The sequence below is a fragment of the Umboniibacter marinipuniceus genome (assembly GCF_003688415.1).
Lineage (GTDB): Bacteria > Pseudomonadota > Gammaproteobacteria > Pseudomonadales > DSM-25080 > Umboniibacter > Umboniibacter marinipuniceus.
In genome coordinates this window covers 1-57671 of record NZ_REFJ01000007.1, presented here as the reverse complement: position 1 = coordinate 57671, position 57671 = coordinate 1, and the positions used below count along the sequence as shown (strand labels likewise).

Sequence of the window (57671 nt, the reverse complement as noted above, 5' to 3'; positions counted from 1 at the left end):
GCTGAGGTCAAGCGATTAGCGTATTAATTGAATCCTACCAACAACTCGGGGTACTCTAGTATGATGAAAACATCCCCTGATACGCTAAAAGCTACCTTAAAGTCTCAGTCTATTGATGGCCCGCTAGGGACTCGCCTTCATCGAGCCGTCAGCTGGCTCGCGTGCGCGACTGATAGTGAGTCCGATGACCTTCGTTTTATCAGCCTTTGGATTGCCTTCAGCGCATGTATGGGCGTAGCGGATGAGCAGCATACGAAGCTTGGAGAGCGCGCTCTTTTTCAGTTATTTATTCAGCGATTGGTCTCTCGGGATGAGCAAAGGCTGGTGGAAAATGTGATCTGGGAAACCTACCCTAATGCGGTAGCATCGCTGCTTGAAAATCCGTACGTAATGCGAGAATTTTGGGAGCATCAACGTATCAGTAACCCGCAATGGGATAGCTTGCTGACCCGCCAACGTCTGCGTGCCTCACGGTATTTCCAGGAGCGCAGTGGGGCGAAGATTCTGGGGTTAGTATTGGATCGGCTAAGTGTGCTGAGAAATCAGATTATGTTTGGCGGGGCTACCTTCAAGAGTTCGGTTAATCGCTCTCAGGTGGCCGAAGGTACGCTACTATTACAGGAGTTGGTTCCCGCTGTGATTGAGGTGATGATGTATTCAGCCAATGACGACTGGGGCGAAATCTATTATCCTGTTATGAGTCAACCCCACTAATGACGAGCTGGAAAAACTGAGGAAAGCGTTGTGATTATAATGTGTCCACATTGTTCGGGTTTAAATCGAGTACCTGAGAATAAAATGGGTGCTGAGCCACATTGTGGCATGTGCCGCCAGCTAGTCTTCACCGGTGGCCCGGTTAGTTTTAATCGAGCGCAGTTCATCCGGGCAAGAGATAAGTCCGATCAACTATTAGTGGTAGACTTTTGGGCGGATTGGTGTGGGCCATGCCGAAGTTTTGCGCCCACATTTAAACGTGCAGCTGAAGTGCTCGACCAGCAGGCACGTTTTGTCAAAGTGGATACCCAAGCTGAAGAAACGCTGGCCAGAGAACTCAATATTCGGTCATTGCCGACTATTGCCGTTTACCGCCATGGTAAGGAGCTAAATCGCTTGGCAGGTGCCCTAGATTTGGCGCAGTTTACCAAGTGGCTAGCGCCCTACCTATAGCGTCTTACCTATAGCGTCTTACCTATAGCGCCAGCGCAACCCGAAGGTGAGTGTTGCGTCCAACTTCCTATTTGGGGCTGAGCCCAAGGTTTTGCACGGCCGCTAAGCGCTACTTTGTCTTACGCTTAAAGATAACCATCTGACCAATAATAATAAGCAGCACACCGATATAATCGGTGCTCTTCCAAACTAAGCCTTCGAACAGCGTTGAAATAAGTAGCGCTAAGACCGGAGTGATCACGGCAATATAGCCGGCCTTACTAGGGCCCACATTTTTCATTAGCGATAAGTAGCTAGTAAATGCGACGATTGAGCCAAAAATGGCGAGATAGAACAGTGACGCTAAATAACTAGGCTCCCACGAGAAGCTAAAGCTATTACCAGTCAGTGGCACGGCTATTGCGGTGAAGACGGTGCACCATATCATCCACCAAACGTTAGTGGTGATAATACTATGCCCAGCATTACCATTCTTTACGGCCACCATATTGGCGCTTGATGCGGCGAGGGCCGCGACAATAGCGAAGCTAACACCAATTGCATAGCGCGGTTCAAAGGCGATGAGGTCGGGGGCAAACAGTACAGCAATTCCGGCTAGGCCAAGAAGTGAGCCAATGGCAAGCTGGCGGGTTATTAGGTAGCCAAATAGCACTCGTGACAAGACGATGTTAAAAAAGAGAATACCGCTGCCAGCTACGGCCACAAGACCCGACGAAATTTCTGCTTCAGCGCGATACACGGAGATGTAGTTGACGGTATAGAATAGCCCCAACAGCATCATCCAAAGCTGAGCGCGCCAAGACACCCTAATATCTACCCGCTGCCATTTTGCGATGAGTAGCATCCCAATCGAAGCAATCGCAAAGCGATAGCTCACGGAGGCCTCAGGTGCTACCTCGCCAAGCTGGAAGGTAATGGCAATCCAAGTCGTTCCCCAAATGAGCGAGGCGATGATAAAAAGGGCAATGCTGTTCACGATATATCCTATCTATTGAGGAGTGCATTAAAGCGCCATCCCCAACGATAGGCAAGCATTGTTGCGTGGAACCACTAAGGGCTTTACGAAGCGTAGAGCAGTTCGGCAGGTTGGTACATCACCCAGGAGGCCAGTACATACTTGGTTTGTGTTGCCGAACGAAGACCTCGATGTGTATGGGTAAAGCCACAGGGGGCCAACAGTAGCGAGCCAGCTTCGGGCTGAATGGCTACTTGCTGATGAATGAACTCGGTTGCACCACCGTCAGTTACGTCATTCAAGTAAATCAGCACAAGCAACACGCGATGGAGTGATCTTTGAGCACTGTCGTTCGGGTGAGGAAATTGCTCACTATGCCAGTGGTGGTAGCCGCCAACCTGGGGTGAATAACGTTGCATGTTAAATCCGTCTAGGCGAAAAATCTTGTGAACTATCTGGCTGAGCGTCTGATCGTTGAGTGCAGTGAGCTCGGAAGCCGTAATTGATCGAGGCTGAGATGTCTGAGGATCAATAATTGAAGGAGCGACCGCGCCAGTCACTAGGTGTGGATAACTTCGCACATAGTTCGCCAAGGCTGCCATAACTCGTTGCTCGATAACTTGCCTATACGGCTTCCACGCTTCGAGCTTGGTGATATTTAAATCCAAGCTATTCTTCTTGCTCGGATCAACCCCGCTGCCTGTTCGTCCAGGGTGATGCGCCGAAGATCCTTCAAATAATGTAATGACGTCAGCACACTCTTCAGGTGAGAGTAGATTTTGAAACTTGGTAATAAAATGTTCAGTCATAATAATAGGGGGGCTCATGCCCCCCTTACCTTAAATCCGATGTGACACCTAATTATAGTGACACGATTGGATCAGGCGTACCATCGGTGTCGTTACCAGCGAAACCACTAGTTGATGGATTGCCGTTACGCATCATGATCACTGCGCAGGCAGCTGGTGCGGCCATTGAAGTACCCGACATCGTTGCGGTACCACCACCTTTGCCCAACGATAAGATGTTTACACCAGGAGCAGCGTAGTCTACCGGCGGGTTGCCAAAGTTAGACCAAGACGCCAAATTATCATTGATGTCTGTTGCTGAAATGGTGTAAACGTTGTTACCGTTTGCTCGAGCTGGAGAGTGATTGTTTGCATCGTCACCATCGTTACCGGCGGCTAGAACAAAGAAAGCTCCTGACTGCTGAGCTGCTGCGATAACGGCATCATCAAGCGCCTGTGTAACACCGCCACCGAGGCTCATATTAACGCAATCACCTGGCTGAGCGTTGGCAGCAACGTGGTCGACACCAGCAATAACACCGGACCATGAGCCACTACCACGACGATCGAGAACGCGAACTGGTACTACTGTGGCACCCGCCGCGACACCAATCACATCTTGGTCGTTATCCAGTGCAGCAATCGTTCCAGCAACGTGTGTGCCATGGCCGTTGTCGTCATCCATTGAGCACGTTGAACCTTTACAAATAGAGCTAAAGCCACGAGCGGCGTCGATGTTGAGGTCAGCATGATCAAGGTCAATGCCAGAATCGACTACCCAGGCCGTATAGCCAGTGCCATCAACGGCTCCGCCCACTCGGGTAACACTCCAGGGAACAACTTGACCAGTAGTTCCGCCGCCGCCACCTGGCTTACCACGTGAGGCTGAGACAACGCCATCTGGGTGTAGGCTAGCCACTTCAGCATCGCCACCGAATGCGCGCTCTGCGGCGTGACACGGCATATTAACCGTAAAACCTTTGATAGAGTTTGCATAGACATGACGAACCGACGCGTTGCCCCGTCGAGCCATAGCGTTCGCCAAGCCAGTTACTTTGTTTGCCGCTACTGAGTCATTAAACTGGACGATACAGCGGTTCTGGACATTAGCGACTTCATCGCTCATGGAGAAGGTAGGCGCTTCTGCAGAAGCTTGCGCACCAATAGCTGCAAGAACAGCTGAAGCAAGTAGTTTTTTATACATAGACAATACCTTTTGGGTTGTGGAACACCAACTAAAAGTCCCTTTAGCTGATGGTCAGCTTTGTAATGAGTTATCTTGCTGACACGTCAACTATAGTGGAAGTTACTTAGGCGATTGTCTTAAATTTGAGCAAATGAGAGCTGTGTCACGCTTTGTTGGTCTCACGTCTCGGCTCCGCGCTAAACCTAGAGCCGATAGACTCCTTCACAGTTTAATACCTCTTCGAGATCCGTGAACGCATCATAGCTCTCGGTCATCAGTTGAGGGTCGGCTAGGTCTGCCGGAGAGAGTTCGTCACGGTAATGCTGGTTGACCCATCCGCTTAACACATCCAGTTGAGCTTCCGTCGCAATAAAATTGGGGTTGATGGCAGCCATTTCCTCATTGCTCATCAATACCCGCAGACGCAGACAAGCGGGGCCGCCACCATTGCTCATAGATTGCCGCACGTCTACATAAGTAACGGTGCGAATAGGTTGTGAATCATCGGCGATGAGGCGCTCGAGGTAGGCAAATACCGCCTGATTGTCTCGGCACTCGGTGGGCGCAATGAGGTGCATCTCATGGGTTGAACCATCGGGGCTAGCGAGCAGCTGGCTATTAAATAAATAGCTGCTGATCGCATCCGCGAGGGAGACATCGTCTCGCGACACGCAAATAGCTTTGAAGGGCATTCGTTCAGCCAGCTCGGCAAAGACGGCTGCTTGCTGCGACGCTACAAACGCGTCTTCATGGAAGAATAGGGCTGGCCCGTTACCAACAGCAACGACGTCATTGTGGAATGCGCCTGCGTCAATAGCGACAGGGCTCTGTTGGAGGAATAGCGCATCGCGAGTCTCGTGAGCGCGAGCCACAGCTTGGCTGGCTTTGAGAGTTTGACGCGCCGGGAAGCGCGTTAAGTTCGATTGACCTGTGCGGCCATAAACAAACAAGCCCACACCGGCATCCTGATACGAACTACCAAGGCGAGTATGATTGGCGGCACCCTCATCGGCAAACTCGCTCTGGCCATACAACGCTGAGTGTACTTTGAAGTACTTGGTATTGTTAAACACCGCCTTCAAAATTCTTTCCGTCTGAGGGTATTCAATGGCACGGTGAGCGGTGGTTAAAAGGTTTGCGGGCGTGAAGTGCACCTTGCCATCTTTTGAATCCAGTGAAGGCGTAACGGTTGCTGCATTCGCCGCCCACATACTCGAAGCGCTGTAAACCATACTAAGCAGCTCGGGAGCCTGTTTAGCGGCTTTGTTTATAATCTGAGCGTTGGTGCCGGTGAATCCTAAGTTCCGCAACACATTGAGGTCGGGGCGAGCATTAGGTAGTAGGAAGCCCTGCTTATAGCCCTTACGGACTAGTGTACGCATTTTTTCAATACCTTGAAGCGCCGCCTCTCTGGGGAATGACGTGTTCTTGGCGTTCTTCGCCGACGCCAAGTTTCCTACCGCGAGGCCGCTGTAATTGTGAGTGGGCCCAATAAGTCCGTCAAAATTCATTTCGTGAAAAGTCATTTCGCTAAACCTCGTGCAATTAAGGATTGTGAGCGGCTTGCTGCACCGTGCATGGTTGCCTGTGGCCAGGCGGCATAATCGGCAGCGTAGTAAGCGCTAGGGCGGTGGTTGCCGCTTGCGCCCACGCCGCCAAAGGGCAGCGAGCTGGACGCGCCAGCTGTAGGTGCGTTGATGCTTGTGACGCCCGCTCGGATGTGAGTAAGGAAGAGGTGTTGCTCCAGCTCGTTGTTGGAAACTAAACCGGCGGCTAGTCCATAACGCGTTCGGTTGGCTTCGCTAATAGCATCATCCATCGAACTTACGCGTGTAAGCTGGAGCAATGGGCCGAAAAGCTCTTCGTCGGGTACGTTTTCAACCTGGGTTACGTCAATGAGTCCGGGGCTGAGGCGAACCCCAAATTCGTCTAGCTGCGCCATAGTTCGCAGCGCAGTGGCGCCGGCGTCAACGAGCGCCGCTTGTGCGCTGATTAAGCTCTCTGCCGTTGTTCGATTAATAACAGGTCCCATAAATGCCTCGGCACTTTGGTCTTCAGCACCATCAACGATCACCCGATGCATGAGCGCAACTAAGCAATCTATAAACGCCTTGTTCGACGCACTCTCAACCAGAATTAGGCGGTTGGCGCAGGTACAACGCTGCCCTGCGGAGAGGAAGGCACTCTGAAGAACCAGTTCTGCTGCGTGAGAGGGATCGCTGTTGGGCGAAACAATGATGGCGTTGTTACCGCCCATTTCTAGCGCCGCTATGACCTCGGGTCGGCCACCAAGGCTGCGATGTATTGCAGTCCCCGTTAGTGATGAACCGGTGAAGAGTACGCCATCGATATTGCCATTCACTAATGCGACGCCGGTCTGTTTTGCACCATTAACCAAATTGATAACCCCGTCAGGCAGCCCTGCTGCTTGCCAGCATTTCATCGTGAGTTCGGCAACGGTAGGTGTTTGTTCACTGGGCTTGAAGACCACCGTATTCCCAGCCAAAAGTGCGGGCACAATGTGACCATTAGGGAGATGCCCTGGGAAATTGTACGGCCCAAATACTGCCATCACCCCGTGAGCACGATGCTGAAGCTCCAGGTTGTCGTTTCGAGAATGACCAGTTCGCTCATGATAGGCGCGAATACTGATGGCAACCTTATTGATCATTGCGGTCACTTCGGTATCCGCTTCCCACTCTGGTTTTCCAGTTTCACAATGGATGGTGGTGGCGAGCTCACTCCGGCGCGACGCGAGCTCACTAGCGAACGCCTCGAGTACCGTGATCCGTTGATCGAGTGTTTTGGCGGACCACTCACTGAATGCTCGGCGGGCGCCGCTGATTGCCTCGTTGACATCGCCCTCAGTAGACTCGTTACCGAGCCAAATGAGGTTGGTTTCGCAAGGACTGTAGGAACGCATTTCGGGGCCGCCGGCGGCAACCCATGTACCATTGATAAAATTACTCATGAGGTCTTACCTGTATCAAGCAAGTGAATTTCGTCACCACTGGCGATGTTAAGTTGTGTGGCGATGCTTGGCGTGATGGTTGCGGTGCTGTCTTGCAAGACAGCAGGTTCGCACACAACCCGAAAGCTCTCCAGCGAACTGTTGGCGAGCATATAAATAGGCTTTGATGAATCGTCTAATTCAGCGTCTACGCGCACCTTGCGATGCGCCGTTGCCTTGACACTATGAAGATTCGCGACCTTCGCGCGGAGAATTGGCCCTCCATCGAATATGTCGATCATCTTGTCGTATTCAAAACCCTCGGCCTCGAGTAGTTCCACGGCTCGAACGGTATCAACGTGAGGCTTGCCGAGTACTCGTTGGGCTGAATCGGCTAACATGCAGGTGTAGATGGGATGTTTAGGCATTAATTCGGTAATAAATTGGTTGGAGCCGATGCCACAGAGTCGATCCGCCTCTTCGAAGCTCATGTCGAAAAACTGCCGTCCTATCGCCTCCCAAAACGGGCTGATTCCCTGCTCGTTTAGCCAGCCGCGCATTTCCGCAATAACATAGGGTTGGAAGCGGTGCGAGTGCTGGCCCATCAGCAAGTAACGGGAGCGCGACAGCCAGTGCCCGTTGCCACGATAGTCAGGATCGAGGAACAGCGTGCCGACCTCTGCGCAATCGGTGTAATCGTTGCTGAGGTGAAGCATCTCCGCACGAATTTGCTTGTCCAGCGAGTGGGAGTGGTGGGTAACGGACATGAGTCGATAGGCGTAAAAAGCTTGGCGCGTTCCGGTGGTACCATAAACGGCGGCCGTTCCAACTACCCGAGACTTGGCCGTGTCAGACATGACCAGCAAAAAATAATCGTCCACATGGTTTTGCGATCGCGCAAAGCTTTCCGTTGAGAGGGTGACTTTAGCAGCTAAGGTTTCGCGGTCTGGCGGCAGTGAGGTGAGACCCTTGCCCGCTTTGAGTGCCAGCGCATACAAGTCCTCAACATCGGCTAGTTCAGCTGGTCGAATAACGAGCATGTTAAGCGTCTCCAAGTAGCGCGTTTATGTTTGGGATAGACTTCTCGGCGAGGGCACAGATAAGCAGGGCTGACAGTTGTGCTCGCTCGGCAAAGCTGTCTAAGCAGGCAAACTCTTCATCGGAATGGATTAGGCCACCTCGAACCCCGAGGGTGTCGATATTCAATAATCCCGCGGCGGCCAAATTATTACCTTCACAGCAGCCCCCAGTTGGCTTCCACTGCACATCCAAGCCTAATTCAGCACCGCAGCTTCGAAGTAGTTCGAACATCTGTTGTTGTGCTTCCGTCATTGGTTTCGGAGGGCGATTGAAGTGGCCATGTAAGTCAAACGAACAGCCAGTTTCAGCCGAGATCTCGCCTGCGAGGTTGTTAATCGTGTTGATAATACGAGTGTCTTCCGGTTGATCAACGCGAATGTTAAAGCGAACAATAGCGAGTTCGGGTACCACATTGACTGGGCCGCCACCTTCAATCTTGCCAATGTTTACAGTCAGGCCAGTTTCGCGGTTGCTGAGCGACTCAATCTGGGTGGCAAACTTAGCTGCGGCGGTGATGGCGTTCTTGCCCTCGAAGAACTCTCTACCCGCATGCTTTGCTAGGCCTCTTACGATCATGCTGAAGTTGCCGCTGCCCTTTCGTGCGCCGGCGAGGGTTCCGTCGGCCAACGCTGGTTCGTACGTGAGTCCGAAATGCTTATTCTGCGCGAGCTTAGTTAATTCTGGAGCCGAACGAGGAGAGCCAATCTCTTCGTCAGGGGAAATCGCGACGGTAACACCAATTAAGGAATCCAGCGGTGTTCCAGCAATGGCTCTGAGCGTAGCGAGCAGCACCATTAAACCGCCTTTCATATCGGCAACACCTGGACCACGGAGGTGATTACCCTCAACCCAAGTGGTTTGAAATGCACTATGAGCCGGAAACACGGTGTCATAGTGACCCGTACAGAGTAACTGCAATGGGGCTTGCTCGTTGCGAGCGAAAATAAGCATGGGAGCAGTGTCCCATCGGTCCATAGACCCGTCAGACGACACCGACTCAATAGCAGGAAGAGCTCGACACTCGCTTCGGTCTGCCCAGGTACTGAACAATTGGATTAGCTCGTTCGCGACCAAATTGAGACCGTCGACATTCGTGGTGCCAGAATTTAATTCGGCTAGTCGCCGTGTCTCAGCTATCATCCAGTCAGCTTCTGAATGAAGCTTAGCAATTAAAGACGATTTGGTAGTATGTAATGCAGTTTCGGTCATAAGTTGCTCAGATCTAATATCAGTAAATCTAGTCTGCATCAAAATGGCACGTAATAGTTGCGGAAAAGAAATTGATAACAGAATTAAATTCGTTGAAGAAAACGGCAATATGTCCCAGAATCTAAGCATGCTAAAAAGTGAATCAACACTTTTCAACACCCATTGATTGCTAGACAATTGAATAAAATTCGTATTGTTGCAGTCATTCGTAACACCAGACTGGTGTTCTGTTAGGAGATTAGACGATGAAAGAAAATATGGCGAGCTTGATGGCTAAGGATGCAGAGGTTCTATTACACCCAGCTTCTTCAATTACGGCATTATTGGCCAACGGTCCAGATATGATTACGTCGGCTAAGGGCTCAACGGTCACGGATGCGAATGGACGAGAGCTCCTCGATGCGGTGGGTGGTCTGTGGTGCGTTAATGTGGGTTACGGACGCAAAGAATTAGCGGACGCTATGCAGCAAGCAGCTCAGCAAATTAGTTACTATCATACGTTTTCAAACGCCTCGAACCCTTGGCAGGTTGCTTTAGCTGAGAAACTGCTCAGTAAAGCTCCCGAGCAGATGACGAAAATCTTTTTTGGGAGTTCCGGCAGTGATGCTAACGATACGATTATTAAATTGGTGTGGCACTACTTCGCGTTAAAAGGGCAGCATAGCAAGACCAAGATGATTGCTAGAGAGCAGGGTTACCATGGCACCTCAATCTCAACGGCGTCGCTAACTGGTCTAGGTGGCTTCCATAAGGAGTTCCCGCTGCCGCTTGATTTCGTATTGCGTACAGAGTGTCCGCACTTCTATACCAGAGGGAAAGCGGGTGAGACCGAGGAGCAGTTTTGTGATCGCCTAATTGACGAAGTAGCACAGCTCATTGAACGAGAAGGCGCCGAGAATATTGGCGCGTTCTTTGCCGAACCTATTCACGCAGCGGGTGGGGTTATCGAACCTCCAAAGGGTTATTACCCAAAACTGCAATCGCTATTGAAGGCAAATGATATTCTCTTAGTTGCTGACGAAGTGGTCTGCGGATATGGTCGTTTGGGCAAGTGGTTTGGATCGCAGGTACTTGATATCAAACCTGACTTCATGGCCACCGCAAAGGGTTTAACCAGTGGCTATTTCCCAATGTCTGCCGTGTTTATGACGCAAGATATTTGGGAAGTAATGAAGTTAGGCTCCGAGAAATTGGGCGCCTTCTCTCACGGATACACGTACAGTGGTCACCCAATTGGTGCTGCCGTCGCTCTGGCTAATCTTGAAATTATTGAGAAAGAAGGCTTAGTTGAGCTAGCAGGTGAGACTGGCCGTTACTTACACGAGCAGCTACAAGCCGAAATTGGTGATCATCCTCACGTTGCGGAAATCCGCGGGCGTGGTCTTATCGCCGGTGTACAATTAGTGGCGAATAAAGCGAGCAAGTTGCTTCCGGACCCTGCTGAGAAGTGGCCGTTGAAAGTAGCCAATGCCTGTCGCGAAGCGGGCGTAATTGTTCGTCCACTGCCAAGTGTAGGAACCATTGCTATTTCCCCTCCGCTGGTCATTACCCGCGAGGAAGTCGATCAGTTGGTGTCGGTGCTCAAGCAAGCCATCGATTCGGTAACATTCGGCAATTAAGGCGAGGATGTGGCAATGTTAGATCGGCTAGATCTGCGTATACTCAGCCTCATACAGGCTAATGGTCGCTTGGCGAATAAAGAGCTAGCGGAGCTTGTTAATTTGTCGCCTAGTGCCTGTCATCAGCGCTTTCAACGCCTTCAGGCAGAGGGGTGGATAAAGTCCTTTAGTGCCGAAGTCGACGTGGAGCGACTCTGCTCCCCGGTGCAATGTATTGCTTCGGTGAGTCTCAGTAATCATTCGCCAGATACCTTTAGAGTGCTGGAGGAGCAAGTTGCTGCAACAGCAGAGGCTTTGGACGCCTACACGGTGAGTGGTAACTGTGATTTTATCATCCGTTTTGCCTGCGCGAATATGACGAGGTATATGGAGTTAACCAGTCAGTTAATTGATCGTTGCCCTGAAATTAATAACATCTCTACGCATGTGATTATGCGCGAAAGTAAGCGCTTCAGCGGTTATCCGCTAGCGGAACTGGTGGCAAACCCGCTCTCTCGATAATCGCCAGACTGATGGGTTAAAAAGGGAAGGAGCGTAGCGCTACCTTCCCTTTTTTGGCGCCAACCTGGCAGCTGCTGTGTGCCTCGCCAGCTTAACTCCCGAAAATTAACGAAGTTGATCGAGATCTGCTAACGATGGGTCAACCTTTGGAGCAGTTGCTAACGCCGCACTGACTTTGTCTAAGTCTTTGGCGACGAAACAATCACGCCCACGTGACTTGGCTTCGTATAGTGACGTATCGGCAACACGAAGTACCCGCGAGGTAGAGTATTTGTTGGAGGTAAACACGGCGCCACAGCTGTGAGTAAATAGGCCTCCTATTGCTCGACGGTTAGCGTAAAAAATATCCTCAAGTGCTTGCTCAAGCTCCACCAATGAATCAATCGTAATGATCGCGGCAAATTCGTCGCCTCCTAACCTTGCCAGACAGGCATCGTTGCCAAATGCCCGAGATAGGATTGACGCAAACTCTTTGAGTAAATCATCACCGGCTTCGTGACCTTTGGTATCATTGACGCGCTTGAAGTGATCGATATCGAAGAGCAGTATGCCGAGGTGCTCATTCGTTTTGAGCACACCCTTTCGTCGCTCAAATTCATGCTCAAAGGCTCGACGATTAAAAAGGCCAGTCAATGAATCCGTGAAGGCGTACTGACTTAACTGTTCGCGAAGCATTCGATTTTCCAATCGTTTCAGCCGCATCCGCTCAGTCACTCTGCCGCTATAGCCCCAGAAAACCCAGAATGGAATGACTTGACCGACTTCAGCGGCGAGATTAATCGGGTAACCCGTCTGTGCGATAGCATAGACAGCCAGCATATAGCCAATGCCCATGGCAAACGAGAGGACCAGCGACTGTCGAAAAGTCATTAGTCCACCGCCGAAGAGCAGTACAGTAAACCATCCTCCAAGCACCAGAATACGTAAGTCTGGCATCAAATAGGCGAAGTAGCTTATTAGGGTCACCGCTCCAAGAGCGGGTACGACGAGAAAGTGTGGGTCGAAGAACGCGAGAAAGCGATCAACTTTCGTGACCACGATAATGAACATCGAACCCCAAACCATGGAACAGACCGCTATCGCTGAAATCCAGTCCTGGAGTGAAAGTTCAATGGCGTCCAAAATGGCCAGCGGAAGAATAACGGCAAGCAGGAGGAAGAACCCCTCGGAGGCGCGCACAATGGCTTTCCGTTTTCGCCGTGATCGCTCAGTTTGCGTCAGCGAAAATTGATGCGGCTTTAATGGCGAGAAGTCCTCCATACTATCATTTCCTAAGGTTCGTAAATGACGTCAACCTTGTTAGCACTTCGCTGATAGCCGTCGACTGTAGGCTGATGGCACTTTTCGATAGCATCCCGTTTTAACTTCATTGTTGGCGTCAGCAAGCCATTCTCGATTAGCCATGGCTGAGAGCAGACGATGACCGCATCTAAGCGTTCATGTGCTTCGAGTTTAAGGTTGGCCTCTCCGGCGATGGCTTCAAGCGTTTCGGCGTTGCACGGGATGCCTTCAGCCAGCACAACCAAAGCAATGGGTTGAGGCAGACCGCTACCCATGACGCAAACTTGCTCAATTTGCGGGAAAGCAGATAGCAGTGATTCGATACCCACCGGCGAGACATATTTGCCCTTTGAGGTTTTGAATTGTTCTTTTACGCGGCCAATAATTTCCAGCGCGCCGCTTGCTCTAAAGCGCCCGAGGTCACCAGTCTTTAACCATTCTCCGTCCATGGTCTCGGCAGTAGCTTCTGGGTTCTTGAAGTAGCCAGGCGTGATGAATGCGCCGCGGATAAGAATCTCACCATCCTCAGATAGCTTAATATCTGCGCCGGGAAGTGGGCGACCAATTGAGCCAATATCTTCAACTCGAAAAGGTAGATTGATGGTGCCGACACAGCTAGTCTCCGACATCGCCCAGCCCTCAGATATAGGTAGGCCAACCTGGTGATACCACTTGAGAACATCTGGCGAAATGGGCGCGGACCCAGAAATTATTACACGCGCCTTATGAAGCCCTAGTGTCTTGCGAACCTTTTTAGCGAGTAGCTTACCTACTAACGGGATCTTAATTAGTTTTGCGAATCGATCGGGCCCGATTTTATCGAGAACCTGAAGTTGGATCTTCAGCCAAATCCGTGGCACAGCGAAGAAAACAGTAGGCTCTGCGTGGCAAATATCTTCTCGGAAGGTATCTAGCGACTCAACGAAAAAGATCTGCATGCCCGAGTGAAGCGCGGTCAACTCCACGAGCCCCCGCTCTGCAATGTGCGCGAGTGGGAGATATGAGACTACTCTGTCTGCGTTGGTGTAAGCGTCCCCGGAAATCTCAGCTGAGGCCACGCCAATTGCCTGGCAATTACCAAAGGAAATCATGACTCCCTTAGGTTTTCCAGTGCTGCCAGAGGTATAAATAATTGACAGTAAGTCGTCGTCAGAAGGTTGATACGGTTGTTCAATTGCAGGCGTTACTGCAATTAAATCCTGCCAGCGCAAATCACATGCGGGCATTGGATAAGGGAAGGAGATGGTTTTAATGCCGCCGGCAAAAACACCCGCGACATGGTCGTAATTATCAAGCTTGCCAACGAAGACCGCTTTCGCCTCGCTATGCTCGATGACGTAATCAATAGTGTCCGCGCCGGCACTAAAGTATATGGGGACGCTGATAAGTCCGGCCTTCATAATGGCTAAATCGGCCATGATCCATTCGGCGCAGTTCTTCCCCAGAATAGCAACGCGATCTCCCTTTTCTAGCCCCAACTGAAGTAATGCGGCAGCCATTTTGGAGCTCTGCTCATCCACTTCGGAAAAGGTATAAGAGGTCCATTCACGGTTAAAGGGCTGGTGCAGAAAGGGTGCATTAGGTTGGGTGGCAACGTGCTGAGCGAGGCTTGCTAGCGGGCGATAATTAGACATAAGCATTTCACCATATAGTTCGTTTTTATTATGGATTCAGTATGCCACATCCGCCGATTGAGTAAACCCTTAAAGGGGGGGTGTTTAGGCTAGCTCTTCGCAGGTCTAAACGGCACAACATTGTTGGCGGGAAAGACGCTGAATTGGACGGCACAGCCGATTTGGTCGTTCACGGAAACGGCCTCTATTAGGGCGCATTCCGGATGACGAATAATTCGATAGTTTTCAAATGACGCCTGATCCAATTTAAGGATTTGCTCCCAGACCTCTCGAACACACATTAAGGCAAAGTCGAAGGGGGAATTGATATCCACATGGACCTCAACTTCCACTAGGTGGTCCAGTAGGTCTTCACTCAAGCTAATTTTGGTCTTCTCGTCAATAAACGGTGTTGAAGGGTCAATCAGCGAAAGATTGAGCGCAACCATAAGATTGTTGGCTTCTTGAGCTAAGTCCTGTGGTTCAAACCTAGCTAGTAAGTGTCTTGCTTCGTTCATGAGACAAACCCCCCGGTTATAACAATGAATAGCCCAGAGCGCAGCCGTGCTTTCGCCCTAAAAGTGAATACTAACCTAATAGTAGTTGAGATGATGGGGTAGTCAACAAAGAATTTATGTCTAGGCACACCATATAGTGTGCCTAGACATGAATTTGCACTAATTGTAGTGATTGGAGGGGTTAATCGCGAAAGTTATTGAACTGAAATGGTTGCCCCAAGTCAGCGCTTCGAACCGCCTGCATAGCCTGCTGTAAATCATCGCGCTTCTTGCCAGTAACACGGACTTGGTCACCTTGAATGGCGGCTTGGACTTTGAGTTTAGCGTCTTTAATGAGCTTAACTATCTTCTTTGCTACGTCTGTCTCAATACCTTGCTTAAATTTGACATCTACGGTGAATGCCTTGCCTCGATGAGTTGGCTCGGGCTCGTAATCCATTGTGAGCGGGTCCACTTTACGCTTTATTAGCTGCGCGCGAAGGATGTCTAGCATTTGGTCGCATTGAAAGTCACTTTCTGCCGTAAGGCTAATCACATCGTTCGCGAACTTCACTTGGGTGTCAACTTTACGGAAGTCATAGCGATTGTTAATTTCGCGCTCGGTATTTTGCGCCGCATTCAACAGCTCGGCAGATTCAACTTCTGAAACAATATCAAAGGATGGCATAGTTAACCTCGTTCTATAAGCGGCAAGAGATCTAGCACGGTTGCCAGCATGTCTTTGCCCAGTTGTTGACTGCGGTCGCCGTTCCAACCGAACTCCGGCGAGGGGGCATTAGCATTGTCTTTGAACGGCATTTCTAGGGTGAGCGCTAGCGTTTTAAACTGATTGCCCATCCAGTTGCTTCCCACGGTATGATTCGCCTCGCCAGGCGCGTCCACGTCATAGCCATATTGAACCTGAAATTGGTCACTGCGCTTGAGTAAACTATCGCGGAAAGCGTTTTCAAGTTTAGCCATATAAGGTGAGTAGTTCGCGACGCCTTCACTTGCGGCAACGAAGTTGTAGGGAAGGGCTTCGTCTCCGTGAATATCGAGGAACATGTCGCCGCCTTCGGCAAGCATTTTGGCGCGCACCCAAAAAACCTCGGGGCTCTTCTCGATTGATGGAGACTGCCATTCTCGATTCAGGTTCATCCCCGCCGCATTCGTTCTTAAATGACCGCGAACGCTGCCGTCTGGATTCATATTTGGGACAATATAGAATACGGCTTGAGCCCGCAGTTGCGTGGCGAGCTCAGACTGCCCGAGTAATTCGTCGAGTAACCCTTCAATGAGGTGTTCAGCCATACTTTCGCCAGGGTGTTGCCGAGCGGTAACCCAGATAACGGGCTTATTTTTCGCGTCCTGGCCAATCTTCAGTAGGTCGATAGGTCGGCCATCAAGCGTTTGGCCTAGCACTTGGTGTGAGACGTCTTCATGTTGTTGAGCTTTGGCGATCAGTGCCAGATGTTGCTCATAGGAGAAGGGCTCGAAGTAGGCGAACCAAATCGTGTTCGCGCTAAGTTTGGTGTCAAAACGAAGATTGCTTCCGTCAAATGAGGCATCTAGACGATGCCAGGTCTTTCGGTCGTAGCTAAAGCAGACGCGGTAGTCAGGCCACCCTTCTAGGTAGGCAGCTTGACCCGCATTGCGAATACAGCAACGAAGGGTTGAGCCCTGCTCGCCGGTCACTGAAAAGTGGAACCACTGGAAGTATTCGGAGTAACGATCGTTACGAATCTCGAGTTGAAGCTCATTGTTGGATTCGCCCACGAAATGAATGTTACCACTGTCGAAGTTACTGTTGACCGTAAACATGTATATTCCTTGGTAAATTAGCTGTTTGCATTGTATTTTACATACTGTAACTGTAGGAGAAAATTTCAGTTTCTATTTGGCACTCAATCGCAAACTTGTTGCAAAGGATAGTATGGGTAGAAGTTCAGCATATCAACAGCCAGACTATGAATATCTGGTGGAAAATTCCAACGCAATTATCGTGTGTTTTAGTACCGATGGCGTGATTACCTATGCGAACGACTTCGCCCTTAGATTCTTCGACTTCGAAGCCGAAGCGCTGATTGGAAAACAAGTATTAGGAACTATTACGCCGCTCGAAGATTCCGCCGGGTATAACCTCGAAGGCATGATCCACGAAATTAGCAACTTACCTGAAGACTATCGGATCAACATCAACGAGAATATAAAACGCACTGGCGAGCGTGTTTGGGTGCGGTGGACGAACTGCGTTCAGACGGACGATCAGGGTAAGGTGCTTGGCGCAATGTCCATTGGCATTGATGTCACAAGGCAGCTCGAACTTGAGCGGCAAGTAAGTCAGATGCGGAAACTCGATGCGCTCGGTACTTTAGCGGGCGGCGTAGCGCACGACTTTAATAATATCGCGCAGGGAATGTCTGGGTTCGCGGAAATGATAAAGCACGAAGATGACCCTGATGTCGTCAAACATCTTGCTGACAGCATAATTAGCGCAGCAGCGGATGTGGGTAGGCTGACCAATAACCTATTGAGCTACTCTAAAGTTAACCACGCTGATTTAGAGCTATGTGATGTTGAGTCCTCCGTGCAAAAGGCGGTGCAACTCGTTGAGTCAAATCTAAAACCAGGGGTCTCTATTGAGATTCGAAACCATAACGGCAGCGATCAAATCAGGTTAGATCGTTCTGGGCTTGTGAGCGCAACGATTAACTTGCTGCTTAATGCTAATGATGCCACAGACCCCGGCGGTAAAATTGAAGTTGAAATTCATAAGCTGGTGGAGGCTGAGCCACGAATCTTAAATAATGGTGTTCAACTAACAGCCAATACTTATTGGATAGTAGACGTAAGGGACTGGGGGGTAGGCGTCCCCGCTGATATTGCTCAGAAGATCTTTGATCCCTTCTTTACAACCAAAGTGCGCAACCAAGGCACAGGTCTTGGCTTGGCAAGTGTGTTCGATTTCGCAACCGCCCATCGAGGTAGTGTTGAACTGCTTCGCTCCGAGGATGAGACCTGCTTCAGGCTCTATCTTGCTGAAAGTGCCGAAGCGCAGTTGAGCCCGAGCGAGCTGAGTGGGCAGGAAGATACAGTGGCTATCGAGTCTGGCGGTATACGGCACAGCGCAATTCTGCTCGTGGATGACGAGGCCTTCGTTAGGCTGTATGCCGAGAAGGTTTTTGCTCGCGAAGGTTATCAAATACGAACCGCTGCGAGTTGTGATGAAGCGCTGACAATAGTTCAACACGAAGGGTTTGAGTTTGATGTGGCAATCATTGACATGGTGATGCCGGAGGTGACGGGAGTGGATACTTGGCTTAAGTTGAAGGCGCTAAGGCCAGCGGCTAAGGCGATATTGGCAACGGGCTATGCCAGCGAGGAGCAGCTCAAGCGAGCCGAAGCCGCAGGGTTTTCCCATTGCATCAAAAAGCCATTTAAGTTTGAGGATGTTCTAACAGCGCTCGCGAAGAGCTAGTGCCTTGTGATCACGGCGCCAGCCTTGGGTAGCTTGACGCCGACCGTAGGCGTTGAGTATCTGCCTGACCTTGGGTGGGTGCGATGACGGCTTTCGCCTAACCTAGTGAGTGACTTTCTTCTGGGCGCTTCCAGTTTTCGACTTGGCATTCGCAATAATAATTTTTGGTCGAGCAGGAGTGCGAGCTCGCTTGAGGCGAATATCACGGGCCTTGGCAAAGGCATCTTCGTAGGGATCTCTATCCCGGTTGATCTTAGTTAGTGGCATTTTCCGACCTCCGTGTACGTACTAATTCATAATAGATCACATTTCGAACTTTTGCCGACTTGTGCGATAATTCGTTGCTATCAGCCAGCGATGTCTATACTTGGCTACATGAACAAAACGTATACCAATCCCTTCAATTAGCATTAAAGTGAGAGCAACGACCCATGAGTCAATGTGATGTGGCATTAATTGGTTTAGCAGTAATGGGCCAGAATCTAGTCTTGAATATGGCAGACAATGGTTATTCAGTGGGCGTTTATAACCGCACCCACGCCGTAACAGAACAGTTTCTAGCTGGCCCCGCGCAGGGCGCAAGTGTATCCGGTTTCGAAAGCCTCGCAGAGCTTGTGAATGGGCTCTCAAAGCCACGTAAAATTGTCCTGTTGGTGAAAGCGGGCGGCGCCGTTGATGCGGTAATTAAAGAGCTTATGCCGCTAGTCGATCCAGGCGACTTAATTATCGACTTGGGTAACTCGCATTTTCCTGATACCCAACGACGCTGGGAAGCGATGCAGGAATCAGGGGTCCACTTCATTGGCTCGGGGGTTTCCGGTGGTGAGGAAGGTGCACGCACAGGCCCATCAATAATGCCCGGTGGCGATGCCGCTGCATGGCCAATGATTAAAGATATCTTTCAGTCTATCAGCGCTAAAGTTGATGGCGAACCGTGCTGTGATTGGGTGGGCTCAGGTGCAGCAGGCCACTATGTCAAAATGGTTCACAATGGTATTGAGTACGGAGATATGCAGTTAATCTGTGAGGCATATCAACTCCTCGATGAGGGTTTAGGGTTGTCTGCTGATGAGTTACATCAGGTATTTAGCGATTGGAATAACACCGAGCTAGACAGCTACCTCATTGAAATTACCGGGCACATTCTTGGTTATCGTGACGAAGACGGCGAACCTTTGGTCACAAAAATCATGGACAAAGCTGGCCAAAAGGGCACCGGCAAATGGACGGGCATCAGTGCTCTAGATTTAGGTATGCCGGTATCGCTTATTGGTGAATCGGTTTTCGCACGTTGTTTGTCGGCACTAAAGCAAGAGCGTACCGTAGCCTCAAAGGCCCTATCTGGCCCTAACCCACAGATTAGCGTTGAAGATCGCAATGCCTTCATTAATGACGTTAAAGAAGCGCTATTCGCCTCTAAGATTATTTCGTATACCCAGGGCTATATGCTGCTAAGAGAAGCGTCTAACGAATACGGCTGGGAGTTGAACTTCGGTGCCATTGCGATGATGTGGCGCGGTGGTTGTATCATTCGAAGCCAGTTTTTGACAGACATCAAAAAAGCCTTCGACAAAAACCCTGAGCTCAGTAACCTCCTGCTGGATGACTACTTCAAGGATGCGATTGATCGTTGCCAAGGCGCATGGCGTCGTGTTATTTCTAAGGCCGTAGAAGTGGGTATTCCAACACCATGCTTTAGTACTGCGTTGGCGTTCTATGATGGCTATCGTCGCGAGCGTCTACCAGCGAATCTTTTGCAGGCTCAGCGTGATTACTTCGGCGCGCATACCTATGAGCGGGTTGATCGTCCAGCGGGCGAATTCTTCCATACCAACTGGACTGGGACCGGTGGCGACATTAGTTCTCAAACTTACAACGTCTAAGTTGCAAAAATAGTTTGAAATTTTGGCGCGCAGGCACTACTATGCGCGCTATCGAGCTGGTGTAGCTCAGTTGGTAGAGCAACTGACTTGTAATCAGTAGGTCGTAGGTTCAACTCCTATCACCAGCTCCATATTTAAAAACAGGCTGATGCCTGTTTTTTTTCGTCTGTACATTCGCAGCATCAATCTTTTCGTGAGTTATCTTGCGATGGCCCCTAGCTTCCGCTAGCGTAGCAATATGAATCCATTCTTTTATGACCTAATGCAGCCCAACCATCTGGCAAACTTAAGGTGGCTATTGAGTCCGGAAACCTATTCCCTCTGGGAACCGACCGCTGAGATAGGGCGGTTTGACACGCGAGCTATATTTCAAACAATCGATCGGGACACCTTGCTATCTAGAAGCTTGGAGAATCTTGAATCGCTGCGCAGAACAAGCCGCCTAGGTAAATATTGTGAGTATCTTATTACCCATGCTTGGGAGCGATCATTAGCTGATGGCGAGACCTTGACTGCGGGTCAGCAGCTTCATGACGGCGGTAAAACACTTGGTGAACTCGATTTTATTCTCGCGTCTAAGCATGTGACATCGGTGACCCACGTTGAGCTGGCGGTGAAGTTCTATTTGGCAACCAACTTCAATGGCAAGCAGCATGCGGTGGGGCCAAACCTCAAGGATAGCTGGCGGTTAAAGCGAGCGCATCTTATTGATAATCAGTTTCCGCGAGCGCGCTCGGCGCAAAGTCCCTTGCGGAAACTAGGTGGCGACCTGAAACAGGCAGCACTGTTGCCCGGTCGGATTTTTCAGCCATCGGCGGGTAGTTTGCAAGGCTGCTGGATGAGCCAAACTCAGTTCAATCAATACGCAACGGGGGGCGAGTGGGTAGTTGTTCCTCGGCTTTGCTGGCCTGCACCACGCGAAGCTGTCCTGTTGAAGGTGCTTAGCAAGAGCGCATTGATGGCACGCTTAACCGAGGTTCCAGTGATGGTGGCCAGTGTGCAATCAGGACGTTTGATGGAGATTGGTTTTGTTGTCTCGAATGACTGGCAAGATCAAGCAAGTGAAGCGTTATCGAAGGGCTTCATATGAAAGAGTTGGATAGCCAATGAATGCTGAGAGTATCTGTTGTGTCGTATCGTGGTAATTAGTTAGCTTGAGGCGAGGTATTTTTTGAAGAATATGGCGAGTGGGTTTCCCCAACTCGCGCTGTCTATAATGCTTTATTAAACGGCGCTTAAATCTGTTCGCTCTTATTATTTATAGTTTTTGTGTTGCTGTTCTTATTGTTATTTATAGTTTTTATGTTGTTGTAATCTATTTTTATTATTTATTGTTTTTATTATATTTGTTGTCTTTTTTTATTATTTATTGTTTTTATTTTTCGAAACGTCATTGTTAGATGACACGTCCTGCCAAACTATTAGCTAGAACCGTGCCAACTTTTAAGTATTGTTGCTATTACTGGCCTACAGGGCTTATCGCTTGATTTGTGCGCTGCGCAAATTAAATCAGTAATGTTACCTAGTTGATTGATTTGTTACTGATTAGCGACTAGCGGTCAATAGGTCGGTACCCGTACCAGCTTGGTCCTGGCGTGATGGCCGTATCATCGGCAATGAGGTGAACGTAGTGGCGACCAAGTAGATCCAGTTCTATGCAGTTATCCACATCGTAGAGATCGTCACGGTGACTTTGTTCGTAGCGAGTTAGCAACTTTTTTAGTGCCAGCTGTTTAGCTTGGTTACTACTGTGGCAGCCGTACAAACCAATATCATGAAACTCTAAGTACTTGCCGGGTAAGTAGCCACCCACATTTACGAAGAAAAGCTTCGCTGCGTCAGCAGCCGGAGCTTGCAATGAAATCTCGACCCGGTAGCCGTCGACTTCGTTGACTTCAGTGTAGCTATCCAGGTGTAGGCCTTTTGCGTCGCCATACCATTCCCTTCGCAGTTGATCTAAACAACTGTCGATGGATTCGCCAACCACAAAGCGGACGTCATGTACTTCGATATTGGAGTTGCCGCAGTTTCCGCCTAACACGGCCATAAAGAGTTTCATCTCGAGTTTCTCCGTTAACTAATGTTATCGTTACTATATCGTAATCTACGACAGATGTTGTGATAGGAGATGGCTCGTCCATGAAAGTATTTGAAGTAGCAAAACGCGAGATTAGCCGCGGTATAGTGGTGAAGTGTCCCCAGATCGCTTTGGCGCCGAATGAAGTCCGCCTGAAGATTGAGAGCTTTAGTCTTACTGCCAATAATGTGAGTTATGCGCTGGCTGGTGATAGCTTAAAGTATTGGGACTTCTTTCCAGCGAGTCAGGCCGATCATGGCAGGGTTCCGGTAATGGGCATCGCAACGGTTGTCGCTAGCCTCTGCGAACACATTCAGGTGGGTGAGCGGGTATGGGGTTGGTTTCCAATGGCCGATGAGATTATTGCCTTGCCGGCTGATATTAAGTCTTCAGGGTGGGTAGATAGCCACCCAATGCGCGGGGCCAACGCGCCAATTTATCGTCACTACGAGCGCATCCCTTCGGGCTTCGACTATAGCCATTACGAGCATGCGCTCAAAGGTCTCTTTACCACGAGCTGGTTGTTGGCATCCTGGTGGCGAAGTGAGTCATTTATGGGGGCCAATACGGTTTATGTTACCAGTGCTTCAAGCAAGACTGCATTGGCCTTGGCGCATGCGTTACGCGATGATCCCGTCCGGCTAGTAGGAGTGACATCACCTTCCAACGTAGAGTTTGTCACCGCCACCGGGTGTTATCACCAAGTGGTGACGTATGAGGATGAACTTGGCTTATCTAGCGACAGCCTAGTGGCTGATTTTGCGGGGCGAATAGATTGGGTTGATCAGTTAGCCGAAACAAACCCCGAAAGGCTTAAGTGGGCATCGCTGATTGGTGCTACCCATGGAACTCCAACAACTCGTGGCCAGGTAGTCCCCGAGAGAACGCAATTCTTCTTCGCGCCCATGGAGTTTGAACGTCTGAAAAACGAAATTGGCGGTGCCGCCCTCGCCATGGCCGTTGTCACAGCTCTTCGCGAATTTTCGTCATGGTTTGAGTCAAGATTAACGCTAACGCTTATTGATGATCTAGCGCAGCTAACGGTGTACTTTGATTCGTTAGTGAAGGGGAGGGTTGCACCATCAACACTCTTGATCGTGCAACCCAGTGGAGCTAGTGATTAGCAGTCATCAGCAATCATTGCCGCCACGATGGCGATTTCATCAACGTTAGTTGCCACTCGCGCCTCGCCTCGTTCGGTAGAGACTTGGTCATAGCGGCTATCGCCGGGTTCAGCGACAAACAGCTGCCCCGACGCGTCAGCCACATAATAGGCAACATCGTGTTGTGATGCAGCGCGACGGTCTGAGTGGTTCACGCGCTGATTATCAAGATCAGAGCTCAATTCGCCTGATGTGCGAAAGAGTGCAGCGGTTTCAGCGCCAGCAGGATGGCGAAGCTTAACCGTGCCACCACTTCGGCCTTCCGTTAACGAGTCATGAGAAGCGAAGTAGCGGTCATTTAGTTCATAGACTTCACCAATCACCATGGCATCGGAGCGGATAGAGTTTGGGTTAGCCTCGTTGAGGGTGGCGATAATGGCGTCTTCAACAGAGTCGTAACCAGGTTGGCAAGTGTCAGCTAACGCGATGTTTGAGGTCATAAGTACAGCAGCAGTAGTAGCAATCCAAGTTTTCATGATTATCTTCCTTAACAAGTAACAAAGGGCGGTGTGTCTCATGACAACCGTTGGGGGACCCTTTGTAGAAAAAGACGCGTGGCGTTCAACTTTGGATGCAAAAAAATTGTAAAAAGATGAAAAAAAGTGAAATTAATTTAATTTGAATCCAAATGGCATGTGAGCTCGTCTACCCTAATTGGGTGCTAGGAAAATAGTTGTCTTTCAAGCTATAGTCATCACAACTTACGGTGGACTAAATTGGATCTTTTATGGCCGATATAATTCTGTCAGCGCAGAACATCTCGAAACGCTATGGAGAGGTAGTCGCTGTTAATGATCTCAGTTTTAGTATTAAGGCGGGGACCTGTTTTGGGCTGTTAGGGCCAAATGGCGCGGGGAAGACCACAACGATTGAACTGTTAGAGGGTATTCAGTTGCCCGATACCGGGCAGGTGTTATTTCGCGGTCAACCGATTAGTCGGGATTATGCTCAGCGCATTGGTATTCAGTTTCAAAGCACAGCGCTTCAGGATTTTCTCACGGTTCGAGAGTCGCTAGCGTTATTTGCAACACTCTATCACCATCACCTACCGTTGGAGCAGCTAATCGAAGATTGCTCATTGAGTGATTTTATCGATCGCGATAATCGTAAATTGTCGGGTGGTCAACGGCAGCGGTTACTGTTGGCCATTGCTCTGGTGAATGATCCAGACCTAATCTTCTTGGATGAACCAACTACCGGTTTAGATCCTCAGGCTCGACGACACTTCTGGGAATTAATTGAACGGATTAAGGGGCGCGGTAAGAGCATTCTGTTGACCACCCATTACATGGACGAAGCGGAATTTCTGTGCGATGAAATTGCGATCGTTGATGCCGGCGCCATCGTCGAGCAGGGAACACCACGAGACTTGCTCACCAAGCACTTCGAAGGTTCATTGATAAAGCTTCCCCGCGGAACAGATCTATCTGCATTGAGTATTTCGCCACCATTGATCGATGCGGGTGATTTTGTTCAGTTCTCAACGGAGCAAGTCGGTGAAGCCGTTAAGCAATTGGCTGCGGAAGGGGTCCCATTGGATGGCTTGCGGATTGAATCGCCCACCCTCGAGGATCTATTTTTGTTATTAACCGGCCACTCCTTGCGGGTCTAGAGGTTACGATGAAAGCATTTTTGGCTATTCTGAAGGCTCGTAATATTGAATTCTTACGGGATCGATCCACGCTAAGTTGGAATCTACTCTTTCCCGTGTTGCTCATAGTTGGCTTCGCGTTTATGTTTGGCAACGACGATAAAGCGCTCTACAAGGTTGGTGTTGTTGCGGCAGTAAGTAGTGAGGAGCTGGTCTTTGAGGTAGGTGAATTAAAGTACCTCGAGACGGTTCGTTACAGTCACTTAGCGTCGGCCATGCAGCGCCTGCAGCATCACCAAATAGATATCATCCTAGGGGATGGCACCTACTGGCTAAATAGCGACTCACCAAAGAGTTATGTGGTTGAGAGAATGATATTGTCGGTCACGGATGAGCCGCTGGAAGCGTTACCTGTTAGTGGCGAAGCCATTCGTTACCTAGATTGGGTGGTGCCGGGAATTTTGGGCATGAATATGATGTTCAGTTGTCTCTTTGGGGTTGGCTATGTCATTGTCCGCTATCGAAAGAATGGCGTGCTGAAGCGCTTTCAGGCGACGCCGGTGAGTGCTCTCAGCTTTCTGGCTGCACAGGTCGTGTCGCGCTTAGTAGTAGTCACTTTGATCACCAGCGTGATCTTCATCGCGATGGATTTGATGTTTGATTTTGTGGTGCTTGGCTCACGCTGGTTGATGCTAGTTGTTGCGATATTAGGTGCAGCTTCCATGATTAGTCTTTCGCTTTTAATGGCGTCGCGCACGCAGAGCGAAGAGTTGGCGGGAGGCCTACTAAATCTGGTTACTTGGCCAATGATGATGTTATCGGGTGTTTGGTTCTCTTTAGAGGGCTCACCTGAAGTGGTTCATTGGTTAGCCGCCGTGTTTCCGCTGACGCATATGCTGGAGGCAGCACGAAGCATTATGCTGGAGGGTGCTACGTTAGCGGATGTAGCAATACCGTTATTGGTTCTCGCGGTTACCACTGTTGTTGCGTTGGCTTTGGCGGCTCGGCTATTCGTGTGGCGGCAAAATTAGCCGTGCAACTAATTTACCTTACAAAAATTGTGGTTATAATGAGCCTAGTCTTAGTTAAGGTAGTGTTATGTCTGCAGCCCTCCCATTTAGTACCCGTCTTATTCAGAAGTATGATCTCAGCGGTCCGCGTTACACTTCATACCCCACCGCGCTTGAGTTTTCCGCTGATATTGATAATTCGGCGTTCAAGGCTGCAGCCTTAACGAGAACAGGCAACTTTAGTCTGTATGTGCATATCCCTTTCTGCCACAAGCTCTGCTACTACTGCGGCTGCAACAAAGTAGTTAGCAACTCTTCAGATCGAGCTCAACGCTATCTTACTTCGCTTCGCCAGGAGATAAACGCACGCGCCAAGCTTTTTCGAGGTAGACGGGTACAGCACCTTCACTTGGGTGGCGGAACGCCGAGTTATCTAACGCAGACGCAAATGAGCGAGCTAATCTCTGGCCTGCGCGAAGCGTTTGATTTCGTCGACGATGCCGAGCTCGGGATTGAAATTGATGCGCGCGAGGTGGATGAAGGCTATTTAAGCCATCTTTACTCGCTTGGTTTTAATCGTTTGAGTATTGGCGTTCAGGATACCGATAGCCAGGTACAGGAAGCTATTAATCGCCCGCAGAGTACTCAGCATATCGCCAACCTCGTTGTGGCGGCGAAGACACTTGGTTTCAAGTCAGTGAGTGTAGATTTGATCTATGGTTTGCCGCGTCAAACTGAGCGCACATTCAGTCAGACCTTGGAAGACGTGTTGGCAATGAGTGTGGATCGAGTATCTCTCTTTAGCTATGCGCATATGCCTTCACGCTTTAAGGCTCAACGGCTGATCGCCTCCAATGAGTTGCCCGATGCACAACTCAAGCTGACGTTAATGGCGCTAGCGATCACAAAGCTTACTGAGGCGGGAATGGTGGAAATTGGTATGGATCATTTCGCGAAGCCCGAGGATGAGTTAGCGATTGCCGCCCAAAACGGGCGATTAACGCGTAACTTTCAGGGATACACGGATCATGGCGCAATTGACCTCTTAGGCTTAGGGGTTTCTGCAATCAGCCAGGTCGGTGCGGTGATTTGTCAGAACATGAAGGAGTTAGCCGAGTATCATGAAGCGGTTGCCAAAATGGATGTGGCCGTAGAGCGCGGGGTGGTACTTAGCTCTGAAGATGAGCTTCGTGGGGCAGTGATACAAGCAATTATGTGCCAACACAAGGTGGATAAAATAGCCATAGCGCAGGCGTTTGGAATAGATTTCGATGATTACTTTGCCGCTGAGCTTCTTCAGCTTGTCGAACTCGAGAAAGATGGCCTGCTGACGCTTGAACCTGACTGTATACGCATTTGGTTCGAGCACCGACTGTTGGTTCGCCGTGTAGCCATGGTCTTTGATGCCTATCTTACGGAGCAGGCTACTCAACGTTTTTCGAGGATTATCTAGGCGTTGCCCTTTCGCATTTGAGAGCATCGTGCGAAATGCCTAATAGTGGCTGCCGAGATAGAAGTAAAAGCTATCGAAACCGCCTTCTGCTTTTGCGTAAGCCAAGTATATTGGCCCGAGCGGGCTGTCAATGCCGGTGAATACTGAGCCTGATTCGATGAGGCTTTGATGGTCAATCTGGTCGCGCTTGTCCCACACATTGCCCATTTCGTAGCTGGCGCCAAGGTAAATTGGTGATTTAAATAAGCCGAAGTCATTTTCGAGAAGTCGATACTTATAAACAATATTGGCGTAACGAAGGTGGTTGCCACTCAGGCTAGATGGGGGGAGCCCAGATAGATTCAAAAAGCCGCCCAGCTCAAATTGACGAACAGTGACGTCAACCTCATCGGATCTGAAGCTTTCGGCTCGGACTTGGCCGCTGAAGGTATGATCTCCGATAGAGTAGACTTCCAGCCAGGTTGTTTCCAATGTCTGAGGAGTGCCTCGGTCACCGTCGATGGAGTCTTTACGATCTTCAAACCGAACATGAAAAATACGCCCACGACGAGCAAAATCAGCATTATCTAAGCTGTCATAAAAATATTCAGCGTAGAGGCCACGGCTGTTGTACTGCACGCGTCCTCCATTAAAAACAGGGTCTCCAATATCCGGTAGTGCCACATAGCCGTCGGAATACAGGGCGCCTACTTCAACACGTGACTTATTACTGAAATTCCAGCCTTGCCCAAGAAACGTAGTGACTTCACTCTGTATACTGTTGGCTAAGAGGTTATTGCCGGTATCGATATAGAGTTGATCGCGCTTGTAGATGACGCCAGTGCTAATGTAATGATTGAGCGGTGCCCATTCCAACGGGAAATACAAATCGGTAGCAATGAGCTTGTCGGTACCGCCCACAACTACGGTACGCCATTCGGCGCCTAGATCATTAATATTCGTCATGGTCCAAGCAGCTCCCAACGAGAATTCGCTTGAGCCTTTATAGTCATCCTGCATTTGAAACTGGAAGTCTAAATAGCCGGGCCCCCAACTTTTCTCTGTGGCAGCGATATTAAGCACTTGACCTTCGGCCGTATCTTCAACGTGATAGTCAATTCGTTCAAACACGTCAAGTGCATAGGTGCGGTCAATGCCCTCCTGCACCGTAGTTTGGTCAAACTGATCACCCACTTCAAAGCCAAGGCGTTCAACAATGATGCTGTCACGAAGGCGAGAATGATTTTCAATATTAACCGCTACAACTCGCAGTTCGGGCTCAGCGATTGCATTTCGCCTTGAGGAAAATCTTTCCCAGGCTGAAGTGGGCACGTCAATTTGGGTGATCAATGCTCTGCGTTTGTTCGCTTCGTCATAGCCTATTTGAATAGAATTTGAGAAAGCGTCGAAATCTAACATGTTGACGTCATCATTCCTCGGAGTTAACAGGATATCCTGTTCGCCTAATAATGACTTTTGATACTCAACGTTATCTTTAATCAAAAAGTCGACTAACTGATTGAGTACTGCAACCGATGAAGTCAGCTGATCACGGGTAGGAAGCGCGGTGCCGATATCAACGGCAATGATGATATCGGCACCGAGCTCGCGCACCACATCAACGGGTAGATTATTAGCAATTCCGCCGTCGACAAGCAGGCGGCCATTGTATTCAAAAGGGCGAACCACCCCTGGAATGGACATCGAGGCTTGCATGGCGCTAAAGAGTGCGCCGTTGTCAATAACAACCGCCTCGCCTGTTTCGATGTCTGCAGCAACGGCACGGTAAGTGATGAGAAGATCATCGAAGCTTTCTAAATCGGGAAGGCTGCCTACTGAGCGTTGAATCAACTCCCCCATCCGCTGCCCCTGAGCAACGCCCTTAGGAAACTTAAACTCAGTGCCATCAAACCCCAATTCAGGATTGATGGGGAAGGCGTCGGACTGACGTTTCCGCCTGAACGGCATATCCTCCCGTTCTACGGAATCATTAAGTCCCTCCTCCCAAGCGGTGGAGCGGAGAATTTCCTCAATCTCATCGGGCGTTTTGCCCATCGCATAAAGGCCGCCAATAAACGAACCGACACTGGTACCAGCAATGACATCGACTGGAATGCCTTCTTCTTCAAGGACTTTCAATACCCCTACGTGAGCGCCGCCTCGAGCGCCACCGCCACCAAGGACAACACCAATACAGAGTCGTTCTTCTGCCGGTGGGCAATCAGCTAATGCCTTAGGTGGAACCAGAAGGATCAAGATGAATGGCAGGAGCCAGGATAAATGACTATTAAGTGTTTTCACTATTCAGTTCTCTGCATCGCGTCACCTCGGCAGCCATCTTTCCCTGCAGCATATAGGCAAACATCTTAAAGTCTCCAAGTAGCGACCAAAGTGGGTATTGAAAGGTCGCCGGACGATTTCTTTCGATGAAGAAATGCCCGGTCCAAGCAAGCCCATATGCGACCAGCGGTATGCTAAGGAACCAGTAGCTACTAGTGGTGATACCAAGATAGACGAGCGGCAAAATAAGCGAAGTGCCAATAAAATGGAGCATCCGCGTGGAAGGCTTCGCATGTTCGCGAACATAGTGCGGCCAAAAATCGTTAAAGCTTTTATAGCGTTTCACGAAATCCCCTCATCCGTTAGACCAATTATGATGTTATATCGTACAGTAAAGCCTACTGAAAGCAAAAAGGCGACACCTCTTATGATGTTAAAAATAATCGCGCTAACCACTGCCGTATTTTTGGTAAGCGCTGCCACGGCAAACACTCACCGAGTACCACCCGCTGAAGATATAAGGCTTTATGATATTGGCCAGTCGGCGAGCGCAGAACGACTCCATCAAGATGTAGAGATGCTGGTGAGTTTTGGGACGCGACACAGTCTTAGTGAAACCCAATCTGAAACCACAGGCATCGGCGCTGCTCGCCGATGGATCGCGGAAGAATTCGCGCAAATCTCTAACGCTTGTGGAGGTTGCCTTGAGGTTATGCTGATCAGCGATACCGTTGAAGGACGACGGATACCAACGCCTACAGAAATTGTTAATGTCATTGCGGTGCTGAAAGGCAAGAAAAATTCGAACCGCTATGTTGTGATGTCGGGCGATATCGATTCCCGTGTCAGCGACCCGCTGAATAGCTCAGCTGCTTCACCTGGAGCTAATGATAATGCCTCAGGTGTGGCTGGTGTTATCGAGGCCGCTAGGGTTCTGTCGAAATACGAATTCGACGGCAACATCGTGTTTGCGGCGTTATCCGGCGAAGAACAAGGCCTCTACGGAGGGAAAATATTAGCGGACTATGCGGCCGCCAATGACTGGCACCTGCAGGCGGTGATCAACAACGACATGATCGGCAACATCGCGGGTATTAATGGAGTTATAGATAACCACAGTGTGCGGGTCTTTTCGGAAGGAGTAAAAATCAGCGAGACCCCAGAAGAGGCGCGTGAACGTTACTTTAGCGGCGGCGAAAATGACTCCGCCTCGCGCAACTTAGCGCGTTTTATCAAGGCCCAGGCAGACCAATATATGACCAATCTAGATGTCATGCTGGTCTATCGCTTGGACCGATTTGGGCGAGGCGGCCATCACTTTCCATTTAATCAGGCGGGCTATCCCGCAGTGAGAATTATGGAGGTCAACGAACACTACGACCGTCAACATCAGGACCTCCGTAACGAGGAGGGCCGTCACTACGGTGATACCATTGACTATGTGGACTTCGATTTTACTGCCAAACTAACTTCCCTTAATACACTCTCGCTAGCAGCATTAGCCTGGGCGCCTGCGCCGCCAGCTGAAGTTAAAATATCGGGTCAAGTGGCACCAAGCACAACATTAACGTGGCAGCCGGTGGACGATGCCGCAGGCTATCGTGTCTATTGGAGACTTACCACAGAGTCCGAATGGACTCACTCTCGATGGGTGGGCAACGTAAGTGAGTTTACGTTGGAGAATATGGTGATTGACAACTACCTGTATGGGGTCAGTTCGGTCTCAGTAGGCGGGCACGAGAGCCCTGTTGTTTTTCCGGGAGCGGCTGGTGATTTTTACTGAATTAATGGCCATTGAGGTTATGGGCGCATTAGTCCTTAGGGGCGTACACCTCTCTTGATCTTGCTTGCAGGCAATCAAGTCGACTGCCTGCACAGCGTTGTCAGTGAAGATCAATGAGGTGAAGGATGGACGATTTAATTTCGTCCTCAAAGCCCTCTAGCGACTCATGACTAGGTTTGCCGTAGCCAATTTGGTTGGTCAAGCCATCCATCAACGCGGTAATCATTCGCGCCAGATGATGAGCGCGACGATCCGATAACTCCGGTGCGGCTCTTTGTAATAAAGTGCCTAGCGACTCCAGGTAACTCTGATAGAACCTATCCATCACATCAGCCATTTCCGGGTCATGCGGAGCAATGGCCCAAATGGTATACCAGATTGTGCACGTTGATTTGAGTTTGATGTCTTCTAGCAAGAACTCAACCATCGCAAGGATTTTGGCTGAACGCGTAGTAGCGTTCCCCATCATCGATGCGTAAGTACCGCTGTACTTATCGATTTCCGGCACCAGCACTTCCCAGATCAACTCTTTCTTGGTGGGAAAGTAATACTGTAAGTTGCCTGGTTGAATCCCTATATTCTTGGCAATCTGACGCAAGACGAAGCTATCGTAGCCCTCATCGACTAAGATTCGCCGCGCTTCATCCACAATCGACTGGCGAGTGCGCTCACCCTTCTTTCGGGCAGCGGGGCGGGTAGTTCCTTCTGAGGCGTTGCTAGGTTTATCAGTCATTTTGTATTGTAGATCGTCCGTAATTTGCTCAAGTCTAACGTATCATGTAGGTTTTCTTAATAGTTTCGTGAACTTTGCAGGTTCCTTTCCAGTCTTTAGGAAAGAAAGCGGCGGTGTTCGGTTCGATTTCAATCACTTCGCCAGATTCGTGGACATAGGTTGCGCGGCCCTCCATAAAGTGGCAAAACTCATCGGAGGTCACGTGGCAATTCCAATAACCAGGGGTACATATCCACAATCCCGTTTCCGACTCACCATTCTCTCCTTTGTGGAGAACTACCCCTGAGACATGCGACTCTCCCTCGATCATAGTGGGGATGATGCCCCAATCTACTACATCAGTCACGGCTAAAGGGTTGTATAGGGTCTTGGCTGAATTCATTGGTTTCTCCGAGTGTAAATTTACGACTAAGTCGCTGAGCATATAAACATTCTGTAGCGTTTCGTGCACTTCACATGTGCCCGCCCAGCCCGCTGGGAAAAATACGCAACTATTCGCGGCTACCTCTACTACTTGGCCCTCAGCGCTCCGATAAGTGGCACGTCCTGAACTGAAGTGACAAAATTCATCGCGCGGTATCGACAGTTTCCAGGTACCTGGCGTGCACCGCCAGAGGCCGGTCTCTAGCGTGGCATCCTCATTCTTGTATAGCAGAATGCCACTGGACAGAGAGGACGCACCGTCGCAATCTGGCTGCTGACCCCAATCGTTTAGGTCAGGACGGTTCGGGGTCATGGAGTTGTAAAGATAGTGAGCGCTTTTCCCCTGTGCGGTAGTCTTGACCATTAGGCGTTTGCCTCCTGAAGCACGTCATGGATTACCGCTGCCGCTTTCTTGGTCCCTTCACTTTGTTGCATATGCGCTGCTACCGCTTGAAGTTTGGTGGCCATATTCGCATCCGACAGGCAGGCTTCAATACTCTCAATAAGCGCTTCCTCAGACCAACTGTAGCGCGGAAGTTTCTTCCCGTAACCGGTGTCATCAATTCGGGTAGCATTATCATGTCCATCCCAGCAGTACGGCATAATAATGGCCGGCTTCCCGAAGTAGAGGGCTTCGTTAAAGCTATTGTTACCACCGTGATGAATGAATAGATCTACCTGCGGCACAACAGCAGGCTGAGGATACCAGTTCTTTAGATGAACATTATCCGGCTTTTCATAGACGCTTAAGTCTTCGCCCACCTTCATTAGGAATCGATAAGGTAGCTTTGCAAAGGTTGCAAGCATGCGCTGATACAGTTCAACATCGGCATCGCCTAGGGAGCCGAAGGCAACATAGATGAGTGGTGTGTTATCCAGGGCTTGGGGGAACGCCGGGATGGTGTACTCACCATCGTTGCGAACGCAGCCTTCCAAGTACTGAAACTGCGACTCGGGGAGGGGCGTAGCTCGCTCAAAGGCAAGCGGTTTGGGGTAAAGTAAAAAATTCATTGTCGGCGATGGCTCGAAGAACTCGCCTGCAGGGTAAGGCGGTAAATCTTTGGTCGCCAAAAAGTCATTGAAATCTTTGTGAGTGTCTGCGACAGCGCTTTCGAAACGTGTTTGAAATTGTTCGAAACCAGTTACATCACCAGGTGAGCAACCTGAAAGATGCGGTGGTACAAGCGGATCAGTAATTTCATTCTCGGAACATGAAATGATGCGTATCCACGGGCACCCTGCTTTGGTAATAGCAGGGAACATGATGACGTTGTCGACACAAATAAGGCCTGGTTTGATGATATCCAGTTGACGCTTTAAGTCGTCTTCAGCACTCACAGCGCTTTCAACAATGGCCTCCCAAACGGGTGCTACGTAGGTTTCAATTTGATCGAGCGGGCTCAAATGGAAATGAGGAAGGTGATTGGCAATAAAATCATCCCAATAGTTGGCAACTTCTTCGTCACTCATGTCGCCAGACATATTCACGAGATACTCTTCAAATCCATATTCGGCAAATACCCCTGCAAAACCTCGGTCGCAAACAAAAACGGGATTGTGCCCCATCTTCTTAAGCTCTTGGGCAATACCTACGCAGTTTAGTGCCGGCCCAAAGGCGGCCTCAGGAAAGAACGCGATAGTTTTTGCAGTGGTCATAGTTAGCAGCCTCCCAGGCAGAGTAATCCATTTCTTTTATAGCAATAGCATGCAACTATAATTAGTTCAACAAACTATTATTTGAGTAATGCAAATAATTTACCAAAGCGGTAAAAATGTGATCATTTTAACGGTAAGCTCTAAAAACTCTAAAAATATGCTTGAAATATGGTTATTTATAGTACAGGGTAATATTTAGTTTCTTGTAATAAAAACAAAATAGAGAAACAGTTAGTCGGGAGGATGTAGGTGCCCAATGTGTTTCGACGGAATGAACTAAGGGGAAAAAATGAGTGCGACTTTCAGCAAAACACGCACGTTACTCGCCACCGCAATCGCAGCGGTAGTTGGCCTTCCAGGCTTGGCTCAGGCTCAGGTGATGGAAGAAGTAGTAGTGACGGCGCAAAAGCGCGAACAGAACCTACAGGACGTAGGCGTATCGGTTTCAGCGTTTACCGGTGAACAAACAAAAGCATTAGGCTGGGATAGCAGCGAAGACATCGCAGCGCAAACACCAGGTCTTATTGCGACCTCATTTTCAGGAGATTCGTCTGTCTCTATTTTCACGCTCCGTGGCGTGGGCCAGAACGACTTCGCGGATCACCAAGAGGCACCAAGCGCGATGTACGTGGACGGCGTTTATATTTCTGCAACGGGTGCAGCAGGCGCACAGATGTTCGACGTTGATCGCGTGGAAGTGCTTCGTGGGCCTCAGGGAACGCTATTCGGTCGAAATGCGACCGGCGGCCTAGTCCACATCATTAATAACAAGCCAACAGATGAGTTTGAAGCCTACATTAATGCTACCGTGGCTAGCTATAATCAGCGTCGTGTTGAAATGGCGGTGAGTGGCGGTATTACGGATTCTGTGATGGGGCGTTTCAGTCTTCTCAAGGATGACGCTGACGGCTACTTCGACAACTTGTCCGGCGAAGATGCCCGTAACCGAGATTTGCTGAGTATGCGTGGTCAACTTGCCGTAGAGTTTGATGACGATATCCGTCTTGATCTCAGTGCCTGGTCTAACGTAGTGGATCGCAATGTTGCTGGTGCCTACGATTTCCGCCCCGCGTATAAAGAAGTGGGTGACATTGATACCGACTGGCAGGGTACGCCTGATGAGTCTCCAGCTCCAAATCAGGGGTTCCAAAACCCAACGGGCGTTATTGATAAGGATGCGAAAGGCTACACCGCAACTTTGAGCGTTGATTTTGAGTCAATGACCTTTACCTCGATCACCGATTATCAGAATTTGGAAAAGTACTATCTTGAGGACTCCGACGGGAACTCAGATCGCACTTTGGAATATTGGTCGGATCAAGATACCAGCCAGTTCTCGCAAGAGCTTCGTCTAAACGGCAGTAACGAAACGCTAAGCTGGACCACCGGTCTCTATTTCCTAAATATCGATGGCGAGTATGCGTCGAATATTGACATGCCAACCTTCGGCGGTGCGACAACCAATGATTTTACCCTTGAGACAACGTCTTGGTCGGCGTTTGGTCAGGTTGAATATAATCTAACGGACGCCTTGGCGTTAACCGTTGGCGGCCGCTACGTGGTAGATGAAAAAGACTTCGTTCTAGATAGCTACTGTACGCCATCTGCGTTAGGCGCACCGGGCGCGGTGATGCCACCTTGGGGCGCGATTAACGATTGTAGCGGTTTCACTTCAGGTGATCCGAATAATCCGATTGTGGCAGAAATTCCGAATCCCGTAGCGCTTGATCGATCAGATTCAGACTTCTCGGGTAAGGTCCAGTTAGATTATCGCTTGAGCGATGACACCTTGCTCTACGCCGGCGTAAGCCGAGGCATGAAAGGTGGTGGTTTCACCGCGCCGCTGGACGGTTTCTTGCCGGTCTCTGAGTTGAGCTTCGAGCCCGAAATCCTGACCAGCTATGAGGCGGGTTTCAAGTCACGCTTATTTGACGGTGCCGGTCGTTTGAATGCGAGTATCTTCAGCTATGACTACTCGGACTATCAAGCGTTTGTATTCCAAGGCTTGACTTCGGTGGTGAAGAATCATGATGCGTCAATTACCGGTGGTGAAATTGAATTCTATATTTCACCGGCTGAAGGTTGGGATGTATCACTGGGTACCGCTTTCCTTGATGCGCGTGTTCACGATGTTGAGCTAACGCCAGGCGGCGGTGACTATGCCGATCAGGATATGATTACTGCTCCGGATCTAACGGCCAACTGGTTAGTACGCAAGTCATTCTCAATGAATAATGGCGAGTTGGCTTTCCAAGTAGATGGTAGCTATACCGGCGAGCAGCAGTTTAATACTACCAATTCGGCGCTCACTCATGCCGATGCGTATACACTCTGGAACGCCCGTGCAAGCTATGTTCGTGAGAGCGGAAGTAATTCTTGGGAAGTGGCGGCGTTTGCTAAAAACTTCGGTAATGAAGAGTATTTAACCTACGCCTTCGACCTTGGCGAGTTCTTTGGTTATACCCTTCAGGTGTATGGACCGCCACGTTGGGTAGGTGTTGAGTTGCAATACAGCTTTAATTAAGCACAATAGTACCCTAAGTTATGCCGCACCTCGGTGCGGCTTTTTTTGCAGTATGGAAGAGTTATGTCAGAAGCTATTATGATGGAAAAACCAGCTACCTTGAGCCGTGATGATCTGCGTCAGGATTTCTTAGATCAAAGCCCATGGTCAACATGGAATGTTGAGGCCTTAAAGGCCGATGCATCGTTCCGTTGTTACTTTCGACTTACCAGTGGTAACAGTAGCGTACTACTGATGGATGCTCCTCCAGCTACCGAAGATCTCGATGCCTATATTCGCATTGCTAGTTACTTAAGCGAATGTGGTCTGCGTGCCCCTCGAGTACTCGCCCAAGATTTGAATCATGGCTTCGCTGTGATTGAAGATTTTGGCTTTAATACCTACACCGTATTACTCGATAAAGGCGTGCCAGCGGAGCCTCTTTATACGCTAGCCGTAGACTCGTTAATTCAGTTGCACAAAGCTTACGGCAAGACCAATATTGATGTGCCTCGCTACGATGCGGGCTTCTATGATGATGAAGCGGCATTATTCGTAGATTGGTACATGCCGGCGAGGCTGGGACGAAAGCTCTCAACCTCCGAGCGTGATGATTTTCTTGCTCGCTTCGCCAGTCTTATTAACAGCGTAAACACAAAGGATGAATGCCTCGTATTGCGCGACTATCACGTGGATAATCTAATGTTGGTTGACGGCGCCGAAGGCGTGAACGCCTGCGGCCAGTTGGACTTCCAAGATGCACTAATCGGATCGCGTTCTTACGATTTGGTGTCCCTATTAGAAGATGCACGCCGCGATGTTTGCCCGGAGATGACCGAGCGTCTGCTTGAGCACTATCTTGCTGAGATGCCATCAACGGATCGGGCTAGCTTTCTTCGTGACTACCGCGTGCTGAGCGCTCATCGCCACGCCAAGGTGATTGGTATTTTTGTTCGCTTGTGTGTTCGTGACAATAAAGCGCATTACCTCAGCTATTTGCCTCATGTTCAGCAGCTTTTCGAACGGTCATTACAGTCACCACACTTGGCTCCCATAGCACAATGGATTACAGCGCATCATCCCGATGCCATAACCAAACCGTTGGTCTTTGACGCGCAAGCACTCAGAGAACTCCTAGTCTAAGGATAGAAACATGATTAATCTTAATAAGTACTCGACCTGTTATTACCGGTCGGGAGAGTTCGCTCGCTCTGAATCCGAGCTAACGCTGCCAGTAATAAACCCCTTTGATCAAGCGCAACTAGCTGAGATCGCGAGCTGTACCCAGGAAGAAGTCGATGGCGTCATCGAGGAGGCCAATGTTGCCCAGCGGGTCTGGGCGAAGGTAGACGCCAAAACTCGCTCCGCTTATTTACACCAAATTGCTGACGCCATTGAGCAAGCTGATCACCGAGAGGTTGCGGAAGCGATGGTGCTGGAAATGGGCAAGCCTTATCCCGAAGCACTGGGTGAAATTGCCAATATACCTGGAGCATTTCGCTATTTAGCCGAGATGGCGCGTGACGAGGGTGGTTACATAGCCGGTACTACTCAGGCTGGCTCTTTTCAGTACTGTCGTTATGAACCGCTAGGCGTTTCGGTTCATATTATGCCGTTTAATTTCCCGCTATTACTGATGGCTTGGACCGTTGCCGCGTCCCTTGCTAGTGGTAATGCCGTCATTATTAAGCCATCGGAGGCCACCTCTATTTGTACACTGCTGTTCATGAAGCATTTCGAACAGCTGCCAAAGGGGCTAGTGCATTGCGTAACAGGTAATCATACGGTTGGTAACCAACTGGTGTCATCGAACAAGACGCATGCTGTTGCTTTCACTGGCTCGGTAGCGGTTGGCAAGATGGTAAATGTCGCCTGCGCTGAGCAGATGAAACCTGCTGTGATTGAAGCAGGTGGTAACGATGCGTTTATTGTCTCAGCTTCGGCGCCGATTAAAATGGCGGCAGCGGCGGCGGTAACAGCGGCCTTCCATTTAAGTGGTCAGGTATGTACTTCGGCGGAACGTTTCTTTGTGGCTGAATCAGTTCACGACGAGTTCGTTGCCGAGTTCGTTGCGCTGACTAAACAGTTGCGCTTAGGTAGTGGTTTTGATCGTGCTGAACTCGGACCAGTCGTCAACAAGGCGGCGCAGCAGCGTATCCTTAAGCTAATCGGACAAGCACAGGAAGAAGGCGCGACGCTAGCGTTGGGCGGTGGTATTCCAGAGGGTCTTGGTGACGGCGCTTTCGTAGAACCAACAATTTTAACCAATGTGTCGCCGCAGATGCAGGTCATGAATTCAGAAGTGTTCGGCCCTGTGGCGGCGATTTGTAAGGTGGCAGATGTGGCGCAAGCGATTGAACTTGCTAACAACTCAGACTTTGGTCTAGGCGCGTCCATTATCACGACCGATATGCGCGAAGCGCAAATGGCGAGTGAAGAGCTTGTTTCAGGGATGGTATGGATTAATAATCCACTTATCGACAACGACGCGCTGCCGTTTGGCGGCCGTAAACTGTCTGGTGTTGGGCGCGAACTTGGGAGGGAAGGCTTGAATACCTTCCGAGCGAGTAAAATGGTCATTCAGGATGCCGATCCAGTTATTCAAGACTGGTGGTATCCGTACAGTGATGATGCATTTTATCCACATGGAAACGATTGATCGCTTAAAATACCCCGTATCGTTGTGAGCGCCACAACGATACGGTCCGTTTCTTCAAGCTTGTGAGCGGGTTACTCAAAGTAGCGAACGTCCACGACTCGGTCATTTTCGATCACGGCCATTTTAACGTATTCGGCTTGGCCGCCCGAGCTGATTCCGATGCCTGTAGAGGTTCTGGTTGAACCACCACCTGTTCCTACCCCAAAGCCAATACCAACTTGCGGCTTATGGCTGGTGTAACCCCAGACGATGCGTTCTCCACCTTCGTAAACTTCGCGTGATACTCGATCAGCTTTGCCCCAGGCCATTTCCACCTGTTCTAGGGTGAACCCCGGTTTAATTTCACCGGCTTGAATTGCTGCTTGAACATCCGCTGGGTAGGCATCATACGCGGCTTGATTGGCGGATATTCTATTCGCCGGAGTGCTGCTACAGGCAACCAGCAGAAGTGCGAATGCGGTAATGATAAGTCGTTTCATGATAAGAGCCCCGATGAGTGTCTTAAATAGGTTTAGTTCAGAAGTTCGCACTGATCAACTTTCTGTCTTCATTGCGAACGGGTTTTGTTGTGATACTTACAAGCCGCCAAGCCGCCAAGCCGCCAAGCCGCCAAGCCGCCAAGCCGCCAAGCCGCCAAGCCGCCAAGCCGCCCAGTCGCCAAGCCGCCAAGCCGCCAAGCCGCCCAGTCGCTATGCTGCTTTCGAGAAAATTTGCTTAGCGAGCTTCAAAGATTGACGACCTCCAAGCTGAATGGCGCAAAGCACACCGCCCATCATGGCTCCTACTACTCCGCAGGTCATCACATCCTGCCCCGAAAGGTACAGCCCTTTGATAGGGGTCTTCGGACGAAGCCATGATTGATCAAAGCGTTCGGGGTCATGGTTTAGTCCGTAGATTTGGCCTTGCTCATAACGGCAGAAGTAGTCCGTTGAAAGCGTGGTAGACAGTTCATAGTAATCAATTTTCCCGCGCAGATGTGGCAGCTGAGCATAGAGTTGTTCAAGTAAACGCTGGGCAATAGATTCCTTGAGTGCTTCGTAGTCTTCACCGCGGTTGCCCCATGGTTTATCCGCCCAGGGCGCAAACGTCTCGTGCAAACCCGGGGCGACAATTTCAATGGTCGCTTTTCCTGGATAGCGGTTGAGGAAGTCTGGATCCTTTGCTGAGGGGAAGGAAATATAGACTAATGGGTGAGTACTTTCTGGGTCCTTCATAAATTCGTCGACGTGGGCCTCAAAGCGTTCACTAGGATAGAGCCAAAGGTTCGTCTTAGGGAGTTCAAGTTGCTCCGCCGTTTCGGCTAAACCAATGTAGAGACAAACGCTTGCCATAGATGGCTTCACGTGAGTCATGTTGGCAATCACATCGGCGGGCACCACCTCGGGCTTCAGTAATTTCTGATAGGTATTAATGACCCCTGCAGCGCTCACAACGGTGTTGCAGTTAATGACGTGTCCATCTGCCATGCGAACGCCGCTGACACGGTTAGCGGTAACTAAAATTTCTTCCACCGAAGCATAGGTGAATACGTTACCGCCAGACTTCTCAATCGTAGGTATAATTTCAGTGGCCATCACTGCTGAGCCGCCAACTGGGTAGTAGCCGCCGTTGATGTAGTGATGGGCAATCATTGAGTGGATGACGAAGCTCGATTGAGCTGGGGGTAGTCCGCAATCACCCCATTGTCCTGCTAGAACGGCAATAAGCTTCTGGTTAGTGGTTAAGCTCTCAAGCACTTCGCGAGTAGGTCGATTCAAGTCTTTATCAATCCTGCTAGACAGGATGGGACGGGTTATCTTCAGAAGCCATACTGGTAGCAGTTTGGCGATGGAGTAGAGTTTAACCGCTCTACGGACGCGGTAAAGGTAGTCAATGTATCGGTCAATCGCATCTTCTTCGTCGGGGAAGTCCTGCTTAAGTGATTGAATATATGCTTCTTTACCAGCAACCAAGTCATAGGATTCGTCGCCGAGGAAGATTCGGTCAAAGGTGCTATCCATAGGCGCCCACTTAATCCTACCTTCGCTAATGTAATCGAAGGCTCGACGCCCCATCGTGTTCTCGGTGCCCATGTCACCAATGTAATGGACGCCAACATCCCATTCGTAGCCATTTCGCTGATAGGTATGGGTTAATCCACCGGCCGTATAGTGTTGCTCTAGGACGCAGACCCTTTTGCCCATCTTTGCCAAGCACGCGGCGGTTGTCAGGCCACCAATGCCCGATCCAATAACCACGACATCATACGAATCTTTCAATCGATTAGCGCGGTATCTTCCGCCAACACGAATAGAGCTTGGGGTAAGGGCCATGATTATTCCTTATTATAATTTTATCTCAGTGTAGCGAACTCGTCGTTGGCGGTGCAAACTAAACTGGCACTTCTCTGTGATCTGGACCAAGCTTGGATCTAATGTAAGTTAGCGTGAGAGGTGGCGGAGCCTTGAATATAATGAAGCTGAGATCAATATGGATACTTACGCTGAGCCTAGCGGTGATGGCGTGTACCTTTATTGCCCCAGCTAAGGCGCCAATCGATACGGTAGTTTATAGCGATCCCGATGAGAGCGATACGCTTATAGTGATGCTCCCTGGTGCCGCACAATGGGTAGAGGAGTATGAGGAGCGCGGTTTAGTGCGTCTGATTGAGGACTGCAATGCTGAAATATCAGTAATTGGAGCTCAAGCGTATTTTGGTTACTATCGAACCAAGACGATAGTAACTCGTCTGCGAGAAGACATCATACTACCAGCTATCGCCGATGGTAAGACCAATATTTGGCTATTGGGGACCTCTATGGGAGGGGTCGGAACATTACTATATCGGGCTAAATATCCAGCAGAAATTAGCGGTATTATGGCGATGGCTCCCTATGTTGGCGACGAGGACGAGTTGACCGAATACCTCAACGCCGAGGCTGATGCTGGTGATAACAAAATGGCGATTATTTGGCGCGATTTAGAGCGAAGCGCAGCAAATCATCCCTCCATCGTATTGGGTTATGGCTCGGAGGATGGTTTGGGCTTTGGGATTCGGTGGTTAGCTTCGATGCTGCCATCTCAGCAAGTCCATCAGCGAAGCGGTGGTCATGACTGGGAAACTTGGATGGCTCTGTGGCCAGATATGCTTGAATCAGCCGGGTTGTGCACTCCTTAAAATCCTACTGTTTCGTGACAACGGTGCTAAAACGCGCTTTACTAGTATCTATTGCCGAGGCAATGGACTTAGGCCTACGACTTAAAGTCCTAAGTGCATCCCAACTATACGCTAAGACCCATAACAATAATAAGGAGTCTTTCATGACTGCACCCAAGTGGCTACTGCCCGTAGCAATCGTTGCGATTTTGTGGAATTTGATGGGGCTATTTGCCTTTGTTATCGATTTAATGATCACGCCAGAACTAATTGCGGCGTTACCTGAAGCTGACCAAGCCATCTACGAGGCTCGTCCCGGCTGGATGATAATTGGCACCGCACTTGCGGTAGTAGGCGGAACGCTAGGCTCCGTTGGTTTGGCAATGAAGAAGCTTTGGAGTGTTAAGCTCTTTGTAGCGTCACTCGTTGGGCTCGTTATTCAGGATGTCGCCTTAGTATTAATTGCGATGGAAGTGAACCTTGCGATGGCTGTAATCATCATGCAGTCAGTAGTAGCTATTGTAGCCATTGACCTTTGGTTCATTGCCCGTAAGGGCAGCAAAAAGGGTTGGCTAGTTTAGTAGTCGCTCGCGAGTAGTATAAAAAGGGGCGGTGATCACACCGCCCAAGCTCCGAGTCTTGCGGATTGAAAAAGGTGATGCTACCAGCTAAACCCAACTTCAAGTTCAAACTGGCTCATTGAAAGTTCTATCGTCTGCGTGGGGTCAAATAAGCTAGTTCCTTCTACTGACGACTCCGGGGCGTACATTAATGCTACGGAAAGGACTTGTTTATTGGCTAGTTGATGCGAGAGGCCAAGCGTGAAGTGCTGCTCAATGACACCCGGTGCCAAGATGTTCAACAGAACATCACCGCTGGAGATGGGCTGGTCAGCATGGCTGTAACCACCACGAAAAGTGGTATTATCCATACCCTCTGGCTGCCAAGTAACACCGAATTTCACCGCATCAACATCACTCCATCCAAAACCAAAACCATTCGCCCCGCCAGCGCAATTGCTAATATTCATGCCACCTTGTTGAGCTGTTGGGCAGTTGAAGACCAGTGAGGATGAATTACTAACTGAGGCAACGTCACTGTAAAACGTGCGCTCGCCATCTAAATGGATGCTCAGCTGCGAGGAGATGGCATAACTGGAGCCGATTTTGAAGGAAGCTGGGATGTCAAAGCTGCCTTGCTCGGCAAAAAGATCGCTGTATTTGTCAAACTCACTCATGGTGATCTTGCTTTGAAAGCTAGTGGCAAGCGATAGCGCCTCAGTAGCCTGCCAAATGACGCCAGCCTTTACACCGTACCCGTAACTGTAGTCACTGCCGTTGTTGGTCAAGTTGGCAGCTGGTATGGTGCCTCCACTCGTCGCAAAACTGGCAGTGTAAGGGCTGAATGCACCGAGGCCAGTTGCTTCAAATCGCTGAATAGCAACCACAGGCGAGACACCTAGTGTGACAGAATCCAGCTGAGCAGCGTAGGCCACCTCAATAAACATTTGGCTCAAATTGACGCCAGTATCACCGGAGCCAAAGGTGCCAGCATAGCTACCTACTCCTGCGGGTCCCGGACCATCTGGATCAAAGCTTGCACTGCCGTTGGTATAGTTGGTGTTCATCCCGCCACGGCCGTAGAGCGAAAAGGTGATAGCGCTATCTTCATTCAGGCGCCAGTTTTTGGCTACATAGGGAATGGCGAACCAATTGCTTTCGCTCTGAACAGTGCCTGGGGCTAAGGTGAAGGCACCGCCATTACCGTTCGCCAAGCTCGTTGAGGCGGTATATTCCCGGCGCGGAGAAAATAAGGCAATTCCTGCATTCCACTGACTATCGAGCAGCGCGCCTGCAGCGGGATTACTTGCCGCATCAATGGCCTGGGACGGTTGAGCGATACCCGCTCCGGCCTGTGCTTTGTTATGGGTACCAATTCCGTGGGTAAAGTAACCGTTGGTCGCATTAGCGCCTGCTGAAACAAGCAGGAGGGAGGCGGTAAGTGTTAAAGCTTTCATACAACTAGAGTCCGTTACATCAATACAATGGAACGATCTTATATTCCACTGGGGTATAAGAAAATGATTTGGATAGACCATTTGGAACTAAATCAAGAACTGTTTGTACTAATGGCCCGCCAGCCAAAAATCAAGGCTTAAGCTCAGGTTTCGTCTCAATGACTAACCTGAAAGGCGCAGATATTGACGGCACTGGCTAAATTCATTGACTCAATGGCCCCGCAACCGAGGATGGAGTAAGGCGAGGCCTCGAGTTGTGCTAGCAGAGTATGTGGTACTCCTCGAGCTTCATTGCCAAAAATAAAACACTGGTGGTCACTGAATGTTGATGAGCGAATATTGGTACCCTTAATGTCTAGGTAAGCCATTCGATCGAATCGGTCAGCAAGTGCTTCAACACTGACGTCGAACTCCATCGGTACGTGAAATATGGCTCCCATGCTGGCTCTGACAACTTTAGGGTTGTAGGGGTCAGCGCTGTTAGGGCTCATGATAAGCTTAAAGCCGCCAAACCAAGCTAACGAGCGCAGGATAGTTCCCAGATTGCCAGGGTCCTGTGGCTCGTAAAGGTAGATAGCTTTCAATGAGTGATCAGGGACTGCTTGCGGATTTGACCTGCTTGGGAGAGGAACTCGAGCGATAATGCCCTGTGGTGTTTTGGTGTCGGAAAACTGAATCATCCGAGCTTCAGATACCTCAACAACTTCAAAAACGCTCTCCCAATGGGCATATTTCTCTGTGACGTAAATGACAGTGCTGGAAAGTTGCGGTTGGTTTTTTGCGGCCTTCTGTAGCTCCAGAATTAAATGCTCACCTTCCACTAAGTAGTAGCCAAAGCTTTGACGATACTTCTTTTGCTTCAGTTTGCTTAAGTCATTTAACTTCATTTCGCAGGCATCCGTGTAAAAGTTAGCGTTACATATAGCGTTGAGTTGACTAGCTAGCAGTATAACAGCGCAGGCTTCGAATTTACTATTTTCAACGTTAGCGACGCAGCCCGATGTGTGGTCTCGAGATAGGCTACACTTCTTTGAGCACAAGTATGAGCACAAGTATGAGCACAAGTATGAGCACAAGTATGAGCGCTAGTGCATGAAAAGAGCGTTAAGAAGAGCCGTAACAGATTGATATAAGCAGCTTCCCGCTTTGATCAGCTAAGCATAGCTAGGTACAATGCGGCAAATCTATTAACGGATGAATGCCGATTCATCGTTCCAGCGAGTTGAGATAAAGAGATGGCCCGATCTAAGACCAGTGCAAAGTGGTTGCAAGAACACGTCAACGACCCCTACGTAAAGCAGGCACAGGTAGACGGCTATCGCTCGCGTGCGAGTTATAAATTGATAGAGATTAACAAGAAAGACAAGCTCATCAAGCCTGGCATGTTGGCCATTGACCTAGGGTCAGCACCAGGTGGCTGGTCACAAATCATGGCGCCATGGGTGGGGGCTAAAGGCAAGGTCATTGCCTCCGACATCCTGCCAATGGATACCTTGAATGATGTCGACTTTATTCAGGGTGATTTCACCGAAGATGACGTCTTCGAACAGATCATGGCAGTAATTGATGGTAGGCCAGTAGATGTTGTGGTGTCTGATATGGCGCCTAATCTAAGTGGTGTTAACGCCGCCGATCAATACTCCTCCATGTACTTGGTGGAGCTTGCCTTAGATATGGCACGCAAAGTACTCAAGCCCGGCGGAAGCTTCTGTGCGAAGGTCTTTCAAGGCGTTGGCTACGAGGAATACTTGAAAGACGTTCGGGAGTCATTCGATAAGGTACTAATACGCAAGCCAGCGGCATCAAGGCCTCGTTCTCGTGAAGTTTACCTGGTTGGCAAAGGGTTCAAAGGCTAATCCATGTTTACTAAAACCGATACTCGCCTAAATAAATACATTAGTGAAAGCGGGTTGTGCTCGCGTCGCGATGCAGACCGGTTTATTGAACAGGGCAACGTTTACATTAACGGTAAACGTGCAACGGTAGGAGATAGGGTCAGCGAGGGTGACCAAGTTCGTGTGAATGGGCAGATGATTGAGCCGCCCGAGCATGACGAATTTGTCTTAATTGCGCTGAATAAGCCCGTTGGCATCGTAAGCACTACCGATAGTGACGATCGCAATAATATTGTTGATTTCGTCCGTCACAGTACACGAATTTTCCCTATTGGCCGTCTTGATAAAGATTCAGAGGGGCTAATCTTTCTGACCTCCAACGGCGATCTTGTGAATAAAATCCTTCGAGCGGGAAATAACCACGAGAAGGAATATATCGTTACCGTTCATAAGCCGGTGACGGACAAATTCATTGAAGGGCTGGCGAACGGCGTTCCCATTCTGGGAGAGGTCACTAAGAAGTGTAAGGTGACGAAAGAAAGCGCTAATAGTTTCCGTATCACCCTGGTCCAAGGCCTAAACCGTCAGATCCGCAGGATGGCTGAATACTTCGGTTACGAAGTGGTGAAGCTGCAGCGTGTGCGAATCATGCACGTCAACCTGAAGGGCTTGCCTGTAGGTGAATGGCGTGACTTTAGTCAGAAAGAACTCGAGCTACTCTCGAAGGCTATCGAGCACTCCTCGAGTGAGGCTCAGCCGGGCAAAAAGAGCCGTGCAAAGGGAGGCCGTGCTGCCAATCGATCTAGAGCGGGGGAGCATGTTGCAAGAAAGAGCGCATCGTCGAAGCGAGGCGGAGGTGCAAAGGGCAAAGCATCTACGCGAGCAGGAGCCGACGCACGAACCCATCGCAGCGGATCGCAGACCACGAAGGCGAGCGGTAAGTCCGCTTCAGGAAAAACCGCTGGAAGTCGTGGCAATGTTAACCGGTCCGCCGGCGGTCGAGGAGCTAGTCCGTCTCGGGCAGGCGCCTCGGCGCGTGGAGCGGGTTCGGGTCGCAGTGCGCCAAAAGGGCGTGCTGGTGGTGCTCGACCAGGAAAGTCTGGGCGCCGTTAACGCAAGCCAGCGCGGTGGCGCGCTCCGCTGCCTACCGTATTGCCAACTTCATTGAGCTTTCTCAGCTCGTATTCCTCATAATGTATGCGAATCACCTAAGCAACTAACGATAACTGCTCACTTGTTCAACGGTGCTGCTATCCGTATAGTGGCGCCACATTTATTTTTGGTTTCGCCACAAATCGATTTTGTTGGTGCTCACCTACAAGGAACTCCCTTTGATTACTACCGCAAACATCACCATGCAGTTTGGTGCCAAACCGTTATTTGAAAATATCTCAGCGAAATTTGGCAATGGCAATCGCTATGGTCTTATTGGTGCCAATGGTTGCGGGAAATCCACCTTCATGAAGATTCTGAGCGGCGAGCTCGCGCCCAGCGCCGGAAACGTCTCATTTGAACCAGGCTGCACCTTAGGGGTGCTAAGTCAGGATCAGTTTGCCTACGAATCATTCAGTGTGGTTGACGCCGTTATTCAAGGTGATGCTGAGCTGTGGAAAGTTAAGAGCGAGCGCGATCGTATCTACTCCCTTCCCGAAATGAGTGAAGAAGAGGGAATGCTGGTGGCCGACCTTGAAACACAATTCATGGAACTTGACGGCTATAGCGCAGAGAGTCGCGCCGGTGAGATTCTTATCCAAGCGGGTATTGAGGAAAGTTATCATTTCGGCCCAATGAGCGAAGTCGCTCCGGGACTAAAGGTGCGTGTTCTTTTAGCTCAGGCGCTCTTTGCAGATCCAGACGTGCTACTACTTGATGAGCCAACCAACAACTTGGATATTCATACCATTGGTTGGCTATCTAACGTGTTAAATGAGCGTAAGTGCACCATGATTATTATCTCGCACGATCGGCACTTTTTGAATTCGGTATGTACCCACATGGCGGATATCGATTACGGTGAACTTCGCGTCTATCCGGGTAACTATGATGCCTTTATGGAAGCGTCAACCATGAAGCGCCAGCAGATGTATGCGGATAACGCTAAGAAATCAGCTGAAATCGCCGAGCTAAAGGCATTTGTCGCGCGATTCAGCGCAAACGCGTCGAAAGCGAAGCAGGCGACGTCGCGTGCTAAGAAAATTGATAAGATTCAGTTAGAAGATATCAAGCCGTCGAGTCGCCAAACGCCGTTTATTCGTTTCGAACAGCACAAAAAACTACACCGACTAGCACTGGAACTTGAGAATGTAGGGCATGGCTACGAAGAAGGACTGTTGTTTTCAAAAGGTAGTGCGATCATTGAAGCTGGAGCAAAAATCGCGGTAATTGGAGAAAACGGAGCCGGTAAAACTACGCTGCTTCGCTGTTTGATGGGCGAGCTTAGTCCGCAACAGGGTACCGTTAAGTGGGCAGAAAACGCGGAAATTGGTTATGTTCCTCAGGATGTTACTGAGCACTTTAGTAACGACTTGACGCTATTTGAATGGATGTCGCAATGGCGTACGCCGAAGCATGATGATCTTGCGGTAAGAGCCATGCTAGGTCGTTTGCTCTTTAGTTCTGACGACATTAACAAAAAGGTTTCCGTCTGTTCTGGTGGTGAAAAAAACCGTCTGCTATTCGGCAAGATGATGATGTTAGACATCAATGTACTGATCATGGATGAGCCAACTAACCACTTAGATATGGAGTCCATCGAAGCGCTGAATATGGGCCTGCTAGGGTTTGAAGGAACCTTAGTGTTTGTGAGCCATGACCGAGAATTTGTTTCTAGCTTGGCTACGCGGATCATTGAAATCAAAGATCACTCTGTGGTGGATTTTCAAGGTACTTATGACGAGTACTTATCAAGTCAGAACGCCGAGTTTTAAGAAAGTCTGAGCTTGGCGGGCATCTAGTCCAAATTACGTGACTAGCATTGAGTAAACCGTATCAATCTAGGCAGCATTCGTTGCCTAGATTGATTTCAAGAGCCGTTGGCTGTTACACCAGACTCTTCAACTGCTCACGATTAAATCCGACGATTTCATCGAAGCGACCATCACGCAGCTTTGTTGCCCATTCTGGATCCGCAATAAGCGCTCTACCTACGGCCACGGCATCAAACTCTCCCGCGTCCAAGCGCTCACACAGTTCATCAACTCCGTGTGTCTCGGCGGTTGAATCGTTTTCTATCATATACTCTAAGAAGTCTGAGTTGAGGCCAACACTTCCTACAGTGATCACTGGAACGTCCACTAATTTCTTCGCCCAGCCGGCCAGGTTAAGATTGGATCCTTCAAACTCTTCCACCCAAAAACGGCGAGTGCTGCAGTGAAGAATATCAGCCCCGGCATCAACAAGTCCCTGAAGGAAAGCTTGGAGTTCTTCTGGCGTCTCGCATAGACGAGCGGTGTAATCTTGTTGTTTCCACTGTGACCAGCGGAAGATAATTGGGAATTCTGGACCTACCGCAACACGGCATGCGGCAATCACTTCGCGAGCGAACTTAGAGCGTGCCTCCAAGTCACCGCCGTAGCTGTCGGTTCGTTTGTTGCTGCCAGCCCAGAAGAACTGGTCAATCAAATAACCATGTGCGCCATGTAGTTCAATCGCATCAAACCCCAATGACTTAGCATCAGCCGCCGCTTGAGCGAACGCCGACACAACTTCATTGATATCTTCCTGTGACATGCCTTTGATAATAATTTCGCCATCTTTTTCAACTTGGGAAGGCCCATATGCCGGCGCTTCTGGAACCGGCTCTACGCCTTTGCGGCGAACATTACCCACATGCCAAAGCTGAGGAGCAATTTTCCCGCCGGCAGCATGCACCGCATCAACAACCTCCTTCCAGCCGTCGAGGCCCTGGCCGTAAAAATGCGGCACATTCGGATACCCATTGGCACCTTCATGATTCACTACGGTTCCCTCGGTAATGATTAGGCCTACCTCATTTTCAGCACGCCGACGGTAGTAATCGATCACCAGCTGGTTGGGAACACCGCCCGGTGAGAAGCTACGGGTCATAGGTGCCATAACAATGGCGTTTTTTAGGGCGAGCGGTCCAAGTTGAACCGGCTTAAATAGTGAAGTACTTGAAGACATTGTGATTCCTTAGATTCATCTCATCATGATGACGAAGCATTCTACATGTTCTGCAAAAAAATTGGCTTAGTCTATTACCGAAGGGTATGTCGTGCTTGTCTATTTATCCGACGCACCTAGACTAACTAGGTAAAAATATTGTTGATCTGTCCTTTTGCCTATACTTTATTCGGTAAATATATATTTCATTAGAATAAAAAGAAGGTGAAGTGATGAGTAATAATCTATCAGCAATGAAGAGTCTCTCCCCGCTGCGTAAGACCAGCGATGCTCAAAATGCACTCGAGTTAGCGAAAGAGCAGTTGCAGCATTTTGGTATTAATCCGGAGAGTGAGTACGGTGAAGCGTTGATCGCTACCACCAATCATCTCTATCAGGCTCAGGGAAATCTTCAATCCCTTTGGGATGTCACGTCGGCAACTTTACCAACGCTCGATCAGAGTGATCGTATTCGCTATTTCAATGCGAAAAAATTCCTCGCCTTTCAGATGGCAAAACTGCTGGACAACCTACAGAATCCGTTTCGATCAGTTTATCAGCAGTTCGATTTCGGGCCCGCTACTCAGCTATCGAAGGGTAGCTATCCCATCTTCGACAATGTCCCCGCCCTGTTCTCCGCGACACCAGTGGTTGTTAAGACGGCTACCTACATTTATGCCTGTACAGAGTGGGTAGATGATGCTTTCACTGGCCGAGAGCCAACACATCAGATCTACAGTCGTTTACTGAATCCAACTTCAATCGCGCTTGCCAATGCCATTGTGGATTTGGAGGCTGGTCCCTACACGCAGGAATATCTAGCGTGGAACTATAATTCTGGCATGGCGGCGATTGATGGTGTTTTGAGTAATAAGTTGCGACTTGGCGACGTACTGATTGTTTCGCGTAACGTTTACGGTGGTGTTCATCAACTCCTTGTGGATTACTTCGCTCAACGACAACGGCTAGATATTCAAATTGAGTGGTTTGATGAGCTAGACGCGAGGAGCTTCGAAGCCTTTATCCTTGATGTTAAAGCCCGTCACGCAGATCGCTTGCAGCAAGCGAAGCTGCATGTCTATCTGGAGTCGCCCTGTAACCCACACGGGATGGTGTTAGATGTGCCCACTATCTGCGCAATTTCGCACCGCGAGGGCAGTTGCGTCATACTAGATTCAACGCTAGCGACCCCATTCTTGCATCAGCCTCTGCAGCGAGCGAATCCAGTTGAGCGGCCTGATTATGTGGTCCACAGCTATACCAAAGATCTATCAGGTGGCGGTTCTACCACGGCGGGAGTGGTTATCGGTAAGATTGAGACGATGTTTATGCCGAAGGGTGAGACCATTAATGGCGTGCACTGGTCGGATACCATGTTCTGGGATGTCTATTATATTAAGGGCGCGTTCCTTGATGCGGACAAAGCGTCCGAGGTCATGAATGGAATGAAAACGCTGGAGCAACGAATGCTGCACAAGGGCATTGCTACCCGAGTATTTACTACGTTCTTAGCGTCAAATCCAATGGTAAGAGTGAATGCAAACGCCGTGCCGACGCATCCGAATCACCAACAACTTTTGGATAGTCATTATCTAGGTTTGCCATCGCCGCTGTTTACCGTAGATTTTGAAAACGCGGGCATTGAAGTAGCTGCGTTTAAACGCTTTTTCGATGCCTTAGAGCCGTGCTTTAGCCACCAGGTGAGTATTGGCCAAACAAACACGTTAGTGCTTTGCCCCGCGCTAACTTCGCATTCTGAGCTCTCAGGCGGTGCATTGAGTGATGCGAATATTTACCCCACGACCATTCGTATCTCGATGGGAACTGAGGATGTTCGTGAGTTGATGGCGCACTTCTACTTAGCAGCGAAGATTCACATTGACCCATTATGTGCGGGATTTAGTAGTGGCTTTGATATCGATAATATGGACGCCTTGCTACTCGCTGAGACAAAACGTGTGTACGAGCAACATGTAGCGGCAGGAAAATCCCTGAGAAAACGGTTAGCATAGGTCTTTTAATTTGAGGAATAATAAGATGAGCGCCTTGGATGCGGTAGATGGCAAAATCTTGAAGTTACTCGGCGGTGACGGCAGGATGACCAACAAGCAACTAGCTGCTGAATTGGGTGTAGCCCCGTCTACCGCCCTAGAGCGCGTAAAGCGGCTAGAGCAAAGCGGTGTGATCACCGGCTATCGCTGCGAGGTCGATCCACACAAGCTAGGTGCTCACCTTCAGGTCTTAGTTTCAATACTGTTAAATCATCATACTCGCGACTCGGTCATGAGCTTCCTGAGTTTTCTTAATGACCATGAGGAAGTGCTGACGAGCTTCCATACCGGCGGTGATTACGACGTGGTAGCGCATGTTGCGCTTGCCGACACGTCGCAATTACGAGAGTGGATTTTCGATACGCTCACTAATCATCCGGAAGTGAAGGGCGTGCAAACAGCGGTGGTGTTTGGTTGAGGGCGGGCGCAACTCGGCAGATACGAAGCGCCGTGAGCCTGAGGCTATGTACCTAGTGCTTTGAGTGACGGTAGTGGGTAAGCTTATTTCAAGCAATATTAGCTAGCCAGAATTAGTTGCCATACGCCGTCCGTAATTTGGTATTCTATTGAATGCGTCAGTTTAGCAAGTTAGTCTTGATGAGCCAGGTGCCTGCGAGGAGTTTACAAGTTGGGGGGGAGCGTTAGCTTGCCGAGTAAATAGCTGGTGGATTGCTATATCTTTTAAAAAAATGAGTAAACAAAAAGGATTATCATATGAACAAATTAACAGTTTCCCTCGCTACGCTACTCGTTTTGGGGGGGTGTAGTGAGAGTGAGCAAATAGAGACTCTTGCCTCAAATGCTCAAGTAGATAGTGCGCATTACCATAGTATGGGTAAATCACCCTCCGAGTTCACTCGGGACATTCAAGCCCAACACCGCGCACTGCTGCCTTTTGCGGATACTCGCGACATCGAAGAAAATACGCGGGGCTTTCTTGCAGCGCCTGATTATCGCCAAATCATGAATGATAAAGGCGGAGTTGCGTGGGACATGGGTAAGTATGATTTCCTCCTCGAAGAGGGGCAGGAATTCGACAGTATTCACCCATCACTTCAGCGCCAAGCTATTTTAAATATGGCCTACGGTTTGTATGAGGTTATGCCCGACAAGATCTATCAGGTTCGGGGGTTCGATCTGGCGAACATCACCTTCATCAAGAGCGACACCGGTTGGATTGTTTTCGATCCACTTACTGCTGAGGAAACGGCACGAGCCGCATTGCAATTTATTAATGAGCAGCTGGGTGAACGTCCGGTTGTAGCCGTAGTTTACTCCCATTCTCACATCGACCACTTTGCTGGCGTCAAGGGTGTTGCGACGGTAGCGGATGTGAACGCAGGAAAAACTGAGATTATTGCACCTTCGGGCTTTATGACTCACGCAGTTGCTGAAAACGTCTACGCTGGCACTGCAATGATGCGCCGCTCCAATTATCAGTATGGTCAGGTCCTTCCCGCCAGCCCATTTGGTCATGTGGATTCCTCAATTGGAAAAAACGCGGCATCAGGCAACCCTACGCTGATTCCACCAACTATCACCATCAGTGACAACATTGAAGAACTCGAGATTGATGGGGTAAAGATGGTATTCCAAAACACCCCTGGCACTGAAGCTCCGTCAGAGATGAATACCTATTTTCCTGAATGGAACGCGTTTTGGGCAGCTGAGAACATTACCGCTACAATTCATAACATCTACACGCTACGAGGCGCGCTTGTGCGAGATGCGCTGGCTTGGTCACAGGAAATTAACCGCGCTATCTATCTATTCGGCGGTGAGGTAGACGTGATGTTCGCTTCGCATAGCTGGCCTCGTTGGGGTAATGAGCGAATATTAGAGGTGATGAGAGCGCAGCGCGATATGTACGCTCATTTGAATAACCAGGTGTTACACCTTGCCAATAGCGGTGTAACCATTAATGAGATACACAACGTTTACAAGGTGCCAACTTCGTTGCAGCAACAGTGGGCAACCCGCTTCTATCACGGTTCCGAATTCCACAACTCGCGCGCGGTGATCAACCGCTACTTGGGTTACTGGGATGCCAACCCTGCAACATTGACTCCCCTCTCTCCAGCGGACTCTGCACCATTGTATGTTGAGATGATGGGTGGCTCGGCCAATATCATCAACAAGGGGCAAGAGCTCTATAACAATGGTGAGTATCTCTTGGGGATGGAAATTCTAAATAAGCTCGTTTATGCAGAACCTAACAACCAGCCCGCCAAGAATCTACTAGCGGATACCTTTGAGCAATTGGGTTATCAATACGAAAGTCCCAGCGTCCGAAACTCATACTTGGCCGCGGCTAAAGAGCTTCGAGATGGAATTCAGCCAGCAGCCACATCGAAGTCGTCGGGACCTGATTTGATTCAAGCAATGTCTACACAGATGTTCCTAGAGTTTTTAGCGATTCGTCTTGACTCGGAAAAGGCCGAAGACCTTTCATTCACCATGAACTTCTCAACCCCTGATAACGGCGAAATGTTTGTTCTGGAGCTAAGTAATGCAACACTAACTATCATCGAAGGGTTTGCTGCGGATAACGTTGATCTTGATTTAACCGTCCAGCGCTCTGAGCTTGAGAAAGTTATGATGGGAGTGGAATCATTTCAGTCGTTGATTGAAGATGGCCGAGCCACCTACACTGGAGACTTATCCATTTTGACTAAACTGGCTGAACGCATGGTCGATTTCGATCCTTATTTTGAAATCATGCCAGGCACTAAAGGAGCAGGGTACCCAGGTCAGGGCGACGACAGCAGCAACGATTACGAACACGAGGTTATGTTGCCTGCCAGTGAATAAAGTAACGGCGACACTGCTGTAAATGAAGTAGGTCAATCAGTTTATGGTTGGCCTATTTTTTTGTGTTTCATAAAATAATTGGCGCCAAAGTGATGGCGTCGAGATAGGGATTTCGCGATTGAAGAATTGAGGGTAGTGCGGATAGTCGCCACCAAATCTCTTCGGATCTACACAGATAGCTAGTTAGAAGTTTTTACGGAAAATCACGAAATTAGAAGGGTGTAATTGGCCCGCTCGGCGCGATTCGAACGCGCGACCTACGCCTTCGGAGGGCGTCACTCTATCCAGCTGAGCTACGAGCGGGTAATTTCGCTTCAGTGAAATTGATCGTCGAGTAAATTTGTAAAATCAGCTTCGAAGCGCCGGCGATTATCGCTGACAACGACCGAGCTGTCCACCCGAAGTTGGCAATTAGTGTTGTACTTAAAGGGGCGAGTTTACGCTCGAACACCGGTTGAAAATCACTGTGCTCTATTGATTAGGTCTTAATTTTCTTACACTCTTTCCCTAATACTAAAAAGATTAAGCACACCTAAAGGGTAATCATCATGTTTCTGCGAGCTACGAGCGTCCTGCTTTTATTCATAATACATTCGGTTTCCGTAGCGTCACCTCTTGGTTTAGAAAAAGAAGGTGCTACCTATTATCTTGGCATCGAATTCGCTGAGGCAAAGCGCTGGGAACGCGCCGAGCTGTTAAGCTTTGACGAAAATGCTAGCTACAGCAGCTTTGGCGCCCGCTGTCCACAAAGGTTGGGTAATGATGGTGCTATTCAGGGTGAGGAGCGCTGCCTGTTCCTTAATATCGCCGTCCCAAACCAGGTAACCGCGGATGCGCCGGTACTGGTGTGGTTCCACGGTGGTGGCTTTACGGGGGGGAGCGGTAATGATTGGGTTGATCGTAGTAAGCGATTTACCGATTCTGGGATTATCTTCATTAGTCCTAACTACCGTCTAGGGCTTCTGGGCAATATTGATTCGCCTGAGTTTAGTGGCGGCTTTAGTTTGACGGATATGCAGGCTGCCCTTCGTTGGACTCAGCGGAACATCGGCGTCCTTGGTGGTAATCTTAATAATGTTACTATTGGCGGCGAATCGGCTGGCGGCATGGCCGTACAGATGTTGCTCGCAAGTCCTGACTCCCAGGGGTTGTTCGCTCGTGCCATCTCTCAAAGTGGTTACGGTACCTGGCCAATGGCTAAGCTCGGAGAATTGGCCTCTACGGAGGTGATCGGCTACCTCGGTGGTACGCCTCAAGCGAATATGCCGGCCGAGCAACTCGTCAACGCTGTAACGGGGTTTCTGGTACCTTACTACGGTGACGAATTTCTGCCACTGACACCCGCTGCCGCCTTCAAAGAGGGAAAGCAGCAGCTAGTGCCGCTAGTCATTGGGGCCAATAGCTATGATGGGAGTGTATTTCCTGCTGCCGGCCTCACACCCGAAAGTGTCTTTGCGCTTCTCGGCGAAGCTGCGATGCCCATTTTCCAGCGCTACTTGGAAGATTTCGGCAGCCAAGAAATAGCCTTTACTATGATGTTTGGTGAGCTCCGTTACGCGCTCTCTGGCTGGGAGATGGCTGAATCGCATGCGAATACCAATTTGCCCACCTATCATTATTACTTCGATTACCTTCCAATAGTGCTGCAAAGCAATCTGCCCGGTGCGCCACATGGCATAGAGTTGCCGTTGTTGATGGACTACGACGGAGGCTGGCCAAAACCCGACGGTGGTGATCCCATTGGTAATGAGCTGAGTGAAGCGTGGATTAAATTTATCATTGCGGGCGAGCTTCCTGACGTTGGTCGTCAATTTGAGCTGACTGAGCGAACCATTGGCCTTCATCATATTGGTGATTTAAATGAAGTGGCTAAGCATGCTGAACGGATGCGAATGCTTCGTAGCGCTTTAAACAGAAATTAACCACCACTCAGACGTCGATAAATACCGCTTCTGATTAATGTTTAATCAGTGTTTAAGTGTCGCTATAGGGGTTAGCTCGCATCGCAAGCAGCAGATCGTAAGTAATTATAGTAAATCGGGTTTTTCGAGGTTGCTATCCGCTCAATATGCGCCTATTATCCATTTCCTTGCTTGACGGGGGTGACCCGTCGCTAGTCAGAAGTCTTGGCTAAGAGCTGCAGTATCGCGTGTAATTTCACTTAGGCGAAACGCCTTAAAAA

Annotated in this window: 49 protein-coding genes and 2 tRNA genes; 25 read left to right on the top strand and 26 right to left on the bottom strand. The window is 49.6% G+C overall.

What is annotated here, in order from left to right; genetic code table 11:
* The first annotated feature begins 60 nt into the window (after positions 1-60).
* Together DFR27_RS12245 and trxC are read left to right on the top strand one after the other, a co-directional pair.
* Positions 61-714 (top strand): hypothetical protein, encoded by a 654-nt coding sequence (locus tag DFR27_RS12245; RefSeq protein ID WP_121877768.1) that lies wholly within the window; start codon positions 61-63, stop codon positions 712-714.
* A gap of 39 nt (positions 715-753) precedes the next feature.
* On the top strand, positions 754-1167 hold the full coding sequence (trxC, locus tag DFR27_RS12240; RefSeq protein ID WP_245962659.1) for a thioredoxin TrxC: 414 nt from the start codon (positions 754-756) through the stop codon (positions 1165-1167).
* A gap of 109 nt (positions 1168-1276) precedes the next feature.
* Here trxC and DFR27_RS12235 read toward each other — a convergent pair whose 3' ends face one another.
* The 7 genes from DFR27_RS12235 to DFR27_RS12205 all read right to left on the bottom strand — a co-directional run bounded on the left by DFR27_RS12235 (position 1277) and on the right by DFR27_RS12205 (position 9335).
* Positions 1277-2143: a DMT family transporter gene (locus tag DFR27_RS12235; RefSeq protein WP_121877766.1), complete on the bottom strand. Its 867-nt coding sequence runs from the start codon at positions 2141-2143 to the stop codon at positions 1277-1279.
* A gap of 83 nt (positions 2144-2226) precedes the next feature.
* On the bottom strand, positions 2227-2949 hold the full coding sequence (locus tag DFR27_RS12230) for a 2OG-Fe(II) oxygenase (protein WP_121877765.1): 723 nt from the start codon (positions 2947-2949) through the stop codon (positions 2227-2229).
* A 34-nt stretch (positions 2950-2983) separates the two neighbouring features.
* The gene (locus tag DFR27_RS12225) at positions 2984-4114 is read right to left on the bottom strand and encodes a S8 family serine peptidase (RefSeq protein ID WP_121877764.1); all 1131 of its coding nucleotides are present in this window, start codon (positions 4112-4114) and stop codon (positions 2984-2986) included.
* A 185-nt stretch (positions 4115-4299) separates the two neighbouring features.
* On the bottom strand, positions 4300-5622 hold the full coding sequence (astB, locus tag DFR27_RS12220; RefSeq protein ID WP_121877763.1) for an N-succinylarginine dihydrolase: 1323 nt from the start codon (positions 5620-5622) through the stop codon (positions 4300-4302).
* Complete coding sequence (gene astD, locus DFR27_RS12215) at positions 5619-7067, bottom strand: succinylglutamate-semialdehyde dehydrogenase (protein ID WP_121877762.1); 1449 nt, start codon at positions 7065-7067, stop codon at positions 5619-5621. The genes astB and astD overlap by 4 nt, the downstream gene beginning before the upstream one ends.
* Entirely contained in the window at positions 7064-8086 is a 1023-nt protein-coding gene (locus DFR27_RS12210) for an arginine N-succinyltransferase (RefSeq protein ID WP_121877761.1), read from the bottom strand. The genes astD and DFR27_RS12210 overlap by 4 nt, the downstream gene beginning before the upstream one ends.
* A gap of 1 nt (position 8087) precedes the next feature.
* Positions 8088-9335 (bottom strand): hydrolase, encoded by a 1248-nt coding sequence (locus DFR27_RS12205; protein ID WP_170150860.1) that lies wholly within the window; start codon positions 9333-9335, stop codon positions 8088-8090.
* Between the two features lie 245 nt (positions 9336-9580).
* Between DFR27_RS12205 and DFR27_RS12200 the strand changes: the two genes are divergently transcribed.
* Positions 9581-10954 (top strand): aminotransferase family protein, encoded by a 1374-nt coding sequence (locus DFR27_RS12200; protein ID WP_121877759.1) that lies wholly within the window; start codon positions 9581-9583, stop codon positions 10952-10954.
* A 15-nt stretch (positions 10955-10969) separates the two neighbouring features.
* Complete coding sequence (locus tag DFR27_RS12195) at positions 10970-11455, top strand: Lrp/AsnC family transcriptional regulator (protein WP_121877758.1); 486 nt, start codon at positions 10970-10972, stop codon at positions 11453-11455.
* 105 nt (positions 11456-11560) lie between these two features.
* Here DFR27_RS12195 and DFR27_RS12190 read toward each other — a convergent pair whose 3' ends face one another.
* The 5 genes from DFR27_RS12190 to DFR27_RS12170 form a co-directional block, all read right to left on the bottom strand.
* Complete coding sequence (locus DFR27_RS12190) at positions 11561-12715, bottom strand: GGDEF domain-containing protein (protein WP_121877757.1); 1155 nt, start codon at positions 12713-12715, stop codon at positions 11561-11563.
* Between the two features lie 11 nt (positions 12716-12726).
* On the bottom strand, positions 12727-14370 hold the full coding sequence (locus DFR27_RS12185) for an AMP-binding protein (RefSeq protein ID WP_170150859.1): 1644 nt from the start codon (positions 14368-14370) through the stop codon (positions 12727-12729).
* Positions 14371-14459: 89 nt separating this feature from the next.
* Entirely contained in the window at positions 14460-14867 is a 408-nt protein-coding gene (locus DFR27_RS12180; protein ID WP_121877755.1) for a hypothetical protein, read from the bottom strand.
* A gap of 181 nt (positions 14868-15048) precedes the next feature.
* Positions 15049-15534 (bottom strand): YajQ family cyclic di-GMP-binding protein, encoded by a 486-nt coding sequence (locus DFR27_RS12175; RefSeq protein ID WP_121877754.1) that lies wholly within the window; start codon positions 15532-15534, stop codon positions 15049-15051.
* 2 nt (positions 15535-15536) lie between these two features.
* Complete coding sequence (locus tag DFR27_RS12170) at positions 15537-16667, bottom strand: M14 family metallopeptidase (protein WP_121877753.1); 1131 nt, start codon at positions 16665-16667, stop codon at positions 15537-15539.
* Between the two features lie 112 nt (positions 16668-16779).
* On the opposite strand from DFR27_RS12170, the gene DFR27_RS12165 reads away from it, so the two are divergent.
* On the top strand, positions 16780-18324 hold the full coding sequence (locus DFR27_RS12165) for a hybrid sensor histidine kinase/response regulator (RefSeq protein ID WP_147434544.1): 1545 nt from the start codon (positions 16780-16782) through the stop codon (positions 18322-18324).
* A gap of 102 nt (positions 18325-18426) precedes the next feature.
* On the opposite strand, the gene DFR27_RS12605 is transcribed toward DFR27_RS12165, so the two are convergent.
* Entirely contained in the window at positions 18427-18591 is a 165-nt protein-coding gene (locus DFR27_RS12605) for a hypothetical protein (protein ID WP_170150858.1), read from the bottom strand.
* Positions 18592-18755: 164 nt separating this feature from the next.
* Here DFR27_RS12605 and gnd point away from each other — a divergent pair, with 164 nt between their 5' ends.
* From gnd to DFR27_RS12150, 3 genes are all read left to right on the top strand, one after another.
* Positions 18756-20207, top strand: coding sequence for a decarboxylating NADP(+)-dependent phosphogluconate dehydrogenase (gnd, locus tag DFR27_RS12160; protein ID WP_121877751.1), 1452 nt, complete (start codon positions 18756-18758; stop codon positions 20205-20207).
* Between the two features lie 55 nt (positions 20208-20262).
* Positions 20263-20338, top strand: a tRNA-Thr gene (locus DFR27_RS12155).
* Between the two features lie 107 nt (positions 20339-20445).
* Positions 20446-21297, top strand: coding sequence for a DUF1853 family protein (locus tag DFR27_RS12150; protein WP_121877750.1), 852 nt, complete (start codon positions 20446-20448; stop codon positions 21295-21297).
* Between the two features lie 462 nt (positions 21298-21759).
* On the opposite strand, the gene DFR27_RS12145 is transcribed toward DFR27_RS12150, so the two are convergent.
* Entirely contained in the window at positions 21760-22266 is a 507-nt protein-coding gene (locus tag DFR27_RS12145; RefSeq protein WP_121877749.1) for a DUF1543 domain-containing protein, read from the bottom strand.
* An 80-nt stretch (positions 22267-22346) separates the two neighbouring features.
* Here DFR27_RS12145 and DFR27_RS12140 point away from each other — a divergent pair, with 80 nt between their 5' ends.
* Positions 22347-23408 carry a DUF2855 family protein gene (locus DFR27_RS12140; protein ID WP_121877748.1) on the top strand — a complete coding sequence of 354 codons (1062 nt, stop codon included), beginning with the start codon at positions 22347-22349 and terminating at the stop codon, positions 23406-23408.
* Here DFR27_RS12140 and DFR27_RS12135 read toward each other — a convergent pair.
* Positions 23405-23923 (bottom strand): hypothetical protein, encoded by a 519-nt coding sequence (locus tag DFR27_RS12135; RefSeq protein ID WP_121877747.1) that lies wholly within the window; start codon positions 23921-23923, stop codon positions 23405-23407. The two genes, DFR27_RS12140 and DFR27_RS12135, sit on opposite strands and share 4 nt — an antisense overlap.
* 251 nt (positions 23924-24174) lie before the next feature.
* On the opposite strand from DFR27_RS12135, the gene DFR27_RS12130 reads away from it, so the two are divergent.
* The 3 genes from DFR27_RS12130 to hemN all read left to right on the top strand — a co-directional run bounded on the left by DFR27_RS12130 (position 24175) and on the right by hemN (position 27501).
* Positions 24175-25059, top strand: a complete 885-nt coding sequence (locus DFR27_RS12130) for an ABC transporter ATP-binding protein (RefSeq protein ID WP_121877746.1) — start codon at positions 24175-24177, stop codon at positions 25057-25059.
* 8 nt (positions 25060-25067) lie between these two features.
* A complete protein-coding gene (locus DFR27_RS12125; RefSeq protein WP_121877745.1) occupies positions 25068-26069 on the top strand; it encodes an ABC transporter permease in 1002 nt (333 codons plus the stop codon).
* A 67-nt stretch (positions 26070-26136) separates the two neighbouring features.
* Positions 26137-27501, top strand: a complete 1365-nt coding sequence (gene hemN, locus DFR27_RS12120) for an oxygen-independent coproporphyrinogen III oxidase (RefSeq protein WP_121877744.1) — start codon at positions 26137-26139, stop codon at positions 27499-27501.
* A gap of 39 nt (positions 27502-27540) precedes the next feature.
* Here the strand turns inward: hemN and DFR27_RS12115 are convergent, their stop codons facing one another.
* Complete coding sequence (locus DFR27_RS12115) at positions 27541-29781, bottom strand: patatin-like phospholipase family protein (RefSeq protein WP_170150857.1); 2241 nt, start codon at positions 29779-29781, stop codon at positions 27541-27543.
* The gene (locus DFR27_RS12110) at positions 29768-30106 is read right to left on the bottom strand and encodes an Mpo1-like protein (RefSeq protein WP_121877742.1); all 339 of its coding nucleotides are present in this window, start codon (positions 30104-30106) and stop codon (positions 29768-29770) included. Before DFR27_RS12110 ends, DFR27_RS12115 begins: the two co-directional genes overlap by 14 nt.
* Positions 30107-30187: 81 nt before the next feature.
* On the opposite strand from DFR27_RS12110, the gene DFR27_RS12105 reads away from it, so the two are divergent.
* Complete coding sequence (locus tag DFR27_RS12105; RefSeq protein WP_121877741.1) at positions 30188-31543, top strand: M28 family peptidase; 1356 nt, start codon at positions 30188-30190, stop codon at positions 31541-31543.
* A gap of 100 nt (positions 31544-31643) precedes the next feature.
* Here DFR27_RS12105 and DFR27_RS12100 read toward each other — a convergent pair whose 3' ends face one another.
* Genes DFR27_RS12100 through DFR27_RS12085 form a run of 3 tightly spaced genes read right to left on the bottom strand, consistent with a single transcriptional unit; the run spans position 31644 to position 34355 of the window.
* Positions 31644-32276: a TetR/AcrR family transcriptional regulator gene (locus DFR27_RS12100; RefSeq protein ID WP_121877740.1), complete on the bottom strand. Its 633-nt coding sequence runs from the start codon at positions 32274-32276 to the stop codon at positions 31644-31646.
* A gap of 34 nt (positions 32277-32310) precedes the next feature.
* Complete coding sequence (locus DFR27_RS12675; protein ID WP_211327636.1) at positions 32311-33063, bottom strand: cupin domain-containing protein; 753 nt, start codon at positions 33061-33063, stop codon at positions 32311-32313.
* Positions 33063-34355 (bottom strand): nucleotide disphospho-sugar-binding domain-containing protein, encoded by a 1293-nt coding sequence (locus tag DFR27_RS12085; RefSeq protein WP_121877739.1) that lies wholly within the window; start codon positions 34353-34355, stop codon positions 33063-33065. Before DFR27_RS12085 ends, DFR27_RS12675 begins: the two co-directional genes overlap by 1 nt.
* Positions 34356-34644: 289 nt before the next feature.
* Between DFR27_RS12085 and DFR27_RS12080 the strand changes: the two genes are divergently transcribed.
* The 3 genes from DFR27_RS12080 (at position 34645) to DFR27_RS12070 (ending at position 39517) form a co-directional block, all read left to right on the top strand.
* Entirely contained in the window at positions 34645-36879 is a 2235-nt protein-coding gene (locus tag DFR27_RS12080) for a TonB-dependent receptor (protein ID WP_121877738.1), read from the top strand.
* Positions 36880-36942: 63 nt separating this feature from the next.
* Complete coding sequence (locus DFR27_RS12075; RefSeq protein WP_121877737.1) at positions 36943-38001, top strand: aminoglycoside phosphotransferase family protein; 1059 nt, start codon at positions 36943-36945, stop codon at positions 37999-38001.
* A gap of 10 nt (positions 38002-38011) precedes the next feature.
* The gene (locus tag DFR27_RS12070; RefSeq protein WP_121877736.1) at positions 38012-39517 is read left to right on the top strand and encodes an aldehyde dehydrogenase family protein; all 1506 of its coding nucleotides are present in this window, start codon (positions 38012-38014) and stop codon (positions 39515-39517) included.
* A 71-nt stretch (positions 39518-39588) separates the two neighbouring features.
* Here DFR27_RS12070 and DFR27_RS12065 read toward each other — a convergent pair whose 3' ends face one another.
* Complete coding sequence (locus DFR27_RS12065) at positions 39589-39996, bottom strand: hypothetical protein (protein ID WP_121877735.1); 408 nt, start codon at positions 39994-39996, stop codon at positions 39589-39591.
* Between the two features lie 210 nt (positions 39997-40206).
* Entirely contained in the window at positions 40207-41829 is a 1623-nt protein-coding gene (locus tag DFR27_RS12055; RefSeq protein ID WP_121877733.1) for a phytoene desaturase family protein, read from the bottom strand.
* Positions 41830-41969: 140 nt separating this feature from the next.
* Here DFR27_RS12055 and DFR27_RS12050 point away from each other — a divergent pair, with 140 nt between their 5' ends.
* Together DFR27_RS12050 and DFR27_RS12045 are read left to right on the top strand one after the other, a co-directional pair.
* Entirely contained in the window at positions 41970-42674 is a 705-nt protein-coding gene (locus DFR27_RS12050) for an alpha/beta hydrolase (RefSeq protein WP_147434543.1), read from the top strand.
* A gap of 143 nt (positions 42675-42817) precedes the next feature.
* Positions 42818-43234 (top strand): hypothetical protein, encoded by a 417-nt coding sequence (locus DFR27_RS12045; RefSeq protein ID WP_121877731.1) that lies wholly within the window; start codon positions 42818-42820, stop codon positions 43232-43234.
* An 80-nt stretch (positions 43235-43314) separates the two neighbouring features.
* On the opposite strand, the gene DFR27_RS12040 is transcribed toward DFR27_RS12045, so the two are convergent.
* Positions 43315-44670: an OmpP1/FadL family transporter gene (locus DFR27_RS12040; protein WP_121877730.1), complete on the bottom strand. Its 1356-nt coding sequence runs from the start codon at positions 44668-44670 to the stop codon at positions 43315-43317.
* A 155-nt stretch (positions 44671-44825) separates the two neighbouring features.
* Positions 44826-45557: a TrmH family RNA methyltransferase gene (locus tag DFR27_RS12035; protein ID WP_121877729.1), complete on the bottom strand. Its 732-nt coding sequence runs from the start codon at positions 45555-45557 to the stop codon at positions 44826-44828.
* Between the two features lie 348 nt (positions 45558-45905).
* Here DFR27_RS12035 and rlmE point away from each other — a divergent pair, with 348 nt between their 5' ends.
* From rlmE to DFR27_RS12020, 3 genes are all read left to right on the top strand, one after another.
* A complete protein-coding gene (rlmE, locus tag DFR27_RS12030; protein ID WP_121877728.1) occupies positions 45906-46526 on the top strand; it encodes a 23S rRNA (uridine(2552)-2'-O)-methyltransferase RlmE in 621 nt (206 codons plus the stop codon).
* 3 nt (positions 46527-46529) lie between these two features.
* Positions 46530-47618 carry a 23S rRNA pseudouridine(2604) synthase RluF gene (gene rluF / locus DFR27_RS12025; protein ID WP_121877727.1) on the top strand — a complete coding sequence of 363 codons (1089 nt, stop codon included), beginning with the start codon at positions 46530-46532 and terminating at the stop codon, positions 47616-47618.
* A gap of 218 nt (positions 47619-47836) precedes the next feature.
* Positions 47837-49432: an ABC-F family ATPase gene (locus DFR27_RS12020; RefSeq protein WP_121877726.1), complete on the top strand. Its 1596-nt coding sequence runs from the start codon at positions 47837-47839 to the stop codon at positions 49430-49432.
* 112 nt (positions 49433-49544) lie between these two features.
* Here the strand turns inward: DFR27_RS12020 and DFR27_RS12015 are convergent, their stop codons facing one another.
* Positions 49545-50648: an NADH:flavin oxidoreductase gene (locus DFR27_RS12015; protein WP_121877725.1), complete on the bottom strand. Its 1104-nt coding sequence runs from the start codon at positions 50646-50648 to the stop codon at positions 49545-49547.
* 212 nt (positions 50649-50860) lie between these two features.
* On the opposite strand from DFR27_RS12015, the gene DFR27_RS12010 reads away from it, so the two are divergent.
* The 3 genes from DFR27_RS12010 to DFR27_RS12000 all read left to right on the top strand — a co-directional run bounded on the left by DFR27_RS12010 (position 50861) and on the right by DFR27_RS12000 (position 55489).
* On the top strand, positions 50861-52639 hold the full coding sequence (locus DFR27_RS12010) for a trans-sulfuration enzyme family protein (protein WP_121877724.1): 1779 nt from the start codon (positions 50861-50863) through the stop codon (positions 52637-52639).
* 25 nt (positions 52640-52664) lie between these two features.
* Positions 52665-53096 (top strand): Lrp/AsnC family transcriptional regulator, encoded by a 432-nt coding sequence (locus DFR27_RS12005; protein ID WP_121877723.1) that lies wholly within the window; start codon positions 52665-52667, stop codon positions 53094-53096.
* Positions 53097-53392: 296 nt separating this feature from the next.
* Positions 53393-55489, top strand: coding sequence for an alkyl/aryl-sulfatase (locus tag DFR27_RS12000; RefSeq protein ID WP_121877722.1), 2097 nt, complete (start codon positions 53393-53395; stop codon positions 55487-55489).
* 226 nt (positions 55490-55715) lie between these two features.
* On the opposite strand, the gene DFR27_RS11995 is transcribed toward DFR27_RS12000, so the two are convergent.
* A tRNA-Arg gene (locus tag DFR27_RS11995) sits at positions 55716-55792 on the bottom strand.
* 245 nt (positions 55793-56037) lie between these two features.
* Between DFR27_RS11995 and DFR27_RS11990 the strand changes: the two genes are divergently transcribed.
* The gene (locus tag DFR27_RS11990) at positions 56038-57411 is read left to right on the top strand and encodes a carboxylesterase family protein (protein ID WP_121877721.1); all 1374 of its coding nucleotides are present in this window, start codon (positions 56038-56040) and stop codon (positions 57409-57411) included.
* Positions 57412-57671: the final 260 nt, after the last annotated feature.

Bases quoted from the DNA above. Each gene is read 5' to 3' on its own strand.
- astB (WP_121877763.1), bottom strand. From the start codon at position 5,622: ATGACTTTTCACGAAATGAATTTTGACGGACTTATTGGGCCCACTCAC.
- DFR27_RS12005 (WP_121877723.1), top strand. From the start codon at position 52,665: ATGAGCGCCTTGGATGCGGTAGATGGCAAAATCTTGAAGTTACTCGGC.
- DFR27_RS12050 (WP_147434543.1), top strand. From the start codon at position 41,970: ATGAAGCTGAGATCAATATGGATACTTACGCTGAGCCTAGCGGTGATG.
- DFR27_RS12065 (WP_121877735.1), bottom strand. From the start codon at position 39,996: ATGAAACGACTTATCATTACCGCATTCGCACTTCTGCTGGTTGCCTGT.
- DFR27_RS12175 (WP_121877754.1), bottom strand. From the start codon at position 15,534: ATGCCATCCTTTGATATTGTTTCAGAAGTTGAATCTGCCGAGCTGTTG.
- DFR27_RS12150 (WP_121877750.1), top strand. From the start codon at position 20,446: ATGAATCCATTCTTTTATGACCTAATGCAGCCCAACCATCTGGCAAAC.
- DFR27_RS12225 (WP_121877764.1), bottom strand. From the start codon at position 4,114: ATGTATAAAAAACTACTTGCTTCAGCTGTTCTTGCAGCTATTGGTGCG.
- DFR27_RS12205 (WP_170150860.1), bottom strand. From the start codon at position 9,335: ATGACCGAAACTGCATTACATACTACCAAATCGTCTTTAATTGCTAAG.
- DFR27_RS12045 (WP_121877731.1), top strand. From the start codon at position 42,818: ATGACTGCACCCAAGTGGCTACTGCCCGTAGCAATCGTTGCGATTTTG.
- DFR27_RS12140 (WP_121877748.1), top strand. From the start codon at position 22,347: ATGAAAGTATTTGAAGTAGCAAAACGCGAGATTAGCCGCGGTATAGTG.
- DFR27_RS11990 (WP_121877721.1), top strand. From the start codon at position 56,038: ATGTTTCTGCGAGCTACGAGCGTCCTGCTTTTATTCATAATACATTCG.
- DFR27_RS12145 (WP_121877749.1), bottom strand. From the start codon at position 22,266: ATGAAACTCTTTATGGCCGTGTTAGGCGGAAACTGCGGCAACTCCAAT.
- trxC (WP_245962659.1), top strand. From the start codon at position 754: ATGTGTCCACATTGTTCGGGTTTAAATCGAGTACCTGAGAATAAAATG.
- DFR27_RS12180 (WP_121877755.1), bottom strand. From the start codon at position 14,867: ATGAACGAAGCAAGACACTTACTAGCTAGGTTTGAACCACAGGACTTA.
- DFR27_RS12075 (WP_121877737.1), top strand. From the start codon at position 36,943: ATGTCAGAAGCTATTATGATGGAAAAACCAGCTACCTTGAGCCGTGAT.
- DFR27_RS12125 (WP_121877745.1), top strand. From the start codon at position 25,068: ATGAAAGCATTTTTGGCTATTCTGAAGGCTCGTAATATTGAATTCTTA.
- DFR27_RS12040 (WP_121877730.1), bottom strand. From the start codon at position 44,670: ATGAAAGCTTTAACACTTACCGCCTCCCTCCTGCTTGTTTCAGCAGGC.
- DFR27_RS12055 (WP_121877733.1), bottom strand. From the start codon at position 41,829: ATGGCCCTTACCCCAAGCTCTATTCGTGTTGGCGGAAGATACCGCGCT.
- DFR27_RS12130 (WP_121877746.1), top strand. From the start codon at position 24,175: ATGGCCGATATAATTCTGTCAGCGCAGAACATCTCGAAACGCTATGGA.
- hemN (WP_121877744.1), top strand. From the start codon at position 26,137: ATGTCTGCAGCCCTCCCATTTAGTACCCGTCTTATTCAGAAGTATGAT.
- DFR27_RS12170 (WP_121877753.1), bottom strand. From the start codon at position 16,667: ATGTTTACGGTCAACAGTAACTTCGACAGTGGTAACATTCATTTCGTG.
- astD (WP_121877762.1), bottom strand. From the start codon at position 7,067: ATGAGTAATTTTATCAATGGTACATGGGTTGCCGCCGGCGGCCCCGAA.
- DFR27_RS12675 (WP_211327636.1), bottom strand. From the start codon at position 33,063: ATGGTCAAGACTACCGCACAGGGGAAAAGCGCTCACTATCTTTACAAC.
- DFR27_RS12010 (WP_121877724.1), top strand. From the start codon at position 50,861: ATGAGTAATAATCTATCAGCAATGAAGAGTCTCTCCCCGCTGCGTAAG.
- DFR27_RS12165 (WP_147434544.1), top strand. From the start codon at position 16,780: ATGGGTAGAAGTTCAGCATATCAACAGCCAGACTATGAATATCTGGTG.
- DFR27_RS12100 (WP_121877740.1), bottom strand. From the start codon at position 32,276: ATGACTGATAAACCTAGCAACGCCTCAGAAGGAACTACCCGCCCCGCT.
- DFR27_RS12605 (WP_170150858.1), bottom strand. From the start codon at position 18,591: ATGCCACTAACTAAGATCAACCGGGATAGAGATCCCTACGAAGATGCC.
- gnd (WP_121877751.1), top strand. From the start codon at position 18,756: ATGAGTCAATGTGATGTGGCATTAATTGGTTTAGCAGTAATGGGCCAG.
- DFR27_RS12105 (WP_121877741.1), top strand. From the start codon at position 30,188: ATGATGTTAAAAATAATCGCGCTAACCACTGCCGTATTTTTGGTAAGC.
- DFR27_RS12200 (WP_121877759.1), top strand. From the start codon at position 9,581: ATGAAAGAAAATATGGCGAGCTTGATGGCTAAGGATGCAGAGGTTCTA.
- DFR27_RS12135 (WP_121877747.1), bottom strand. From the start codon at position 23,923: ATGAAAACTTGGATTGCTACTACTGCTGCTGTACTTATGACCTCAAAC.
- DFR27_RS12230 (WP_121877765.1), bottom strand. From the start codon at position 2,949: ATGAGCCCCCCTATTATTATGACTGAACATTTTATTACCAAGTTTCAA.
- DFR27_RS12015 (WP_121877725.1), bottom strand. From the start codon at position 50,648: ATGTCTTCAAGTACTTCACTATTTAAGCCGGTTCAACTTGGACCGCTC.
- DFR27_RS12195 (WP_121877758.1), top strand. From the start codon at position 10,970: ATGTTAGATCGGCTAGATCTGCGTATACTCAGCCTCATACAGGCTAAT.
- rlmE (WP_121877728.1), top strand. From the start codon at position 45,906: ATGGCCCGATCTAAGACCAGTGCAAAGTGGTTGCAAGAACACGTCAAC.
- DFR27_RS12085 (WP_121877739.1), bottom strand. From the start codon at position 34,355: ATGACCACTGCAAAAACTATCGCGTTCTTTCCTGAGGCCGCCTTTGGG.
- DFR27_RS12210 (WP_121877761.1), bottom strand. From the start codon at position 8,086: ATGCTCGTTATTCGACCAGCTGAACTAGCCGATGTTGAGGACTTGTAT.
- DFR27_RS12070 (WP_121877736.1), top strand. From the start codon at position 38,012: ATGATTAATCTTAATAAGTACTCGACCTGTTATTACCGGTCGGGAGAG.
- DFR27_RS12080 (WP_121877738.1), top strand. From the start codon at position 34,645: ATGAGTGCGACTTTCAGCAAAACACGCACGTTACTCGCCACCGCAATC.
- DFR27_RS12190 (WP_121877757.1), bottom strand. From the start codon at position 12,715: ATGGAGGACTTCTCGCCATTAAAGCCGCATCAATTTTCGCTGACGCAA.
- DFR27_RS12035 (WP_121877729.1), bottom strand. From the start codon at position 45,557: ATGAAGTTAAATGACTTAAGCAAACTGAAGCAAAAGAAGTATCGTCAA.
- DFR27_RS12185 (WP_170150859.1), bottom strand. From the start codon at position 14,370: ATGTCTAATTATCGCCCGCTAGCAAGCCTCGCTCAGCACGTTGCCACC.
- DFR27_RS12245 (WP_121877768.1), top strand. From the start codon at position 61: ATGATGAAAACATCCCCTGATACGCTAAAAGCTACCTTAAAGTCTCAG.
- DFR27_RS12000 (WP_121877722.1), top strand. From the start codon at position 53,393: ATGAACAAATTAACAGTTTCCCTCGCTACGCTACTCGTTTTGGGGGGG.
- rluF (WP_121877727.1), top strand. From the start codon at position 46,530: ATGTTTACTAAAACCGATACTCGCCTAAATAAATACATTAGTGAAAGC.